This is a genomic window from Shewanella baltica (genome assembly GCF_900456975.1).
Taxonomy (GTDB): Bacteria; Pseudomonadota; Gammaproteobacteria; order Enterobacterales; family Shewanellaceae; genus Shewanella; species Shewanella baltica.
In genome coordinates this window covers 3,632,336-3,690,006 of the sequence record NZ_UGYM01000002.1, presented here as the reverse complement: position 1 = coordinate 3,690,006, position 57,671 = coordinate 3,632,336, and the positions used below count along the sequence as shown (strand labels likewise).

Annotated in this window: 45 protein-coding genes and 1 riboswitch (2 of these 46 running past the window's edge); of the genes, 24 read left to right on the top strand and 21 right to left on the bottom strand. The window is 47.4% G+C overall.

Annotated elements, in window-relative coordinates; genetic code table 11:
• The 3 genes in view from DYH48_RS16515 to DYH48_RS16505 are tightly spaced (at most 7 nt apart) and all read right to left on the bottom strand, a layout consistent with a single transcriptional unit that may run on beyond the window.
• A protein-coding gene (locus DYH48_RS16515) for an amino acid ABC transporter ATP-binding protein (protein ID WP_115335382.1) crosses the window boundary here: on the bottom strand, positions 1 to 339 show its 5' end (the start). Its footprint begins 387 nt before the window's first position; only the first 339 of its 726 coding nucleotides appear in the window; it begins with the start codon at positions 337 to 339; the stop codon falls past the left edge of the window.
• On the bottom strand, positions 332 to 1,012 hold the full coding sequence (locus DYH48_RS16510; RefSeq protein WP_115335381.1) for an amino acid ABC transporter permease: 681 nt from the start codon (positions 1,010 to 1,012) through the stop codon (positions 332 to 334). The genes DYH48_RS16515 and DYH48_RS16510 overlap by 8 nt, the downstream gene beginning before the upstream one ends.
• A 7-nt stretch (positions 1,013 to 1,019) precedes the next feature.
• Positions 1,020 to 1,754 carry a basic amino acid ABC transporter substrate-binding protein gene (locus DYH48_RS16505; protein WP_115017319.1) on the bottom strand — a complete coding sequence of 245 codons (735 nt, stop codon included), beginning with the start codon at positions 1,752 to 1,754 and terminating at the stop codon, positions 1,020 to 1,022.
• Positions 1,755 to 2,186: 432 nt separating this feature from the next.
• Here DYH48_RS16505 and DYH48_RS16500 point away from each other — a divergent pair, with 432 nt between their 5' ends.
• Positions 2,187 to 3,005: a hypothetical protein gene (locus DYH48_RS16500; protein WP_256613082.1), complete on the top strand. Its 819-nt coding sequence runs from the start codon at positions 2,187 to 2,189 to the stop codon at positions 3,003 to 3,005.
• A 7-nt stretch (positions 3,006 to 3,012) separates the two neighbouring features.
• Here DYH48_RS16500 and DYH48_RS16495 read toward each other — a convergent pair whose 3' ends face one another.
• Entirely contained in the window at positions 3,013 to 3,903 is an 891-nt protein-coding gene (locus tag DYH48_RS16495; protein WP_012088404.1) for a LysR family transcriptional regulator, read from the bottom strand.
• Positions 3,904 to 4,025: 122 nt separating this feature from the next.
• Here DYH48_RS16495 and DYH48_RS16490 point away from each other — a divergent pair, with 122 nt between their 5' ends.
• From DYH48_RS16490 to DYH48_RS16470, 5 genes are all read left to right on the top strand, one after another.
• Positions 4,026 to 4,460 carry a CidA/LrgA family protein gene (locus DYH48_RS16490; RefSeq protein WP_006082862.1) on the top strand — a complete coding sequence of 145 codons (435 nt, stop codon included), beginning with the start codon at positions 4,026 to 4,028 and terminating at the stop codon, positions 4,458 to 4,460.
• A gap of 2 nt (positions 4,461 to 4,462) precedes the next feature.
• Positions 4,463 to 5,182 carry an LrgB family protein gene (locus DYH48_RS16485; protein WP_012088405.1) on the top strand — a complete coding sequence of 240 codons (720 nt, stop codon included), beginning with the start codon at positions 4,463 to 4,465 and terminating at the stop codon, positions 5,180 to 5,182.
• A 179-nt stretch (positions 5,183 to 5,361) separates the two neighbouring features.
• Positions 5,362 to 5,853 (top strand): GNAT family N-acetyltransferase, encoded by a 492-nt coding sequence (locus DYH48_RS16480; protein ID WP_115335379.1) that lies wholly within the window; start codon positions 5,362 to 5,364, stop codon positions 5,851 to 5,853.
• Between the two features lie 395 nt (positions 5,854 to 6,248).
• Positions 6,249 to 7,214, top strand: a complete 966-nt coding sequence (gene pbpG, locus DYH48_RS16475; protein ID WP_006082859.1) for a D-alanyl-D-alanine endopeptidase — start codon at positions 6,249 to 6,251, stop codon at positions 7,212 to 7,214.
• Positions 7,215 to 7,412: 198 nt separating this feature from the next.
• On the top strand, positions 7,413 to 9,038 hold the full coding sequence (locus DYH48_RS16470) for a rhomboid family intramembrane serine protease (RefSeq protein ID WP_115335378.1): 1,626 nt from the start codon (positions 7,413 to 7,415) through the stop codon (positions 9,036 to 9,038).
• A gap of 29 nt (positions 9,039 to 9,067) precedes the next feature.
• Here the strand turns inward: DYH48_RS16470 and DYH48_RS16465 are convergent, their stop codons facing one another.
• From DYH48_RS16465 to DYH48_RS16435, 6 genes are all read right to left on the bottom strand, one after another.
• On the bottom strand, positions 9,068 to 10,165 hold the full coding sequence (locus DYH48_RS16465; RefSeq protein ID WP_115335377.1) for a calcium:cation antiporter: 1,098 nt from the start codon (positions 10,163 to 10,165) through the stop codon (positions 9,068 to 9,070).
• Between the two features lie 140 nt (positions 10,166 to 10,305).
• The gene (locus DYH48_RS16460; protein WP_115335376.1) at positions 10,306 to 12,618 is read right to left on the bottom strand and encodes a toxin-antitoxin system YwqK family antitoxin; all 2,313 of its coding nucleotides are present in this window, start codon (positions 12,616 to 12,618) and stop codon (positions 10,306 to 10,308) included.
• A gap of 121 nt (positions 12,619 to 12,739) precedes the next feature.
• Positions 12,740 to 14,470, bottom strand: a complete 1,731-nt coding sequence (locus DYH48_RS16455) for a toxin-antitoxin system YwqK family antitoxin (protein ID WP_115335375.1) — start codon at positions 14,468 to 14,470, stop codon at positions 12,740 to 12,742.
• Positions 14,471 to 14,482: 12 nt separating this feature from the next.
• Positions 14,483 to 16,780, bottom strand: coding sequence for a hypothetical protein (locus DYH48_RS16450; RefSeq protein ID WP_172481203.1), 2,298 nt, complete (start codon positions 16,778 to 16,780; stop codon positions 14,483 to 14,485).
• 350 nt (positions 16,781 to 17,130) lie between these two features.
• Complete coding sequence (locus DYH48_RS16445; protein ID WP_115335374.1) at positions 17,131 to 18,339, bottom strand: NupC/NupG family nucleoside CNT transporter; 1,209 nt, start codon at positions 18,337 to 18,339, stop codon at positions 17,131 to 17,133.
• 325 nt (positions 18,340 to 18,664) lie between these two features.
• Positions 18,665 to 19,612, bottom strand: a complete 948-nt coding sequence (locus DYH48_RS16435) for a LysR family transcriptional regulator (protein WP_115335372.1) — start codon at positions 19,610 to 19,612, stop codon at positions 18,665 to 18,667.
• 220 nt (positions 19,613 to 19,832) lie between these two features.
• Here DYH48_RS16435 and DYH48_RS16430 point away from each other — a divergent pair, with 220 nt between their 5' ends.
• Positions 19,833 to 20,813 carry a dienelactone hydrolase family protein gene (locus DYH48_RS16430; protein WP_172481202.1) on the top strand — a complete coding sequence of 327 codons (981 nt, stop codon included), beginning with the start codon at positions 19,833 to 19,835 and terminating at the stop codon, positions 20,811 to 20,813.
• A 107-nt stretch (positions 20,814 to 20,920) separates the two neighbouring features.
• Here DYH48_RS16430 and DYH48_RS16425 read toward each other — a convergent pair whose 3' ends face one another.
• The 3 genes from DYH48_RS16425 to DYH48_RS16415 are packed head-to-tail and all read right to left on the bottom strand — an operon-like array spanning position 20,921 to position 25,628.
• The gene (locus tag DYH48_RS16425; protein ID WP_115335371.1) at positions 20,921 to 22,201 is read right to left on the bottom strand and encodes a cytochrome c; all 1,281 of its coding nucleotides are present in this window, start codon (positions 22,199 to 22,201) and stop codon (positions 20,921 to 20,923) included.
• On the bottom strand, positions 22,201 to 22,734 hold the full coding sequence (locus DYH48_RS16420; RefSeq protein WP_006085889.1) for a (2Fe-2S)-binding protein: 534 nt from the start codon (positions 22,732 to 22,734) through the stop codon (positions 22,201 to 22,203). Before DYH48_RS16420 ends, DYH48_RS16425 begins: the two co-directional genes overlap by 1 nt.
• The gene (locus DYH48_RS16415; RefSeq protein ID WP_115335370.1) at positions 22,731 to 25,628 is read right to left on the bottom strand and encodes a xanthine dehydrogenase family protein molybdopterin-binding subunit; all 2,898 of its coding nucleotides are present in this window, start codon (positions 25,626 to 25,628) and stop codon (positions 22,731 to 22,733) included. Before DYH48_RS16415 ends, DYH48_RS16420 begins: the two co-directional genes overlap by 4 nt.
• Before the next feature lie 1,169 nt (positions 25,629 to 26,797).
• On the opposite strand from DYH48_RS16415, the gene DYH48_RS16405 reads away from it, so the two are divergent.
• Positions 26,798 to 27,214 (top strand): hypothetical protein, encoded by a 417-nt coding sequence (locus tag DYH48_RS16405; protein ID WP_115335368.1) that lies wholly within the window; start codon positions 26,798 to 26,800, stop codon positions 27,212 to 27,214.
• A gap of 101 nt (positions 27,215 to 27,315) precedes the next feature.
• Entirely contained in the window at positions 27,316 to 30,015 is a 2,700-nt protein-coding gene (locus DYH48_RS16400; protein ID WP_115335367.1) for a hypothetical protein, read from the top strand.
• Between the two features lie 440 nt (positions 30,016 to 30,455).
• Here DYH48_RS16400 and metH read toward each other — a convergent pair whose 3' ends face one another.
• Entirely contained in the window at positions 30,456 to 34,190 is a 3,735-nt protein-coding gene (gene metH / locus DYH48_RS16395) for a methionine synthase (RefSeq protein WP_115335366.1), read from the bottom strand.
• A gap of 445 nt (positions 34,191 to 34,635) precedes the next feature.
• Here metH and DYH48_RS16390 point away from each other — a divergent pair, with 445 nt between their 5' ends.
• The 10 genes from DYH48_RS16390 (at position 34,636) to DYH48_RS16345 (ending at position 45,023) form a co-directional block, all read left to right on the top strand.
• The gene (locus tag DYH48_RS16390; protein ID WP_115335365.1) at positions 34,636 to 35,367 is read left to right on the top strand and encodes a histidine phosphatase family protein; all 732 of its coding nucleotides are present in this window, start codon (positions 34,636 to 34,638) and stop codon (positions 35,365 to 35,367) included.
• A gap of 204 nt (positions 35,368 to 35,571) precedes the next feature.
• A riboswitch (cobalamin riboswitch) is annotated at positions 35,572 to 35,737 on the top strand.
• 100 nt (positions 35,738 to 35,837) lie between these two features.
• Positions 35,838 to 36,731: an ABC transporter ATP-binding protein gene (locus DYH48_RS16385; protein WP_115336155.1), complete on the top strand. Its 894-nt coding sequence runs from the start codon at positions 35,838 to 35,840 to the stop codon at positions 36,729 to 36,731.
• A 70-nt stretch (positions 36,732 to 36,801) separates the two neighbouring features.
• Positions 36,802 to 37,857: a FecCD family ABC transporter permease gene (locus DYH48_RS16380; protein WP_006085882.1), complete on the top strand. Its 1,056-nt coding sequence runs from the start codon at positions 36,802 to 36,804 to the stop codon at positions 37,855 to 37,857.
• 172 nt (positions 37,858 to 38,029) lie between these two features.
• Positions 38,030 to 39,112: a nicotinate-nucleotide--dimethylbenzimidazole phosphoribosyltransferase gene (gene cobT / locus DYH48_RS16375; RefSeq protein ID WP_115335363.1), complete on the top strand. Its 1,083-nt coding sequence runs from the start codon at positions 38,030 to 38,032 to the stop codon at positions 39,110 to 39,112.
• A gap of 106 nt (positions 39,113 to 39,218) precedes the next feature.
• Entirely contained in the window at positions 39,219 to 40,007 is a 789-nt protein-coding gene (locus tag DYH48_RS16370; protein WP_006082834.1) for an adenosylcobinamide-GDP ribazoletransferase, read from the top strand.
• Complete coding sequence (gene cobU, locus DYH48_RS16365; protein ID WP_115335362.1) at positions 40,004 to 40,624, top strand: bifunctional adenosylcobinamide kinase/adenosylcobinamide-phosphate guanylyltransferase; 621 nt, start codon at positions 40,004 to 40,006, stop codon at positions 40,622 to 40,624. The genes DYH48_RS16370 and cobU overlap by 4 nt, the downstream gene beginning before the upstream one ends.
• 74 nt (positions 40,625 to 40,698) lie before the next feature.
• Positions 40,699 to 42,330, top strand: a complete 1,632-nt coding sequence (locus DYH48_RS16360) for a cobyric acid synthase (protein ID WP_172481201.1) — start codon at positions 40,699 to 40,701, stop codon at positions 42,328 to 42,330.
• Positions 42,331 to 42,389: 59 nt separating this feature from the next.
• Positions 42,390 to 43,013 (top strand): cob(I)yrinic acid a,c-diamide adenosyltransferase, encoded by a 624-nt coding sequence (cobO, locus tag DYH48_RS16355; RefSeq protein ID WP_006085878.1) that lies wholly within the window; start codon positions 42,390 to 42,392, stop codon positions 43,011 to 43,013.
• 124 nt (positions 43,014 to 43,137) lie between these two features.
• Positions 43,138 to 44,172 carry a T6SS phospholipase effector Tle1-like catalytic domain-containing protein gene (locus tag DYH48_RS16350; protein WP_063883764.1) on the top strand — a complete coding sequence of 345 codons (1,035 nt, stop codon included), beginning with the start codon at positions 43,138 to 43,140 and terminating at the stop codon, positions 44,170 to 44,172.
• Positions 44,173 to 44,195: 23 nt separating this feature from the next.
• Entirely contained in the window at positions 44,196 to 45,023 is an 828-nt protein-coding gene (locus tag DYH48_RS16345) for a cobalamin-binding protein (RefSeq protein WP_115335361.1), read from the top strand.
• Positions 45,024 to 45,086: 63 nt separating this feature from the next.
• Here DYH48_RS16345 and DYH48_RS16340 read toward each other — a convergent pair whose 3' ends face one another.
• Positions 45,087 to 46,478 carry an NAD-dependent succinate-semialdehyde dehydrogenase gene (locus DYH48_RS16340; protein WP_115335360.1) on the bottom strand — a complete coding sequence of 464 codons (1,392 nt, stop codon included), beginning with the start codon at positions 46,476 to 46,478 and terminating at the stop codon, positions 45,087 to 45,089.
• Positions 46,479 to 46,614: 136 nt separating this feature from the next.
• On the bottom strand, positions 46,615 to 47,730 hold the full coding sequence (locus tag DYH48_RS16335) for a glycerol dehydrogenase (protein WP_115335359.1): 1,116 nt from the start codon (positions 47,728 to 47,730) through the stop codon (positions 46,615 to 46,617).
• A gap of 528 nt (positions 47,731 to 48,258) precedes the next feature.
• Between DYH48_RS16335 and DYH48_RS16330 the strand changes: the two genes are divergently transcribed.
• The 3 genes from DYH48_RS16330 (at position 48,259) to DYH48_RS16320 (ending at position 49,855) form a co-directional block, all read left to right on the top strand.
• Positions 48,259 to 48,777, top strand: a complete 519-nt coding sequence (locus DYH48_RS16330) for a P-loop nucleotide/nucleoside kinase family protein (RefSeq protein ID WP_115335358.1) — start codon at positions 48,259 to 48,261, stop codon at positions 48,775 to 48,777.
• 98 nt (positions 48,778 to 48,875) lie between these two features.
• Complete coding sequence (locus DYH48_RS16325; protein ID WP_115335357.1) at positions 48,876 to 49,271, top strand: GNAT family N-acetyltransferase; 396 nt, start codon at positions 48,876 to 48,878, stop codon at positions 49,269 to 49,271.
• Between the two features lie 200 nt (positions 49,272 to 49,471).
• Positions 49,472 to 49,855: an MAPEG family protein gene (locus tag DYH48_RS16320; RefSeq protein WP_006085871.1), complete on the top strand. Its 384-nt coding sequence runs from the start codon at positions 49,472 to 49,474 to the stop codon at positions 49,853 to 49,855.
• Positions 49,856 to 49,864: 9 nt separating this feature from the next.
• Here DYH48_RS16320 and pdxR read toward each other — a convergent pair whose 3' ends face one another.
• A complete protein-coding gene (pdxR, locus tag DYH48_RS16315; protein WP_115335356.1) occupies positions 49,865 to 51,322 on the bottom strand; it encodes a MocR-like pyridoxine biosynthesis transcription factor PdxR in 1,458 nt (485 codons plus the stop codon).
• 117 nt (positions 51,323 to 51,439) lie between these two features.
• Between pdxR and DYH48_RS16310 the strand changes: the two genes are divergently transcribed.
• Positions 51,440 to 51,898 carry a GNAT family N-acetyltransferase gene (locus DYH48_RS16310; protein ID WP_115335355.1) on the top strand — a complete coding sequence of 153 codons (459 nt, stop codon included), beginning with the start codon at positions 51,440 to 51,442 and terminating at the stop codon, positions 51,896 to 51,898.
• 535 nt (positions 51,899 to 52,433) lie between these two features.
• Here the strand turns inward: DYH48_RS16310 and DYH48_RS16305 are convergent.
• The 4 genes from DYH48_RS16305 to pyrC all read right to left on the bottom strand — a co-directional run bounded on the left by DYH48_RS16305 (position 52,434) and on the right by pyrC (position 56,671).
• Positions 52,434 to 53,348 carry an FRG domain-containing protein gene (locus DYH48_RS16305; RefSeq protein ID WP_227257032.1) on the bottom strand — a complete coding sequence of 305 codons (915 nt, stop codon included), beginning with the start codon at positions 53,346 to 53,348 and terminating at the stop codon, positions 52,434 to 52,436.
• Between the two features lie 632 nt (positions 53,349 to 53,980).
• Positions 53,981 to 54,382: a nuclear transport factor 2 family protein gene (locus tag DYH48_RS16300; protein WP_218565655.1), complete on the bottom strand. Its 402-nt coding sequence runs from the start codon at positions 54,380 to 54,382 to the stop codon at positions 53,981 to 53,983.
• Positions 54,383 to 54,489: 107 nt separating this feature from the next.
• The gene (locus DYH48_RS16295) at positions 54,490 to 55,536 is read right to left on the bottom strand and encodes a hypothetical protein (RefSeq protein ID WP_115335353.1); all 1,047 of its coding nucleotides are present in this window, start codon (positions 55,534 to 55,536) and stop codon (positions 54,490 to 54,492) included.
• 103 nt (positions 55,537 to 55,639) lie between these two features.
• Positions 55,640 to 56,671: a dihydroorotase gene (gene pyrC / locus DYH48_RS16290; protein WP_115335352.1), complete on the bottom strand. Its 1,032-nt coding sequence runs from the start codon at positions 56,669 to 56,671 to the stop codon at positions 55,640 to 55,642.
• Between the two features lie 375 nt (positions 56,672 to 57,046).
• On the opposite strand from pyrC, the gene DYH48_RS16285 reads away from it, so the two are divergent.
• Positions 57,047 to 57,671: the 5' end (the start) of an efflux RND transporter periplasmic adaptor subunit gene (locus tag DYH48_RS16285; protein ID WP_115335351.1), read on the top strand. The gene runs 638 nt beyond the window's last position; the window shows 625 of its 1,263 coding nt (coding positions 1-625); its start codon is at positions 57,047 to 57,049; the stop codon falls past the right edge of the window.

The following is a 57,671-nucleotide window of genomic DNA, read 5'->3' as shown; positions in this document are numbered from 1 at the left end:
GGCCAGAGCGGGCGTCATTAGTTTTAGACTAATGGGCGCTAAGGTGATGTTTTGGATGACAGTTTTATGTGGGAACAGGTTAAAGTTTTGAAACACCATGCCCACTTTTTGCCGCAGTTTATCGACGCAGGCGTTTGGCGCTGTGATCAATTGACCCTCAATTTCGATATCGCCTTGGCTTGGCTGCTCTAACAGATTGATACAACGCAAAAAGGTACTCTTGCCGCTGCCGCTTGGGCCAATCACACTCACCACTTCACCCTGACGAATATGCTCGCTAATACCCTTGAGCACTTGGTTATCGCCGAAGTTTTTATGCAGGTTGGTTATTTTAATCACTTTGTTTCAACCTCTTTTCAAATTTCGACAGCACAAACGTGAAGCTGTAGGTCAGGAATAGGTAAATAAGGGCGCAGGTAAATAAGGGCACACTGTCCTCGAAGGTACGGCTACGGATGATTTCACCGGCGCGCATCAGGTCGACGCCACCGATAAAGCCAATAACGGCGGTTTCCTTGAGGAGCACGATAAATTCATTACCAAGTGCGGGCAGAATATTCTTGACTGCTTGGGGCAAAATAATCGATTTCATGGTCATGGCTTGGGATAAACCGAGCGAACGGGCCGCTTCGGTTTGACCTTTGTCGACGGCTTGAATCCCTGCGCGGATTATCTCAGAGATATACGCGCCGCTATTGAGACCAAAGGCGATGATGGCGGCGGTGATTTTATCGACATCTAAGGCTGAAAGCACGATGAAGTAAAGGATCACTAACTGCACAACCACTGGCGTGCCACGGATAACACCGACATAAAGATTGGCGGGGAAGCGGATGTACCACTTAGACGACATCTTCATAAAGGTGGTGCCAATGCCTAACACTGCGCCTAATAACATGGCGAAGAAAGTGACGATTAACGTCACCTTCAAACCATTTAATATCAGCAGTATACCTATCATGCCATCTTCGCCAATTGGGCTGAACAGCGAGCTGTTAATTGCGTCTATCATGCTGATATCACTTTATATGGGCAGAAACGAGCGTCTGATATTGGCCGTCGGCTTTCATGTTAGCCAGTGTTTTATTGATGCTCGCCAACAGTTCAGGCTGCTCTTTTGACACGGCGAAACCATAAAACTCAGCAGGAAAATCCAGTTTAATCATCTTTAATTCAGGATTTTTAGCCAGATAGTTAGCGGCAGGTTCGCTGTCGAATAACACTAAATCTACCTTTGAATTTTTAAGCTCCATAATGGCTTCGAAACCCGTATTAAAGGCGGTGATATTTTGGGTGTATTTCTTCGACATAATGTCAGCGGTTGTGCCTAACTGCACCGCAAAGTGTTTGCCTTTAATATCTTCAAGCGTATGAATACTATCGTTATCTTTGTTAACCAGTACAACTTGAGTCGCTTCGTAGTAAGGGTCAGAGAAGTTTACGTTTGCTTGACGTTCAGCGGTAATCGTCATGCCTGAGGCGATAAAATCAATCTTGCCTGAGTTAAGCGCGACGATCAGTGAATCGAATTTCATGTTTTCGACTTTCAGCGTCTTGCCGGCATCTTTAGCGATTTGCTTGGCCAGATCGATATCAAAGCCTTTGATTTCATCACCACTTTGGCCGCCAACATATTCAAAAGGAGGGAAGGCGGCATTAGTGCCAACGACTAACACGTCATCGCTTTTTCCGCATCCAGCTAACAACAAGGTGGCAGTTAAGGTCAGGCCGCCTAATAACATGGATTTTTTCATTTAAGACTCTCTTGTCGATTTCACTATCAGTGTGGCGACTATAGGCAGATGAGCATGTTGTGTCAATAATTATGCTGTTAATTTGATTAAAAATTCATTTTATTTTTACGGTTTTCAGTCGCAAGAATGAGGGGCGCTGCTTTCCCGTACAGATTTGTGTATAAGTTGTTTTTTCTGGGTTGAATTCTTGTGCCTTGGTCTGTATCTATTGTTACTGTTAGGTTTTTGGCTATCTGTACTTCTGTGGTGTTTATTAGCAGCTTCTCAATGAGAGTGTCATAATTTGCACTATCGCCTATTATTCTTCGATTAAATTGGCTAGTTTAGCCGCTCTTTAACGGCAACCTTAGTTGGTGTTATTCCTATTTTATGCAGTTTAACCCTCTGGTTGATTTGATCATCAAGCCAGAAACGATGTTTCAGGAGTCAAAAGTGAACTATCTCAACTCAGCATTAGTGTGTTTAGCCCTGTGCTTATCGAGTGCACTGCAGGCCGAAGAGCAAACTCAGTGGCATTACAGCTTAGGCAGCCATGATTTTGTGGTCGAGGATTCTCACACCTTAGGGGTGAATGCGAGTCTATTGTTAGAATATAAAACCCAAAGTGATATTTTGCTGACGGCGGCGCTGGATGCCTATATAGATGTAGATGTCGATAAACTCGACCCTGACCATATCCCAGTTTGGTTTAAGTCCACCTATGCTGCGAGTGGTGAGTTGTATCGTATTAATCCTGAATTTTCATTGGGTTGGCAGTTCGACTTACAAGGAAAGCGTAATACCGTTAGCTCGGTGGAGAAACAAGCTAAGGTATTTCCTGGGCTGACGGCTAACTTTGACGGACAACAATTACAGGCCCAGTTGAAGGCGGGGCCGGGTTATTACTATCTCGAAATCGATGACGATGTGCCTAGAACCCGAGGTTACGATCGTGGCGATTTTGGCAACGGTACGTTTGCTTATACCTTTATGGGAAGTGTCGGTGCGGATGTGACGCCTAAGCTACATATGCAAGTGGCCGCTCAGACGTGGCAAGACGAGGGCAAATGGTTAGAGAATCAATATCGCTTTGAGCTGAGTTACCAAACCGATTTTTGGCGGCCTAACAGCATGCTCGTGTTGAGCGCCGAGCACACGCAATACAATTTAGATCACTATGCTAAAGTCGATATTAACTCGGCTGAGTATTTGCCTATTCTGCCATGGGATAGCGATACGCTAGTGCGTTTGAGCTTAGTGATCCCTTGGTAACAGAGTGTCACTTATGAGTTAAGTGCTTCTCGACTAAAGCGATCATGGCTTGAGCTGCAAAGGACAATACTTGGTCTTTGCGCCAAAAGAGCGATAACTCCCAGCGCAGCTCGTCACTCGCCAGCGGGATATTCACGACGCCGGGTACACTGTAGCGCCGCGCGATGGAGCGCGGCAATACCATCACCCCAGTGCCCGCCGCGACTAAGGCAATCCCGAAATCGGCTTGGCTGACGCGGGTAATGTTTTTCGGGACAAATCCGGCGTGTCGGCAGGCATTGAGCACTAATTGATAGAGGGTATATTCGGTTTCGAACATCACTTGAGGATCGGCGCTGAGATCCCTAAACGACAATATCTGTCGGGTGGATAACGGATTTTCCTTGGGAAGCACCACTACCATAGGATCGTTAAACACCCGAATACCATCATAGCCATCATCAAAATCGATAATCCCTGTGGCTAGTTCAATCTCACCCTTTTGGATCGCCGAAGTTTGTTCTACACCGCCACGGACGAGCAAGTGCATGTCAATTTGCGGATATTGCTGGCGATACTTAGCAATAATGGGAGCAAAAATCTCGGCGCTGCCCAGCGGCGCTAATCCCAGATTGAGTTCGCCCGCAGTTAAGCTGCGCTGCGCCGTGAGTTCGGCGAGCATGCGTTGTCGCCCTGCGAGCAGGTCTTTACCGTGTCGATAAACGACTTCGCCTGCGGGAGTGAGTTTGACTTGGGTGCCGCGTTTACCGCGCTCAAGCAGGGTGAGATCGAGTTCTTGTTCTAACTGGCGCACGGCTTTTGATAACGCAGGTTGGGTGAGATGGACTTTTTCGCTGGCTTTACCAAAGCCTCCGGCATCGACGATTTCGATAAAATAGCGAATAACTTTGAGGTCCATTGGGCTTCACCTTTAAATGCATTCTTAAAATTCATGTATTACATTCTTAATATTCATTTTTTTTATCAAATAAGCAAGCCTAGAATAGCTCCATAGAAAACTTTGTTCTAACCGAGAAAATCATGTCATTCCCACAAGCCGCAATACGTCAGTGTCGACATTGGGCTTTGTTATTAACCCAAATCGGCCTCTTCTGTTTACTGTCCTTCGCTTGTCACTGGTTCGCCACTTGGGCACATTCTCCTATTCCTGGGAGTGTGATTGGCTTAGGCATACTCTTATTTTTATTAGGTTTTAAACTCATTCCCGAAAATGCCGTGCAACTGGGCGCCGCTTGGTTGATTGGTGAATTATTGCTGTTTTTTATCCCGCCTGTGATTTCGGTCATTAAGTACGAAGGTTTGTTTGAGCAATACGGCACCAATATATTGTTCACTTTAGTGATGGGCAGTGTGTGCGTGATGTTTGGTACTGGCTTTGTGGTCGACAGAGTGTTTCGTTTTGAGCGCCAACTGAACATCAAAAAGCAGGCCCGTCGCCACGCTAAGGCAGCTTAGTTATGACTGACTCAAAAGTAGTGGATTTTGTGTTGTCGCAGACCGGATTAGCCCTATTTAGTTTATTGCTGACGGTATTTTGTTACTTCGGCGCTAAGCGTCTCTATAAGTACCACAGAGTCTGGTGGTTAGCGCCCATAGTGTTGGCGCCGATAGTGATTACCTTATTGGTGTTTAATCTTAAGATCCCACTGCCAACCTATTTTGAATACACCCATTGGTTGATGGCCATGTTAGCGCCCGCGACTATCGCCTTTGCTTTGCCGATTTATCGTGAGCGTAACTTGATCCGCCAATATCCGCTGACGATAGGGTTAGGTGTAACGGCCGGATTATTTCTGGGGATGATTTCTTCTTGGTTGTTGGTGAAGTTTGTGCCTCTGCCGGTGGAATTGTCTAAGAGTTTGCTGGTGCGTTCGGTGTCGACGCCCTTCGCTATGGAGGCCACCAGTGCCTTTGGCGGCGTACCTGAGTTGACGGCCATGATGGTGTTAATCACAGGCGTGATTGGTATGTTGGTGTGCGAGCCACTATTCAAATTTATGCGGATTCGTACTTCGTTAGGTAAAGGTGTGGCACTCGGCGCCTCGGCCCACGGTGCTGGCGCGGCAAAAGCCACTGAAATCGGCCAGCAAGAAGGCGTTATCGCCAGTTTGACGATGATTTTCATTGGTATCGCTATGGTATTAGGCGCACCTGTTTTTGCGTTGATTTTTATCTAGGTTTTGAATTTTATCGTGTGAGTTTTATGGCTTGAATTTACACACCTCAATTTTGGCAAATTTGCCTCTTCGGGCGCTAACACCTTCTCAGTTATGCGCCTTTTTTTTTTGCTTGTGACCCGTCCTAAATATGGCATGCTGTACCCAGTTGAAATACAAAGTATTCAGGATGATTACAGATGTCTAATGAGCGAGATAAACCGCTAAAAACACAACAAAACGTGAGTTTACGTCCGGTTGATGAAACTGATCTTGAGGCGATTTTTGCCCATCAAAGCGATCCTATTGCTAATCAGCTCGCTCAGTTTCCGCCAAGGGATCGGGAAGCTTTTTTTAAGCATTGGCATGGGAATATTCTTGGGCAAGTCAATGTGCTAGCGAGGGCTATCGATTTTGATGGCAAGTTTGTGGGCAACATAGGCCATTGGCACAGTGACGGGCAAGCGCTGATAGGATATTGGATTGACCGTGACTACTGGGGTAAAGGCATCGCGACCCAAACCTTAGCGCAATTCTTGCCTTTAGTGAGTGCAAGGCCACTCTTTGCCGAAGTGGCTAAGCATAATCTGGCCTCCCAGCGAGTCCTCTTAAAATACGGGTTTGTGCTGACGGGTCAATTAATTCAAGAGAGCCAAGATACTGAAGCATTGCTCGAATTTGTTTTACGTTAGCTTATAACGGCTCAATTGCGGTATTTATGGCGTATGTTAATGCGTTTATATGCCATAAATCACGTCTTCCAATCCTTAAAACCCCTGAACAGCGGCCGCATTTGTTAAAAGTGCAAAAAGTCGTCCATTATTTTTATTGCCAATGATTCTACTGCCAAAACCCTCTTTTAAAGACGTAGTCGCTGTAGTAAGTCAAAAGGCTGGATCTAGCCGCTTGATTATTCAAGATTAGTGACAGGTTAAGCTGGTTTTACATAATAAAAATTGAGGAGAAACTGCTGATCTTGCAGATAAAAGTCTAATTGTATTCTATTTCTTTCACGGTAGAACTCCTATACTTAGCCAAACCTTGTGCCATAGCACAATCGATCCCTTATCTATTCAGTGAAATCTAAATGAAGATCCGTTTTCTGCTCAGTAGTTTTATCCTTGTATGCAGCAGTCTCACTGTTGCCGCGACAGCGCATTCAGCCGATTCGGCCTCTGTCACTACTAAACATGCCAGCAAAAATGCACCCGCTAAAAAAGCGCCTGCAAAACAGCAAGAAGTGGCATCGAGTAGCGCTATGGTGGTCGACCTTAAAACCAATGAAGTTTTATATTCGAGTAACCCTAATGCCGTGGTGCCCATCGCCTCAGTGACTAAGCTGATGACGGCCATGGTGACCTTAGATGCAAAGCTGGCGATGGACGAAAAGTTAGCGGTTAATATTAACGACACCAAAGAAATGCGCGGCGTGTATTCTAGAGTGCGTATCGGCAGTGAAATTAGCCGTAAAGACATGTTATTGCTGACTTTGATGTCATCAGAAAACCGCGCAGCAGCCAGCCTTGCCCACCATTATCCCGGTGGTCATAAAGCCTTTATTAAGGCGATGAATGCCAAAGCTAAAGCACTGGGCATGAAGAATACCCGTTATGTTGAGCCGACGGGTTTGTCGTACAAAAACGTCTCCAGTGCCAGCGATCTAATTGTGCTGCTTAAGGCCAGTGAAGGTTACCCTATGCTAGGCCAATTGAGTTCGACCGAGAAAAAGACGGTCACCTTTGCTAAACCTAGATACAGCTTAGATTTTCGTAACACTAACCGTTTGGTTTATAAAGATAACTGGAATATCCATCTCACCAAAACCGGTTTTACTAACGAAGCGGGGCATTGCTTAGTGATGCGCACCGAAATGGCAAAACGCCAAGTGGCCTTTGTGGTGCTCGATGCCTACGGCAAATATACCCATATCGCCGATGCAAACCGTTTACGTAACTGGTTAGAAACAGGTAAAGTCACCCCGATCCCAGCCGAAGCTAAGCAATATAAGAAACAGCGTAGCCAGCAGCAATTAGCTAAGTTGAGTGAGACCTAGGGCTAGGCTTTTACTTAGACGTCGAGCTGGAGCGACTCTCTTGCTTTAACGGCTTTATAAAGACTAAAAAAACCAAAGGCCAGATGAGCAATCAATCTGGCCTTTGGTTTTTTAATACTGTAAGTCATTGATGATTTTTGGTAAATTCCCCGTGGTATTATTACCATAGTGATTGATGTACTCAAGGAAGAAATACGTGTGGCTGTACTGCAAAAAAAACTTCAACTGATCTATTTTCCCTTCTTATTCACGAGCCTGTTATTTATCTCTGGCTATAGCTTAATCCATTGGCTGTTGTTGATTAAATTTGAGTTTTTTAGCTTAGATGAAGATCTGGCCAATTTGGGATTACCGCTGATACTGTCATGGCTCTTGTTGCTTGTTTTTCTGAGGCCAAGGCTAAAACTGCTGAAGTTTGTTAAGGATAATTCACGCTTTTTCTATCTACTTTTCGCCGTGCAGCTCGTGGCTGTGCCTTGTATTATTGCGCAGGAATATCTTAAAACAGCAACGGGTCAGTTAACCCAATTAGCATCGATCCAAGAATTGTATCTGCATAAAAAGACACAGTATTACCAGTTACAGCAAGCTTATATTGATAAGACGCAAATTGGTGTGCAGCGAAATATTGAGGTTACAGGAAAAAGTAACAGTCACTTGAATATGACGCTCTATATTGCGATGCCGATTTTTGCGAGTGGCGCCGATCGTCGCCGAACTTCTGTCTTAGCTTGGTATGGCAAAATTTATCAGCAGGAGATCAGTAATAGACTCGAACCCGATGAAAAAGAACAAGCATACAAGGCGTTTTTGACTCAATCCCAACGTGAGTTTGATAAGTTTGACCCGCAAACGTTTGTTTACCTTGAACGATTAGCCCCTTCATCTCTCCAGAGAGGCTTACTTAGCGCAGCGGAAAAAAGTCCGCTTTATCAAGCTGAATACCCAACGATTTTTATGCCGAAGTTTGAGCCATTTGAAGCCCGTAATGGCAATAAACTCGCTTGGATGCTGATTTGGTTTGTTGCAGGTGCTTTAGTCTGGTTTGTGCTCTTGCTACGGGTGAAACTGGATGAAGAAGCGCTTAAAGCTGAAACAGTTACAAAGCGTTTGAACCATGCGGGCACAATCGCCGAGCTTAACGATTTTTTTGAAATGATACGGCCCAAGCCGGGTTTTATTGCAACTCCTATTCTGATGTATCTCAATGTTTTAGTGTTTATCCTTATGGCATGGTCAAGCCAACATTTTATTAATTTACAGGGTAGTTTCATGCTTGAATGGGGGGCTAACTTTCGACCTAAAGTGCTTGCTGGTGAGTGGTGGCGCTTAATCACGAGTACCTTTATCCATGGCGGTTTAGCCCACTTAGCGCTGAATCTTTACGGCTTGTTTTTTGTCGGCAGCTTTCTTGAACCTGTACTCGGTAAGTGGCGACTATTTTTGGCGTATTTGATCACTGGGGTATTGGCAAGTATTGCCAGTATCTGTTGGTATGATGCCACTGTGAGTGTCGGTGCATCGGGCGCCATTATGGGGCTATTAGGAATACTCGTGATTTGGGCTTGGAAAAAGATTTTCCCTGAGGATATCAACTGGGTACTGAGTATTAACTTGGCATTTTTTGTGACCATAAGTCTAGTCGCAGGATTATTGGGTGGAGTGGACAATGCTGCCCATATTGGCGGATTGTTGAGTGGGTTAGGGGTTGGTTACCTTTCGCTGCGCTATGCTCGAGGTGCTCAGGGGGATCGAGGTGCTCAGAGAGCTCGGAAGATTGAGGGCCATAGTCCAGCTAAAAAACGTAAGCCGAGACGCAAATAAGTCGCGCTCGGCTTTGGATTTAAGAAGATTTAGGCGTGTTCAAACATTAAGAACAAGTAAACGATAAACAGCACTATATGCGTCGCGCCGTGCAGGGCATTGGTGCGACCGCTGCTGAAGCTGACCTTGCAGACCATTAAACTGGTGATTAACAGCACCATGTCGGCGGGTGACAAGCCTAAATGCACTTCTTGATCTATCACGCTGCCAATAATTAAGACTGCGGGAACGGTAAGGGCAATCGTGGCGAGCACTGAGCCGAAATACAGATTCATCGCCCGTTGTAATTGATTGTTTAACGCCGCCTTAAATCCGCCCACTGCTTCGGGTGACAAGATCAAACAGGCCACGATAAAGCCACCTAATGCCTGCGGTGCGCCTAAGGTAGCGACACTGTAATTGATTGGCATAGCTAAGGTTTTTGCTAATAAAATCACCACCAACAAGTAACCAATTAATAGCACGGTATGATAGGCATTACTGCGTAATATACCGTGGTGCTCCTCGTGATCTTCATGGTCAGCATCGACAAAGAAATGGCTGTGGCTCTTGGTTTGCACCACTAAAAATACGCCATAGAGCAGAATCGAAATAATGATCAGCATCCAAGACATGGCTTTAGACATGCTGCCGATAGTGCCGCCTTCGGTAAAATTGGGCAGCACTAAACAGAGTAAGGCGAGGGGGATAATGACGACCAAATAGGATTTTACGCCATCTAAATTAAAAAGCTGGGTGTGGTAACGCCAGCCGCCAAGTAATAAGGTGAATCCCACTAAGCCGTTGATAATCAACATGACCACGGCGAACATAGTGTCGCGCGCCATCACAGGGTTAGGTTCCCCTGTCAGCATCACGGAGGAGATCATCACCACTTCGAGTGATATTACCGACAGGGTTAAGATTAAAGTGCCATAGGGATCGCCAAGCTTAATCGCTAGCGCATCAGAGTGGCGCACCACTGAGAAGATGGCCCAAGTGACAACGCCTAATAGGGCGAGTGATACGGGAATATAGGTCGAAAGCGCAGTGCCATCGGCGAGTAGGCTATCGCCACCGGTTTTAAAGAATACTAAGGTCAGTATTCCCAGTAGCAGGGCGAACTCGTCTTTCATAAATGTCTTCATAGGCAGTTTGTCCAAAGCGAAAAAAAGGCCGTTAGTATAGACACTTGTTATGGCACACTTTGCATGAAACTTCTTTTAGATTTGGGGTTAAGGATAAATATTTGAGCTAGATCGCTGTAATCCCCAACCCCATTTCTACGTTAGCCGTGGTGCTCGGTTTTAATCAGTTTGCCGAGTTGATCATAGTGATTCCAATCCCCTGATTCTCGGTCGCTGATGTAACTGCCTTCGGTGCGTTTTTCGCCATTAGGCCAAAAGCTTTGCCATAGACCTTCTTTGCGATCCCTCAGATATGTACCTTGTTCGGCTAGTTTGCCATTATTGTGATAATAGCTGGCATCGCCTTCTTTTTGGCCTTTAACCCAGGTTTCAACGAGTTGTGGCTTACCGTTCTGGTGATATTGTTTAACTTGACCATCGAACGAGCCTTTGGCATAAGTGGCCTCTAGTTTGAGTTGGCCGTTACTGTAGTATTCCTTCGATTGACCATGGTTTTGTCCGTCTAAAAACTCAGTGCTGGCCGCTTGCATCCCATCCTCAAACCAGCTTTCCCATAGTCCAGTTTGATTGCCTTTATCCATAGTGCCGCTGAGTTTTAGCTGGCCATTATTGGGATAATATTCGGCATACGGGCCTGTTTTGTCATTTTTATCATAGGTTTCGGAGCGGTAAACCACTTGCTTAAAGCTGTAAAACTCCCTAACGCCGTGACGCTTGTTTTCCTGCCAATGGCTTTTTTGTTGGATATTCCCTTCTGGAATAGCGCCATAGGTCGGGTCTTTTTCTTCGTAGCGGTAGTCAATCCACAGACCTGTTTTTTGATTATCGAGATATTGCCCTGCCACACGGCGACGTCCGTGGTAATACTCAATATAGTCACCATTTAGCTTGCCAGCGTCAAAGGTTTGCTCCCGTTGTTTTAGGCCTTCGCGGTACTGGATCCATAAGCCTTGTTTGTTGCCGTTTTGATATTCGCCTTCCTCATTAGGGTCGCCATTGGCATACCAGCGGGCAAAATGGCCATCGAGCGGATAACGGCTGGCATCCTCCTTTTTCTTTGAGGCGTAATGGGCGAGTTCGCGAGGTTTGCCATTGTCATAAAAGGATTCATATTGACCAACCCATTGACCGTTAATGCGTTTGCCCCGCTCATTAACAGTGCCATCCTCAAAGTAGGACTCTGATTTACCCGTCAGTTTACCTTCGACATATTCATCTAAGCTGCGCAGTTGACCGTTGCTATGGTAACGGCGTGATTCACCGTGTCGCTGCCCCTGTTGCCATTGCTCAGAAGATTGCAGTTTGCCTGCGCTATAGCGCTCAAATAGCCCATCTCGAATGCCCATGTTGTAGTGGCTTTTTTCGAGTAAATTACCTTCGGCATCATAACGCTCCGATGGTCCATGAAGCGGATATTGGCCATTTTCAGCTAGCGTTGAGTCTTGATAACTGCGCAGTTCCTTAAGTTGGCCATTGTCGTAGAAATACTTTTGCGTACCGGCAAGTTGGTTCTGCTTATAGCTGAGATCGCTGGTGAGGTTTCCTTCGGCATTAAAATATTGCTGCTGCCCATCTAAAGCGTCGTTAACATACTGTTCTTCAACTTGTAATTTACCCGCATCGTTAAATTGCTGACACTTGCCTTGGCGTTGCCCTGCCTTATATTGGCAGAGGCTAGCGAGTTCGCCATTGGGGTAAAATGTCCGTTCTTCACCATCGAGCTGATTAAGATTGAACTGACTGGCACTCGATTTAGTCCCGTCGTCGAAGAAGGTTTCCCACAATCCTTGGCGGCGGCCTTCGGCATCGAAGCGACCTGTCACAGAAACTTGCCCGTCGGGATTTTGTTCTAAATAGGGGCCGGAGAGTTGGTTGTTTGCATAGCTTTGGCTTTGGGATAAGGTGCCGTTTTCATAGAAACTTTCCCATTTACCGTGGCGCAGGTTGTCGAGGTAGCTTTCTTGGGCTTGCAGTTTGCCACTGGCATAGAAGCGTTTTACCTGCTCTTTTTTACCGTCTTTATAGTGTGTTGTTTGGGTGAGTTGGCCGCTGCTGTTGTATTCCTTCCATTCGCCCGTGGGCACGCCTTTGGTAAATTGCTGCTCCTCTGTGACTGCACCGCTTAAATCGAACAGTCGCCAAGTGCCATCTTGATAACCCTGCTGATAGTTTCCTTCGATAAGCTTGCTGTTATTGGTATGAAATACTTGCCATTTACCATTAGGTATCCCCTGGGAAAATTGCCCTAAGGTATATCCTTGGTTATCGCGGACTATGGCGATATCGCCATTTAATGGCATGCCAGTGGCGAGATTGTAATAGCTGGGAATTCCGTCTTGCTGACGAATTTCGACCATCATGGAGGAGAGATTTTGCGCTGCTTGTACATGGACACTGGTTAAGCTGGCTCCCGCAATCGCGAGGCTGATAAAGCGAAATGGCGTATTGAACATGCTGATTCCTTGCTCTGTTCTGGGTCTTAAGGCCAAGGTATGTGCGGCCTATGTAAGAATCCTAATTTTAATTATCTATTGCGCTGTGCACTCAATGCAGTGCACAGCGTCTAGGCTTAAGCTAAAACCGAGGGAAAACATCATCAGAAGTGACCACAGGGGGTGGCATTTCCTGATTTAAAAACTGGCCATTATGGTAGCTATTAATCACCCGTATCCAGCCATGATCCTTAAACTCGTATTGTTTACCATCAAGCCTGCCTAGTTCGTCATAATTGGCGATTTGGAGCACATAGTCTTCAGATGAGCGTAATTCCCAATGGCCGACTCGTTTACCTTGGTCGAAGCGACCATACCAATAGCGTCTTTCAGGGTTGGGAATTGGGCGGAAACCGTACTCACCATCGGTAAATATCCAATCGCCATCCTGTTCACCATTACGGTATTCGCCTTTTTCATACACTTGGCCGTTACTGGCGTAACGCTGGACTAATCCATCGGGCTTGCCATGTTTAAAGTGAATAGATTCAAGCAACTGGCCAGAGTTGGTCTTGTTGAGGTATTCACCGTGGAGCTCACCATTATCATCGTGGCTATAGGTGAGGGTGGCGTCGTCCTGAAATTTCTTCCAAGTGCCTGCTTGTTTATCCTTGGCATATTGACCTTGCTCTACTAGCTGAGTTTTCCCTGTGGCAGGCTCAATTTTCACCGTCTCATAGGCGCCTTCACGCTTACCCGCCTGATAATATTCGCGGGAGAGGGTGATGACATCGTTGTAGTCGAAAGATTTTATCTGTAAGCCATTCAATTGCTTATTGAGTCGCTCCTGGCGCTCGATTAACAAGCCTTTTTTGAAGGTTTCGGAGAGTGACCAGTTTTTGAGTTTGTCTTCTTCTTGGGTCTCAATCAATTGGCCATCGCGATAGCGCTGCTGTTTACGATAAACCCAGCTATTACCTTGGTATTTGCTGTCTGTGGTTTTTTTAATTTGCCCTTGTTCATCGTATTCGATAGCTTGGAGGACATCACCCTTATCGTTGGTGACTTCCTTTAATTTGATCTGACCATTTTCATAATAAGTCAGCTGCTCACCGACCTTATAATCAGCTTGATATTGAAAGTGCCGCTTTACTTTACCATTGTCAAAATATTCAAAATAGTCGCCGTGTTTTTTATCCTTAAGCCACTCTTGGGTCGAGATGACTTGCCCGTTCAGGCCCCAAGTGGTCTCAGTGCCTTGCAGTAGGCCATCGACCTTGTGCTCCTCACGGTTAAGTTTGCCAAGGTTAAAATATTGGCTCACACAGGTAGGGTCATGGCAAATTTTGGCAGTGACTTCGCCTTCGGGGCCAAAATGTTCGCTGATGCCGACTTGTTGACCATCTTTAAAATCGGTTTTGTAGCGGATATTGCCGCCATTCCAATAACCCGTTTCAGGGCCTTGTTTCACACCATTTTCATAGTGTGACTCAGTATATAATTGGCCAGTGGCATTGTACTTTTTGATTACGCTATCGAGCTGACCTTGCGCGTTACGAAAGCCCTGTTCGTAGGGCTTTCCATCGTCGAAGTTACATTGATAAGGCCCGCGAAATTGCTCGCTAGTGAGGGCCTTACCGATATTTTTATCGGCAATGGCCGTTGAGCAGAAAAGCATATTCTTTTCTTTGTAGTAAACCTCGACCTTATAGTAGCCATCTGTCTGATCAACTGGTTGCTCAAAATAGTACTGAGCCTGTTTTTCATCTTTGACAACCTTCCAATGGGCATCGAGCAGCACGTTTTCTGCATTGGCATGGGTACTGATAAGTACGAGTGCTCCAAGGAGCCGTTTTACTGTAAATATACGCATGACTGCTCCTTTTTATGGCAAAGGTTTAAAGGTGAATTCATAGGGGATATCGACGGGCTCTTTGGTGACCGTCATATAACTCACCTTGGCGGCGGGGCCTGCGATACTTAAATAGCGACCATCGACCAGCAACTCGTTTATCCGCTGCTCAGTATTTTCGGGGAGTCGAATGGTTAACAGATTGCCTTGGGCATCTTCGACCTTAAAGTAATTTTTAAGATCGCTACTTGGCTCATTGCCATATCCGGTTTGCGTCAGCCAAGACTCTAAATCGATTAACCAAGGGCGGTCGGTTACAGCCAGTTCTAAAGGCTGCCAATGGATATCACCTTGGCAACGGATCTTACCCTTGATCTGTTTATCGTAGAAAAACTGCCGCACGCGGTCTGGGGTCATCAAACTATAGGCTGCCCCGTTTGGGGCGTTGGGATCAAACTGCCAAGTGACGGGATTTTTACCCTCATTAAAACCTTGATCTATTTCAGGTTTGCAGGCGGTTGCCAAGGCAGCTGACATGGGAATATACAGATTATGACCATTGTCAGTTACAGGTTTTATCCCTTGGATCGTATTGAATTCATTTTTTGCAGCATCTAGCGCCGGATTGATAAAGCTACCTAGGCCAGCGTTACCAAACTCGGTGGGAGGATTAGCCAGATTTTTGTTGTAGTCGCTAAATTGTACAAAGCGGATCGTTTTGGTTTGAGTCAACTCCGGCTGGGGTTGTTGCTCAATTAACATCAGGGTTTTAGGAATTTCATCCAGCTTGAGTAACAGTGCGTTGCTGGTAAGGTGATGGCTCTCATCGGCCCCTATCAATTGTTCTAGCAGCTCCTTTTCCGTCGCCGTTAGCCAAGAGGGATAATTACCTTCGCGACGGGCCTCAGCCATCATGCCTTTAAATTGTTGGAAAGGCAGATTAATACTCTGATCCTCACTCTGTTTTGACACGACTTTAAAGAGTTTCGCCTCGGCATCGAGTACTTGGATTGTTAGGCTGGCATCGCCAACCCTGTAAGGTGTTGCCAGCAGTTCATCCCACGACTTTTCGACTATCTTATTCGTCTGTGGGATAAGTGTTAGCTTGGCAGTAATATGGTCTATCTGTTTGAGTTTATTCGCGATGTTATCCCACCCAGTCGCAATAATATCGGTTGCAGATTCAATCGAGGGATGGTAATTCCTCGCCCAACCTTTACCGTGCTGCCAGAAGTGAATGTCAATCGGTTTGCCGTTAGCATCAAAGGCGGTTAAGTCCTCATAACGCACATCGGCTTCCACATATTGCGGACTCATATTGTGGACAAAGCGCAATTGCAGATCTTCAGGGGTATCAGTGCCCCAAGGGCCAAGATTATCTAAAATACCTTGTTGATCAGGTAATAAGGATTTTATAAATGCCTCATTATTGGGGCGATATTCCTGCGCTACATCGCTAATGCGGTACAGCTCCTTTTGCCTATCATCCCTATCGCGCTCAGCATCAAAGCTATCATCGGCATGCCAAAGCGTGCTCATGATGTAAGGGCGATCCTTAGGCGCCATTACGGTTCGGTGAGTAAAGGTACGCCCTTGGCGCTCTTCCCGTTGAAAAAACGCCATGCTCTCTAACCAACCGGTTTTGCGGTTAACTTCGAACTTGCCATAGGCCTTATACTTGTCTTTCTCCCCTTGTAATACGGCGATCAACTTATCTTCACTGACCTGCTCAACCGTCCAAGTTAAGCGCCCATCCATGGGGGCGTTGATGCTATAACCGACGCTAGGCTCAAGCGCTACAGGCATGATTGGGGCTTGTTTAAACAAGTGATTAAGATTTTGCCAGCGCTCAAATAACTCCTTGATATCTTTTTGATCCATCTTGGCAATGGGGGTCAGTTCGCGGACTTCACCATTACTAAATTCCACATTAAAGCCATCTTTAACCAACTGAAAGATTTCATTGGACTTGCCTTTGGGGTCAATATTGCTCACCGGGATCGGCATGCCATAATCGCTAATTTGCAACAGGTTAGGTTGGATAAAAAAGCGGGCGTTATGGGTTAACGGTGCGGTTAAGCTGGCCGCCTTACCCTCTACATCTTGTAATTGGTAATCCAGCAGTAATCGTGCCTGCAACACCTTGCGAGTTTCGAAACCATCGTTGAGGCTTATGGTAGAAATAATCTGATACTCGCGATCTGTGGGTATATTCGCCGTAACCGATTCTGAGGACGTCGTTGAGTCATCGCAGGCGGTTAACAAGAGTGTGATACTTGCCACTGTCAGTGCGATTGCTGCGTGAACTGCCTTGTATTTCCCTGTGGCCATTTGTACTCCCTTGGCTACGCATGTTATTGAAATGTAAATGTATTAATCTTGGTTTGGCGACATTATACACAAAAACTATCTGAGGCAATAAAACGACGTCATCAAAATGTGAGCTTAAAAGGCGAGTAAGCAAGGTAAAGAGAATGTCCGTGCTTATTTGTTTGCGACGAGGTTTAGGTCAGTCTTGCGGCAGTAAAGACGAGCTTAAGCGGATAATTAAGCTGGAAATAAAACAAAACCCAAACCAAGGCGTGCTTGATTTGGGTTTGCGCTGGGATCAGCTTTTTCTATTTCGATGCTCGAGATCAGTGATTGATACTCGAGGACAGAAAGCTGTTATCGAAAACAAGTTACAGCGAGAGGATCACGCTGGCGATTGCCGCACTCATCAGGTTAGCGAATACGCCAGCGGCAATGGCGCGAAAACCATTACGGGCGATAAATTCGCGGCGCTCTGGCACCATGCTACCCAGTCCACCGATCAAAATTGCCATGGTTGAAATGTTCGCAAAACCACACAGGGCAAAAGTCACAACGGCCTGAGAATGGGCGCTCAGTTGGTCTTCGACTTTCATTAACTGGATAAAGGCCACAAACTCATTGACCACGATTTTTTGGCCGATCAGTGAGCCCGCAGTAATGGCTTCATGCCAAGGGATACCCAGTAGCCACGCCATAGGTGCGAACAGATAACCGAGCAAAAATTCGAAGCTTAACTGGTAACCGAACCATTCACCCACAGCGCCTAACATGCCGTTCAGCAGGGCGATAACACTGACAAAAGCCAGTAGCGTGGCACCGATCCCCACAGAAATCCGCATGCCAGACATAGCGCCATCGGCTAAGGCTTCAACCACATTGGTGGCGCGGGGCAGTTCGACTGAGGTGATTTCATCTGAGCTGTTTTTATCGTTTTCGTTGGGTGGCATGAGAATTTTCGCCATCAACAGACCCGCAGGTGCTGACATAAAGGCAGCGGCAATCAGATAGTTAAGATCGACACCTAAAGCTGCATACCCCACTAAAGTACCGCCCGCAACTGAGGCTAAACCACAGCTCATGACCGCGAAGAATTGCGAATCGCTCATGTGCTTTAAATAGGGCTTGATCACCAGCGGCGCTTCAATCATGCCGACGAAGATATTTGCCGTGGCTGATAAAGACTCGGCGCGGCCCGTGCCCAGTAAACGTTGCAGACCGCCACCAATAATGTTGATCACCTTAGGCATTAACCCAATATGGTACAGGGCCGAAATCAGCGCCGAGAAGAAGATGATGATACCTAACACATTGATCGCAAATACGAAGCCGACTTTACCCGTGGCGAGATCGCCAAACAGAAAGCCTATCCCTTGGTTGCCATAGGCAATCACGCTCGACACGCCCGCCGTAACAGATTGCAATACGGCCTTACCCGCAGGGACGTAGAGCACTAACAGGGCAAATATAATTTGTAGGCCTAGGGCTAAAATCACAGTGCGGTAGGGAATGTTCTTGCGGTTCACTGACAGTAACCAAGCAAAAAACAAGATGCTAATCATGCCTAATATCGCGGTCATAATGGGTTTATTCTTTTGAGTGATAGAAGAAGTCGCGCATTGTAGGCCGAGTCAGCGTAAGGGCAAGTCGAGGGCGTTACTGGGCTGTTACGATAAAAGCGTCGAAAATAGCAACTATTTAAGTTGCTGTTTATGTTGGATAATAAAAGTTATTTTGGCTACTGTTGCCCAGAGGAAATAATATTTGTGTCTGCGGCAATAATAGAAATCACGCCACAGACGACTTTAGGCTGGTGCAGTAGTCAGTGCTGGTTTGAAATGCAGCTTAAGTGACTGTTGCTTAAATGACAGTAGCTTAAGTGGCTGCAGTTTAAGTGGTTGCAGTTTAAATGACAGTCTTACCTAACCAAGGTTTGAGCTTTTTATCCCAGTAGGGCGGGTGGCCGATATGGGACTTTAAACATTCGATAATCACTTTGTACTTAGTCGGTAAATGGCGCCGCCTTGGGTAAACCACATAGACGGGCATCTGCTGCAGTGGTTTCCAATCGGGTAAGAGTTGAATGAGTTTGCCGCTTTGAAACTCATCACTGAGTAAATACGTGGCCACGTAGCCTATACCTCTTCCTGCAATCACGGCATTGCGCACGGCTTCTGCTAAGTCGACACGGTAATTCCCCGCCACATGCACGGTTTGTTCTAGGTCATCCTTAGCAAAACTCCAGCGATCATAATTACGGCTTTTGCTTTGATAGATAACACAATTGTGCTGAGCTAACTCCCGCGGATGGTGTGGCACGCCGTGCTTGAGCAAATAATCGGGAGAGGCGACCACCACAAAGTTCGTCTCGGCGAGGTGCTGGGCGATATAGCCTTCGTTTAGCTGCTCATGGTTAGTGATCCACAGATCGAGACCTTCCTCTAGCATGTCGGCCTTATGGTCGAATAGGCTTAGTTCAAATCGTAATTCGGGATACTTTTGCTGCAACACTTCCAGCGCGGGGATGATGTGTAAGGTGCCAAAGGATTGGGAGGAACCGAGGCGAATCGTGCCGCTAATGTCGTCGCGGGCATCTAGCATTATCGCATCGGCATTTTGTGTCGCTTCAAACACTTGCTCACAGTAATGGGCAAACTGTTGGCCAGCGTCAGTTAACACTAAGGTGCGAGTAGTGCGTTGCACTAACAGCAAGTTCAGCTCAGCTTCCAACGCGCCAATTTGTTTGCTGACATAGGAGGTCGAGGTTTTTAACTTAGCTGCCGCTTGGGTAAAACTGCCACTGGTCACCAGAGTGTGAAATATCACCATCTGGCTAGCTCTATGTTGTATCACGCCAAGCCCTCTAGAATCTAAATCGCTATTTTAAGCTAGCCTAGCCCTAACCGACAGCCGTTTGTGCCAATCGTGTGTTATTTCAAACCAAGCTTACAAAACAGCGCACGTTAAAGTCAGTTGCCCTAAGTACGATTCTTCCTTTACTCTTGAGTTAAATCTTAACACCCACAAGCTAGGGAAGTGACCTGTGGTTAGCTTGTTCAACGGAGGAATAACGATGACACAGCAAGACAAGCAAGCCGTAGCAGAAAAAAGCCAGATGAGTGTTCAGAAAATACAACCGATACCGCAGGAAGCCTTTGACTGGTATGACGAATATGCCCATGGCATTATCGACCGCCGTGAGTTTATGGGGCGGCTTGCAGGACTTGTGGCGCTAGGGTTTACCATGACAACGCTCACGGGCGCACTCATGCCGAACTATGCCCTTGCCGAACAAGTGTCGTTTAATGACCCCAGTATTCAAGCCAGCTATGTTAAATTTCCCTCGCCCAATGGCTACGGTGAAGGGCGCGGCTATTTAGTAATACCTAATGAGTTATTGCTTGCTGGCAGTGCCGCTGGTGAGCCCAAGACTTTAGATCCCACTAAAAAAGCCGCCGTGGTATTGGTGGTGCACGAGAACCGTGGCCTAAATCCCTATATCGAAGATGTTGCTCGCCGATTAGCGGCGCAGGGGTATATCGCCTTCGCCCCCGATGCACTTTATTCCCTCGGTGGTTATCCGGGCAATGATGATGCGGGCCGCGCCATGCAAAGCAGTTTAGACAGAGCCAAAATTGAACAAGACTTTATTGCCGCCGCGCAGTTTTTAAAATCCCATCCTCAGAGCAATGGCAAACTCGGTGCCGTGGGCTTTTGTTTTGGCGGCTATATCGTCAATATGCTGGCCGCGACCATTCCCGATGAGCTTAATGCTGGCGTACCTTTCTATGGCACACCCGCGGCAGCGGAACTGCGTAGCCGCGTGAAAGGGCCGCTAATGTTGCAGTTTGCTGGATTGGATCAGCGGGTGAACGACACTTGGGCCGAGTATGAAACCCAGCTAAAAACCAGTAAAGCCGATTACGTCGCCTATCTTTACCCGAATGTGAATCACGGTTTCCATAACGACTCAACAGGACGATACGATAAAGCTACCGCCGAGCTCGCATGGGCGCGCAGCTTAGCCTTCTTCGATAATCGACTGCGTGGTTAGTGAGAGTAAACGCCGTTGACTGACAGATTTTCGTGCTCTATATCAATCAAGCAAAAGCCGACGCTAGCGTCGGCTTTTATCTTAAATTTCCCACATATCCATGCGGGTTAGTCGTGCTCGAGGATCACTTCTTTCAAGCTTTGGATAGTCTTCACATCGAGATTACCGGGTTGTGTGCTCCAGGTGAGTCTTAGGTAATTGGCTAAGTCTTTAATCTGCTCGTCGCTTAACTCATCAGCATATCCCGGCATGGCATAAAAGCTGGTGGTGAGGTTGTAATGCTGGCTCTTAATGCCTTTTAGCATCACGGCGACGATATTATGGGGACTCGCTTTATCTAAGGTGGCGTTACCAGCCATCGCGGGGGCGACGTTGGGGCGACCTTCACCATTTTGACCATGGCAACCGGCGCAGTAACCTTTGTAGAGCGTATAGCCTGGCAGTTCAGGTTTATGGCCGTTAAAGGTGAGCGCTTGTGGTTTAATATCTTCGTCGGTATCGAGCAGATAACTGCTTACCGCGCGCATATCATCATCGGTTAAGTGGCTGAAGCTGTGATACACCACGGGATACATGCCGCCAAAGACTGTACCTTTGCGGGAATAGCCTTCAGTAAACAGCGACTTAAGATCCTCATGGGTCCAGTTTTGCCTGTTAAGCTCGGCGGGTCTAATGTCCGATGCTTCAAGTCCTTCGATAATCGCGCCTTCAAAGTGCTTGTCCTGCTCCATGGCAAACATCGTGTCTCTTGGGGTGTGGCATTCACCGCAATGCCCTAGGGCATTGACTAAGTAATTGCCGCGATTCCAATGCTCGCTTTTTTCCTTGCTCGGGGTAAATTCCTTGGCATCGTGGGCGACTAAGTTCCAGGCTTTTAGGCCAAAACGCAGGTTAAACGGAAAGTACACATCATTGTCGCGATTGGCTTGCTTGATGGGTTTAGTACTCATCAAATAGGCATAAATCGCCTTAGTGTCGTCGTCCGTCAGCAGGCTGTATGACGTGTAGGGCATAGCAGGGTAGAGGTTGCCGTTGACGCCAACACCGTGGTGCATGGCATCAAAAAAGTCCTCGTAACTGTATTTGCCAATCCCAGTTTCTTTATCAGAAGTGATATTGGTCGAGTACACAGCGCCAAAGGGCGTTTCGAACGGCAAACCGCCCGCGAGTTCACGCCCGCCCACCGCAGTATGGCAGGCCACGCAGTCGCCTATCTTCATCAGATACGCGCCGCGTTCGATGTCACTATTTGTTGTATTGCCACCTTCATCGGCAACGCTGCTGGAACAGGCGAGCAAACCTAGCCCTAAACTCAGGAGTAGATTGTGGCTCAACAGATTTTTTATCCTACTAATATGCGGGAAATGGCGCAGATTGGCTGATGTCATCACAGGGTTAACCCCTTAGTGTTGAGGATCAGATCTTTGACCGCCGCATAGTATTTTACGTAGCCAGTACAGCGGCATACGTGTTCACTCAAGGCATCTTCTACGACTTTTTCAACTTGATCTTTAGCGATAGGTTGTCGCTCTAATCGCTCAAGCAGCGCAGTCGATTCGTTGACAAAGCCCGAGGTACACCAGCCACATTGAAACGAGAAATGTTCCAAAAAAGCCTCTTGCACTGGGCTCAGGGCGGTGATTTCACCAAGGGAGTTTTGTCTAGCATGACCTTCGACTGTGCGGACGCGTTTACCATTAAAACGCTCGACGCCATTGATGCAGGTACGCACCACTTCGCTCATGCCTTGCTCGTCGTCGACGATCACTGTACAGGCGTGGCATACGCCCGCGCCGCAACCAAACTTAGTACCTGTGAGGTTTAAGTATTCATGTAGAAACTCAATCATCATCACGCCATCGGCGACTTCAATCGGGCCTACGGCTTGGTTATTAATGGTCAGTTTAATAGACTGGCTCATGCCATGGCCTCCTTAATTTTTTTCGCTGTCATAGGTAAATCGTAAAAACGGACATGGGTCGCTTGATACACGGCTTCAATCAGCGCCGCGACCACAGGGATCATCACCACTTCGGCGATACCACGGCTGGGATCGTTATCAGATAACTGTGGCAATATGGTATGACGTTGATCCCACACGCCCACATGGCGCGCTAACGGCACCTGATAGCGATTGAGGTTCCACGTACCATTGCCAGCGCCAGCTTCAAATGGCGGTAAGCCTTCATGCAGTGCATGGCCAATTCCCATCGCAAGGCCACCTTGAATTTGCCCTTCGACCAGTTCTTTCACGATCACTTTGCCCGCCTCTAACCAAGTATGAGAGCTCAGCAGCGTGACTTCGCCATTGCCTTCGTTAACGGCCACTTCAACCAAAGTAGCGCAGGGGGCGTAGTAGGTCACCATGGCATTGTTCAGTTCGGCCTTGGGATAACTCATGGCTTGACGATCGATCAAGTGATAGCCGTTAGACTTCATGCTGGCTTGGCGCGCTTTGATACTCATAGTCGTGTCGGAAGTAGCCGCAAACGTCGCGTTACCTTCGCCGTATTGCAGTGCCAGCGCATCGAGTGCTAAACGTTCTTTAGTGCCAAGAATGTCGAAATCGGCCTCGGCCCAAGCCCAGCGATTAAAGGCATGGCCCATCACGCCGACCACTAAGCCCATGTCGTGGGCGCGTTTCGCGAGAATATCGATCGACAGTGGCGGAAAGCCCAAGGCGGTTAACTTGCCATCGACCCAGCGACCATCGCGGGCGTTATGCAAATTAGTCGAGCCCATTGGCGTGTTAAAATACAACTCGTTCCAAATCGATACCGCCGCAGGCCACAGGCCGTGACGGTAGATCACGTCGGCGGCGATGCGGGTGACATGGCTTTGATAATAGGCCGACATAGATGCCGACGAGGCCATGGCTTTAACCGGTGTCCAGCGTGGATTGGCCGCCATTTCATCTTGGCGTTGCTGCGAAATAATATAAGGATTATCGGTTTGCACTAATTGCATCGCATCCCAAATATCCACTTCGGCGAGTTTTACTTCATCGGCAAAGTTGCCGAGGGCATCGCTGACCACCACGGCTTGGGAGGTTTGCGTGCCAGTGCCCATTTCGATAAAGCCGATTTCTAGGGTGATTTTACCGTCTTTCGCTAGGCGAACCGCCGCACTTGGCGCCGCTGCACCTGTACCATAATCTTTAGTGGCGATACCAAAACCGACGCCGTAACGCATCCCCGGATGTTTGGCCTCATAGTCCTTTTTATTCACCGCACGGTTTTGCCACACGGGATCTTGTTCGGCCATGTCGAGCATTTCGCGGTAACGCAAAGTGCCGTTAGGAATTGCGCCTTGCGTATTACGCTGGCCGGACTCCATCACGTTGGCGGCGCGCAGTTTAAAGGGATCAACCTTTAACTCGTCGGCTATCTCGTGGATCATGCATTCCATCGCCGTCATCGATTGCAACGTGCCATAACCGCGCATCGAGCCCGCATCTGGGTTACGCGACGCATAGGCGGTGGCGATAATATCGTTGCGCGGTGTGTAGTAAATACTTTGCATCGCCGTCGCGCCAACCGAAGTGACAGACGGAGTGAAGTTCACTCGTCCGCCGCCATCGACTGTCATCTGCGAAGTTAAGGCTTGGATTTTTAAGGTCGATTTATCCACCGCTAAGCGGCTTTTCATGATGAACGGATGACGTTTAAGCCCAGATTGGAATTGCTCGAATCTGTCATTGGCGAGTCGGATTGGCCCCTTGGCATAAATGGCCGCGAGCACGCCGTAATAGGGGAATATCGAATGGTCTTTCGCGCCAAATCCACCGCCGATATAAGGCGAGTGCACCACCAAATGTTTTACCTTGCCTGCCAGTGGGCCAGATAACAGCATGTGCACTGCCATCTCTTGAAAGTCCTGCGGCGACTGCGAGGTAATCACAGTATGAAATGTTTGGCTCGTTGCGTCATACCAGCCATTAAAGGCTTCGGGTTCCATCATCATAGGATCGATGATCTGGGTGCGATATTCCCGCTCTAACACTTGCCATTGTTGATTAGCTTGGGCGCTAGCAATCTGCTTATCTATCTCGCCCGCATAATAAAGCCCGCGCTCAGATACTGTCCCTTTGGCATTCGGATTGCCTAACCATTCTGGCTTGCGATCTTTTACGCTGGGGAAAAATAGCCCATCGTGGAGCGGGCTATATAAATCTTCCCTTGCGCCATTTTCACCTTCAACTCGAATAAGGCGCCAGCTGGCGTAAGGGTCTTTGGTGTCCGACACAAACGGCGTTTGCTCACCAAAGCGCAGTAAGGTCTGATCAAATTGCAGCAAGGACTTAGCTTGCTTAAAGGCGGGGAAACTGTCGAACAATAATATCGCCACCGCATGACCTAAGTAGTCGGCGGTTTGCCCCTCGGCCAGCAACATGTTGTCACCGTAAAAATCGGGCAGCTTAACCTTATCACGGGCCAGATCGGCCGCAGTGATCACTTTATAGGGCTTAGCCGACGCGGGCAGATGGTCGAGGGAAAAGCCTTGATAAACATGGGAGGCATCGGCGGCGCGAAGTATAAAAGCGTAACCTTGCTGCTTGGGCCAGCCTTCCATGTCCATAGCGCGGTAATCACGGCCATAGACCTTTTGGCCTGTGACTTTCGCTATGCCGTCGTTACGAAACTTAGGTTTGGATTGACCATTAACCTGAGTTTGCCATTTGGCTGCCAGTTCAGGTGAGACAATTGCCGCATTCGCGCGACTCATTTCCCACAACAAAGGGGCCGAATATACGGCAACCCCGCCAATCACACATTGCTTGATAAAGGTCCGGCGTGATGTATTAGATGGTTCCATATCTCAACCTCAGTTGTGCTTCCGTGTCATATCAGCCGCGCTGCTTGGTATCGCCCGATATAGGCTTGTTGTCGATCGACTTTTTATTGATTGTTGCGACATAACTTTGATAAACACTGAATGTAAATTTACATTAGCCACGTTAGCATGTAGGGCTGAAAATGCAAATTTAGGTCGCAAATTGCAGCAGTTTTAATCAAGCTAAATCCGTGTGTAGCGCCTGTGTTATCAGGCTTCTACAGTGATGTTCGCACTGTGATTCAACTCAGTTACGTTATGGCTGAATTTTGCTCAGAGCCCTTTGCTTAGTCTCCCTTAGCTAATGCATTCACTGAACCCATTTTCCCATGTCAAAATTAGCTCGCTTGCCAAAATAAGACCGCCTGACACATCGAGACTTCATGCCACTGCAAGATAAAGAGATAGTGCTATTTGATGGCGACAGGTTTAGTCATATACATTCATACCCATATCGTTAAATCAGTGTTTGCTTAATCACTTGATTTGTAATGCTAAAGTTATAGACAAGTGTACGCTATGTCGCTATCTTAGGTTTTTAACAAGGATGAGCTTTAATCGCGTACCCGCGATTCGAGTCACTTGCATCAGGACGATGTGTCTTTTCTCTTTCTTAGATACCCAACTCCTCCTGCAAATTGGTGAATATGCTTTGGCACTTATTTTCTTGTTGCTCTGTGTTTGTAGCACTGTACTGAGTGTTATGGGTTAACCGTTTCGCGTTGAGTTCGTTGAGTTCGTTGAGTTAGTGCGGCCTAACGGCCGAGGTGAATCAAGGTCGTGGGTCTTCAACCCACACCCGACCAAGAGGGGATCAACAGCAATTCCCTCTTGGATCTCCCTTGCCGCCCCCAACGGAGTTGAAAGCCCCTTGTGCTCATTGGCAAATTTGCTATCGCTTCCGAAGGATGCATCCCTGCACCTGCGAAAACTAGCTCGCCATCCATGGCGAGACTCACGCAATTTGCCTATTCGCCCTGCGGCAACTCCAAGGGGAAATGTATTCCGCGGCTACTGTGTTCGCTTAGTGTTTGGTGTGATTAAAGTTTTGATACTGGGCTTGATAGGTACAGTCAGCAACATCTTAATGTTGCTCGGATTTTAACGGCATAAATCGCATTTTTATCGGTAATGGACTTTGGAAGTTAGGGATGAAATCAGTTTTACAAATTACGTTGGGGATCTTGTTAGCGGGCTTGGTCACTTTATTAGTGCGAATTGGCTATTTGAGTTATGTCGAATACCGCCTGACACAAGGACTTAATGAGTTTGCTATGCAGCAAAAGCAAACGGAACTTGCTCGCCAGCAGGCTGCGAAAGATCGCCAGCTTGCTGAGTATCAGATTCAGCAAGAGTTACAACAAAATGCGGCTGAAAAATCCAGACTAGCCAAGCAAAACGAGGCCGCGCGACTACGTAAAGCCGAAGCATGGCGCAAGTATTATCTTGTCCCCGAAGACTGTAAAAACTTTAAGTCCGACGAACACATGGTCAACTGCATCAACCACAAAGCCGATGCAAAAGCAGAATTTGATAGAATATACGATTTAGAAAAATCATTACCTTAGTATGCTTTTATATTAAGGTTATGGTAAACGATAATGTCTATGCTTTATTTTATAAAGCTAGAGTGTGAACTTTTTTATAATAAATTTAGTAAGGAATTGAGATGCTAGACTTTGATCGCATAAAAACATCAATGATTGTCTTTGCTCTTGAAAAAGAGTTAGGGAATTTAGTTCTGAATAATGATTCCTCATTAATTGATTCTTCAGCTATTGATACTATTTCTGAACGTGAAGAGTCCAAGAAGAGAAATAAAGTCTTAGATGCCAAAATGTTAGTTAAGGCTAGTTACTTTGGAGAGCTTTTTGATTTTGCTATAAGTGTAAGCAAAGATAAGTCAGTTCATGACTATTTAATAGAGTTAAAAAGCTTTTGTTTTGCAAATGATATTTTTGAAATACGTAATGCTGTTAGTCATTCGACAAAGGACTTTCATGTCAATTATTGGTATAGAGCCGCAGCGATTGCAACTCATCCTACAATAGAGAAGTTAAACTTTGAAATGTTACAAGAGGCTCTGTATTGTGCTGAGAATAATGAGCTAAAAGAGCCGCCAGAGGAGTGGTTGGAAAAGATTTGCTGGTCAATACCTAATAATCTACCTGAACAGTTTGAGCATTCGATTACATCTCTAATTGGAAGAAATAAAGAAAGTGAATTATTGAAAGCAAAGATTAGATCTCCAAGGGCTGATTTTATCTCAATTATTGCTCCAGGAGGGATTGGGAAAACTGCATTAGTTCTTGATGTTTTACAAGATATTAGTTTAAGTCCCGACTTTTCTGATGTAGTTGATGGGATATGTTTTGTTACATTGAAAAGAGTAAGTCTGACGGCAGATGGACTTGTATGTTTTGATGCCATTAAAACAATATCTGAAATCGAAAAAGAAATTGAAGATTACTTTGTTGAGTACCATGGTGATGAATCTATAATTTTTGAGGATGTAAAAGAAAAGTATAATGAAATGAAGTTAATATTGTGCATTGATAACTTAGAAACTTTGCTAGTTGAAAGTCCTGAAACCTTTCAGCCATTTATTGATGATTTACCACGAAATTGGAAAGTAATAGTAACAAGTAGAGTCACAGTTTATGATTCATCAAATATGCCTCTCCCCGGTTTGACAGATGGGTTATGTTTTAATTTGGCTAGAGAGTACATGCTCAAGAGGGGGATAACACACAGTCATAAAAATGATATTAATACTTTAGTAAAAAACTCAAACAACAATCCCTTGGCAATAAGATTATCTATTGACTTGATTGGGAAGGGGTACTCAGTTCCTGATTCTATTTCACATACTAAAAGTGAAATTGTAAAATTTTCATATGATAATTTAATTGATAAGTTGTCACATGACTCTATAAGAATTCTAGAGTCTCTACTTGCTGGTGGTGCTTTATCTAGGAGGGATTTATCTAGCTTTCTTGAATTGACTACTGATGAATTGGCTGAATCAATAAAAGAATTGACTGCAACAACATTAATTTATAAAAGTAAATCTGATGAGGTATATAGTTTAAGTGACTCCATCCGAGAGTTATTGGTTCTAAATCCAAGAAATTTAGAGGTTAGGACGCAGTTAAATGAGAAAATAAGACGTCGAAATATGGAAATTTCTCAGATAAGCAAAGAGCAAGAAGGGCTTAATATTGATAGGTTTGATGCTAATTATATACCAGATGATATCAGTCCTGAATTGAAAATTGTTTCTAAAAAAATTAACTCGTTATGTGCGAGTAAAAATATTTCAATAGAAAATGCTGCAGCTATATTTAGCTCGCTTGATCGTTTTAATGAAATTGATAAAAATGCATTTTTTTTCTTCCAGCATGGTCGTGTTTTTCAAATGGTTAGTGATTATCCTGGTGCGGTAAAAGCATATGGGCGTTCAATCGTATTGACAAAAAATCCAGTAGTTATGCTGCAGTTAGCTAAATTATATGGTTCTCAAAATGAGACGCCTAATGCATTGAAGTTATATGAACAGTTAATTGACGGTCGTTATGCAGAGCCAGAAAACTCTTCAGCAAGATTTTCAAATGATGTTATATATGGGTATTTTATTTCTTTGCTATACCTAGGAGAGTATGAAGTTATTTTTGATAGAACTGAAGATATTGGCTCTCACAGGTATCGAGAGATGTTACTTCTTTTTCGTGCTGCAGCATTTAAGCGTAGTGTTGAGAATAAAGTCCATTTAGGAGGTGATGATTGTAAGCAAAAGCTAACTAAAAGTATGGAGATTTTTTCCATTATATTTAGAGAGTATGGCTATAAGAATAAGTCTTGTGTTGAATTCCGTAAACTTACAAGCGAGCTTGCACAGTATTGCTTTTATAATTACTTTAAAGATTCGGGATTTGCGTCAAGTGTTACTAAGTTTGTATCTGCCCATGCACATCAAGTTATGACTCAAATGGTTGCAGATTCAGATTTTTGTTATAAGTTTAAGAGTGTAATTGGAACGTTGTATCGTCTTAAAGTTGAGGGTAATTTTTTTGATAGTGATTATTGGCATGAGCTATTAGATTGCTTTATGAATGATAGTAAAGCCGTAAACAATGGATTTACAGTTGTTAAAGTTAGTTCAATACATGCTAGAGATTCTAGGAATTTTGTAATTTGTGTTGATAAAAATTCGGAAACATATTTAGTTCATAAAAAAACGCTAACTTCTGGAGCATCAAGATGTTGGGAACAAATTGATACCGGATTTCCATTGTGTATAAAACATCGACCAGATTTGAATGATTCGAGTAAAAAAATTGTTTACCAAACAACATTGTTTTATATTTAGTTTTTACGTAATTAGTTGATAAAAAGGGACTCTCATCGTCAATTGCACTGTAGTCGATTTCCAGCTATGTTTTGGTCTTGCTTTAAATAAGCCGAGAGATATATAACTCTTTGAATGCTAAAACTTTACCCTAGTGCCACAGAAGTTCACCGATCCCCTGCGAAGTTGCTGAAGGGCGTTGAAGAAAATAGCGTGACGCAGACAGGACGTCTGCGTAGCTTTCGGGGGGAAGGGACGCCCCATCGGAAGCGTTAGCTATTTTCGAATAAGCACGAAGCCACTAATCAATGCATGTAACTTCGCTAGGGGCGTCTTGGAGAATCCAAGGAGGATAGGACGAGCAGTCCTCCTTGGTCGGGTGTGGGGTGAAGCCCCACGACCTTTTCGGTCGCAAGACCGATCTTAGATCTCATACCGCGTTAGCGTAATAAAGATCCTGATTATTCAGGATCATAATCAAGCACTGGCGCTAGCCACTTCTCCGTCTCAGCTACAGTCATTCCTTTACGCTTCGCATAATCTTCCACTTGATCGCGGCCTATGTTACTCACGCCAAAGTAGCGCGATTTCGGGTGGGCGAAATACCAGCCCGATACTGCCGCTGTGGGGAACATGGCGTAGCTTTCGGTGATGTTCAAGTCGATAGTCTCATCGGGCTTGAGCAAGTCCCATAACAAGCCTTTTTCTGTGTGATCAGGGCATGCTGGGTAACCGGGTGCGGGGCGTATACCTTTGTATTTCTCGCGGATTAAGGCTTCGTTGCTTAACTGCTCATCGGCCGCATAACCCCAAAACTCTTTACGCACGCGTTCGTGCATCCGCTCGGCAAAGGCTTCGGCCAAACGGTCGGCTAAGCATTTGAGCATGATGGCGTTGTAGTCGTCGTGGTTGGCTTCAAAACGTGCCACATGTTCGTCTATGCCGTGGCCCGTGGTCACCGCAAAGCCGCCCATGTAATCGGCGACGCCTGAATCTTTTGGCGCGACAAAGTCGGATAGGCAGAAGTTGTCGTTACCGACACGCTCAAGCTGCATCCGCAGGTGATGTGTGGTCATTTCAACTGTGGTGCGCGACTCATCGGTATACAGCTCAATGTCGTCGTAATTGACGGTATTGGCAGGGAATAAGCCGATAACCGCTTTCGCCGTGAGCCACTTTTCTTCGATGATTTGCTTGAGCATGGCCTGACCATCGGCGAACAGCTTTTGCGCTTCTTCACCGACGACTTTATCGGTGAGGATTTCAGGGTAGTGGCCGTGCAGTTCCCACGAGCGGAAAAACGGTGTCCAGTCGATACGCTCAACTAAGTCTTCTAATGGATAATTATCAAATACTTGGCGCCCGAGCACGTTTGGCGTGAACGGAGTGTAGTTCGCCCAATCGTGTTGGCAGCGGTTATCGCGCGCCGCTTCGAGTGACACTATCTCTTTGCGCTTGGCTTGGGATAAACGCTTAGTGCGCATGTCGTCGTATTCGGCATAGGTTTCGTCTATGGTCGCTTGGCGAGTCTCGTTGTTGATGAGCTTACTCACCATAGGCACGGCGCGGGACGCATCGGCAATATAGATAGCGCCATGGGGATAATGGGGCGCAATTTTCACCGCTGTGTGGATTTTCGAGCAAGTGGCACCGCCGATGATCGCCGGAATGGTTAAGCCTTCGCGGTGGAAGGTTTTCACGTTATGCACCATCTCGTCCAGACTCGGTGTGATGAGGCCCGACATGCCGATGATATCGATATTGTGTTCTTTCACGGCGTCGAGAATTCTCTCCACCGACACCATCACGCCTAAATCAAATACCTCAAAACCGTTACAGGCGAGCACCACGCCGACGATATTCTTGCCGATATCATGCACGTCGCCTTTTACCGTCACCATCAAGATCTTGCCGTTAGATTGGCCTTCGACCTTTTCCTGCTCGATATAGGGGTTTAAGTAAGCCACGGCTTTTTTCATCACCCGCGCCGATTTCACCACCTGCGGCAGGAACATCTTGCCCGAGCCGAACAAGTCGCCGACCACGTTCATGCCGTCCATCAAGGCGCCTTCAATCACATCCAGCGGACGTTTTGCTTCTTGGCGAGCGGCTTCGGTGTCTTCATCGATAAATTCGGTAATGCCTTTGACGAGCGCATGGGATAAGCGTTGGCTCACCGGCCAGCTGCGCCATTCTAAATCTTCTTTCTTACCCACCTGTGCGCCATCACCGCGGAATTTCTCCGCGATTTCAAGTAACTGCTCGGTATTGCTTGAGCCTTCGACTGGGCAAGGCAAGTTAAGCACCACGTTTTCGACCCGTACTTTAAGCTCAGGATCGATATCGTCGTAAATGGCTAACTGACCCGCGTTGACAATACCCATGTCCATGCCGACTTTGATGGCGTGGTACAGGAATACCGCGTGAATCGCTTCGCGCACTGGGTTGTTACCGCGGAACGAGAACGACACATTCGACACCCCGCCCGAAATCATCGCGTGGGGCAGGGTGGCTTTAATCGCTTTGATGGCATCAATAAAATCGACTGCATAGTTGTCGTGTTCATCGATACCGGTGGCGATGGCAAAAATGTTCGGGTCGAAGATGATGTCTTCTGGCGGAAAGCCGACCTTATCAACCAGCACCCTATAAGCGCGGGTACAGATTTCGATTTTACGCGCCTTAGTATCGGCCTGACCTTGTTCGTCGAATGCCATGATAATGGCCGCCGCGCCGTAGCGTTTGACTAAAGTGGCTTGCTCAATAAACTTGGCTTCGCCTTCTTTAAGGGAAATAGAGTTAACTATGCCCTTGCCTTGAATACATTTGAGGCCAGCTTCGATCACTTCCCACTTAGAGGAGTCGATCATAATCGGCACGCGGCTGATGTCGGGCTCAGAGGCGATCAAGTTTAAAAACTTGTGCATGATCTCGGCGCCATCGAGCATGCCTTCGTCCATGTTGATGTCGATGATCTGCGCGCCGCTTTCGACCTGCTCGCGAGCCACATCAAGCGCTTGCTCAAACTTGCCTTCTTTGATCAGCTTTAAAAACTTGGCCGAACCTGTGACGTTGGTGCGTTCACCCACGTTAACGAACAGGGATTGGGCATCGATAGTCAGTGGTTCCAAACCAGCTAAGCGGCAGGCGACAGGGATATCGGGTAAAACGCGCGGGTTATGTCTGTCGACCGCTTCGCGAATAACGCGGATATGTTCAGGCGTACTACCACAACAACCACCGATAATATTGAGCATGCCTTCGCGCGCCCAATCTTCGATCACATTCGCCATGTCTTCTGGGGTTTCATCATAGCCGCCAAACTCGTTCGGCAGGCCTGCATTCGGATGCGCCGACACATAACATTCGGCGATACGCGATAATTCTTCGACGTACGGGCGCAGTTCTTTTGGTCCTAGCGCACAGTTAAGGCCGATAGATAACGGCTTGATATGGCGCAGGGAATTATAAAATGCTTCGGTCGTTTGGCCAGTCAGTGTGCGGCCAGAGGCATCGGTAATAGTGCCCGAGATCATGATTGGCAATCTGTCTTTAGAATGCTGACCAAATAAGTCATCAAATACCGATTCAATCGCAAACAGTGCTGCTTTGGCATTTAAGGTATCGAATATGGTCTCGACCATAATGATATCCGCGCCGCCTTCAATCAGCGCCTTGGTGGATTCTCGGTAAGCACTCACTAACTCATCGAAGCTGACGTTGCGATAGCCTGGATCGTTCACATCGGGGCTAATCGAACACGTACGGTTAGTGGGGCCTAACACACCAGCGACGTAGCGCGGAATGCCTGTGGCAGCAAAGACTTCATCACAGGCTTCACGGGCGAGGCGGGCGCCAGCTAAGTTAATTTCGGCGGACAGCGACTGCATGTCGTAGTCGGCCATGGCAATAGTCGTAGCATTAAAGGTGTTGGTTTCAATGATGTCGGCACCGGCGTTTAAGTAGTCGGTGTGAATTTGTTTGATGATGTGGGGTTGCGACAACACCAATAAATCGTTGTTGCCTTTGACGTCAGTGTGCCAATCTTTAAAGCGTTCGCCGCGATAATCCTCTTCTTCGAGCTTGTGGTCTTGGATCATAGTGCCCATGGCACCGTCTAAGATTAGAATGCGCTCAGCAAGCTGTTTACGAATGTCTGCCAATATCTGGCCGGCTTTGGTAGAGGGTATCGTCATAAATAATTACCTTAAATACAGCTAAGTTAAGTCCAAGCATCGACCCTTGTTATGCTAAGTGCAGGGTAAAGCGTGTTGTGCAGTCCAGATATCGGCTCTCGTTATCGACCCAAGTGAGTTAGCTAACTTAGTTAGGCTAAGTGCATTCCATTCTGCTCGGTCGATATTTGACTACTCGTTTTAGTTATTTATCGTTAGAGTTTAGTTTTGGACATTTAAACGTATAGACGTCCATAATACGCGACTTATGATTGTCAGGGCAAGGTCAAAATTGACTAACGACAATTGAGTCCTATCACCACTTTTCACCCAGTTTAACGGCTCTTTTTTTTAGGGCTAGTTGTTAGGCTATTTGCAGGGCTAGGGCGTAATTGAGTATATAGGACGACGGGTCTAATGTGGGTTTTCAACAAAATTTGCCATGAGTGATAGACATAGGAATACGATGAAACAAGTTCGATTGTTATTGTTACGCCACGGCGAGTGTGAAGGCGGCGCCATTTTACGCGGCCGTGTGGATGTGCCTTTAAGCGAAAAGGGCTGGCAGCAAATGTCGGCTGCTGTTGAGGCGCAGGCAAGTACCTGCAGCGCGATTTATAGTTCGACTTCACGCCGCTGCGGCGAATTTGCCCAAGCCTTTGCCGCCGAGCTGCATTCGACGGCGGCATTGATATCTGAGCCAAGGCCATTGCAGGCGCAGTTTTTGTCGGTTTTACAGGAAATCGACTTTGGCGATTGGGACGGTCGTCGGCTCGATGAGCTTTATCAGCAAGAGGGCGAAAGCTTAGCTGCCTATTGGCAAAACCCTTGGCAAACGCCGCCGCCCAATGGTGAGACTATGGCAAGCTTCGAGTCGCGGGTGAATGGCGCAATTGACCAGATACTCGCCGCCGAGTTTGAACGATTGACCGTCGACTCAGATAACGCCGAGCAGGCTGTGGGAGCGAGTCTGGGAGTGAGCGTGGCTGCGGGCGAACTGGCTGCCAAAGTATGGGTGGTGACCCACGGCGGAGTGATCCGTCACTTAATGGCGCGCGCCCTTGGGGTTGAACGGGCGGTGGGATTTTACAGTCAACTCGATTTACCCGTGGCGGCCGTGGTGAGCATTAATGTGCTGCAAGATGAACACGGCGTTTGTTACTGGCGTTTAGATTGGCCGAGCGGACGCTGCGAGTGATCCGCGTTGCCCTAAGGTGAAGATTTTTCTTGTCTTAGCAGCGTGATTGTCGATTGCCAATTAAGGCAAATATAGGATAATGCTTTTTCCTGACGTTACCCGATACACACGGCCTTGCAAGGCTGGTGGCAGTGTATCGGCTGACGTCACAGAAATAGGTGTTGGGAGTTTTGAGTGGTGCGAGTGTGTTCTGTGGCAACTATTGCCTAGACACGCTGCAAAGGCTTGAAATCAATCTCAACATAATAGGGAATCGGGGAGCTGCTTGTCAGTCAGCCCGAACTGTGCCCGCAACTGTGAGTGACTTTTTATATTGTTTTCAATACAAAAAGTGACGAGTCAGGAGACCTGCCTATTTCTGTTATCGCTGCGTGCAGCCTTAGTTCTCGAGCGGGTGACTCGAGGGAGCCGATGACAATGTGCACAACCTTTTTTTATTCAGGTTTGGACTCGCTAGGAGCACCACTTTGGTGAAACTCTCTGCCATCCAAACGAGCCATGCTTTGAATGACAGCGACACTCGCCCATCAGCGAGCCAGACGGTCGCGCTCGATGTCAGCCAGTTAAGCTGGTGTATCGATGGCAAAACCATTCTTTCCAATATTAACTTTGCGCTGTCAACGGGGCAGATGTTGGGTTTGATTGGGCCTAACGGTGCGGGTAAGTCTAGCTTGCTACGCTGTTTGTATCGGTTTGTTCGCCCGACTCAGGGCAAAATTACCTTGTTTGATCAAGATATTGAGCGTTTGTCGCCCAAGGCGTTTGCCTGCCGCGTCGCAGTAGTGCAGCAAGACACGCCGCATTATTTTGACCTAACCACAGAGCAATTGGTGAGCATGGGCTTAACGCCGCATAAGGGCATGTTCGATACCAATTCGAGCTGTGATGGCGAGCGCATTGCCAAAGCCTTAGAGAAAGTCGGCCTCAGTCATAAAATGCATCAACAGTACGAGCACTTATCTGGCGGTGAAAAGCAGCGTGCCTTGATCGCCCGCGCCATAGTGCAGCAGCCGCAACTGTTGATCCTCGATGAGCCAACCAACCACCTCGATGTGCGTTATCAAATCCAAATCCTCGAATTAGTGCGTAGCCTTGGCATCAGCGTGATTGCCTCTATTCACGATCTCAATTTAGCCAGCGCCCTGTGCGACAGTTTATTGTTGATCCATAACGGTGAAGTCAGCGCTATGGGCACGCCAACCGAGGTATTAACCGAGGCGCGAATTGGTGATGTGTTCGGCGTGTGCGCTCAGGTGTCGACCCATCCACAACATAAAAAGCCCTTAATCAGCTACTTCTATGGCTACCATGATTCGACGCACAACATGGCTGAAACTTTGGCTGAGCGAGGCGAGGGCGGATGATTCAGGGAGTAAACAGCATTTCATCTCACATTTGGGGCGTATCGTGACACCTTTGACGAGACAAAAACTGATGCTGGTCGCATTAGGCATAATCACTTTGATAACCCCCATTGCCGCCACGAGTTTTGGCGCGGCGAACATCAGTTTTATGGATGTTATCCAAGTGTTTATCAATAAAATGGCCAACCTCACTCAAGCCAATGGCATGACGGAGCGCATCGTGATGGAGCTCAGACTGCCGCGTATTTTGCTGGCCTTTGTGGCGGGTGCGGGTTTGTCCTTGGCGGGCAGTGTGCTGCAAACCGTGACCCGCAATCCGCTGGCCGACCCTTATCTGTTTGGCATTAGCTCAGGCGCGTCCTTTGGCGCTGTGGTGATGTTGACGCTATTCACGGGCTCTGGATTTTTTGAGAATGCGGGTATGGCGGCGAACTCGGGGATTTTTAGTGGCTCGGGCGCCTTGTCGGGTTTGCTTTGGTTTAGCTTGCCCTTCGGCGCTTTTATTGGCGCCAGTTTGTCGGTACTGATAGTGCTGGCCTTGTCTGGCCTTGGGCTCAATAGCCAAGTGGAGCGCATGTTGCTCTCAGGCGTGGCGACCTCCTTTATGTTCGGCGCGCTAACGAGTCTGTTGTTGTATTTCGCCAGTCCGCAGGCGACGGCTTCTGTGCTGTTTTGGAGTTTAGGCAGTTTCGCCAAGGCCAGTTGGTCCTTATTAGTGCTGCCGACACTGGTGATTGGCGCGAGTTTGTTCATTATTTTAGGCATGAAACGGCAGATCATGGCGTTGCAAGCGGGGGATGAAACGGCGCATACCTTAGGGGTGAATGTGCCTAAGTTGCGACTCAATATGCTGCTGCTCTGCTCCTTGATTACCGCGATTTTGGTTGCCACCTGCGGCGGTATTGGGTTTGTCGGTTTGATGATCCCCCACACAGTGCGCATGCTGTTTCCCGGTCGTCAGCCGATTCTATTAACGGCGCTGGTGGGTGGATTATTTATGGTGTGGATTGATGTGCTGGCGCGCTGTTTATTGGGCAATCAAGAGTTGCCCGTGGGGATTATCACGGCGGCCATAGGTAGCATGTTCTTTTTGCTGATTTTGCGTAAACGCAGAGTCATGGCGTAAGCACCTAGTCAGAACGTAATCCTAGAGTCATCTAGCAAGCGCAGACTGGCGGGATAATCAGCATTTTTGTTGATATCTGCCCCGCGATTGGAAATGCAAAATTGGACATGTTAGTCATTAGTCATAGGCGCAGGATGCGTTGTGGTTATTTAAGATAATAAGTGGAGTGTGGATGTCTCAGTCAGCCGTGTCTTTTCAAATCAGCCCTGTGAGTAAAACGCAGGATCCATTGATCCAGCAGAAAATTGATCTTAAGACTAAGCCGCCCGGCGCCTTAGGTCAGCTCGAATCCTTAGCCTTACAGATTGCCCGAGTGCAAGCGACTGATTCACAACAAACGGATCAGCCACAAAATACTGTGCTGAAAATTGTTCATCCAACCATGTTAGTGTTTGCGGGTGATCATGGTATTGCCGCTGAAGGCGTGTCGATAGCCCCTAGCGAAGTGACGCGCCAAATGGTGCAAAACTTTGCCCATGGCGGCGCGGCGATTAACGTTTTTTGTCGGCAGGTGGGTTTTAGGCTCGAAGTGATCGATTGCGGTATTTTAACGCCAGTCGAAGGGGTTGAAGGCATTATCGATCAACGTCTTGGCGCGGGCACTGGGGCGATTCATTTAGAGCCCGCAATGGCGCTGGAAACCGTCGATAAAGGCTTTGCGATGGCGCGCGATTTGATTGAACGTCACCATCAAGCAGGTTGTAACTTAGTCGCCTTTGGCGAAATGGGCATAGGCAATACCTCGGCTGCGGCAGCCATTATGGCGGCGATCATGCAGCTTGATGTGATTGATTGTGTCGGCCGTGGCACGGGCATTAATAGCGAAACCTTAGAACGTAAACTCATGCTGATTGAACTGGCGTTATTGCTGCATCAAAGTGCCTTAAATGGGCCAAAATCAGTGTTAGCTTGCCTAGGTGGCTTTGAAATTGTGCAGATGACGGGGGCTATGTTAGCGGCTGCCGAGCGCAAAATGCTGGTGGTTGTGGACGGTTTTATCGCGACAGCTGCGGCATTAGTTGCGGTGCAAATCGCCCCTAATGTGCATGATTATTTGATTTTTGCCCACCAGTCAGACGAGCAAGGCCATCAGCGGATGTTAGAGTTTTTGCAGGCGAAACCTTTATTATCCCTCGGGCTAAGATTAGGCGAAGGTACGGGCGCAGCTTTGGCGTTGCCGCTTATTCAAGCCTCTGTAAATTTTTACAATCAAATGGCGAGTTTTAGTGATGCGGGGATTGAGGCTGTTGTATGATGTGCTCTGCTAAGTCGCTTATTTTACTTATTTAAAATAATAACTTTTTAGCCAACCGTTTTAATCTTAAACCTTGCAGCAAGTGTTAATTCACTAAGGATGCTTTATGTCAGAACGCGAAAGCTGGCACAAAGAGATAGATTTGTTTTTAGTTGCCATGGGCTATTTTACCCGCATTCCTATGCCTAAGTGGGTCGAAGTCGATAGTGATAAGTTGAATAAGGCCAGCCGTTATTTCGGTCTCGTCGGTCTTTTGGTCGGCCTGTTAAGTGCCATTGTATTTTGGCTGACGCAGAACTGGCTCCCCGCCGGCGTCTCTGTGCTGTTAGCTATGTTGGTTGGCGTCTTGCTCACGGGCGGATTTCACGAGGATGGCCTAGCCGATACCTTCGACGGTTTTGGCGGTGGTTGGACGGCGGAAGACAAGCTACGGATCATGAAGGACTCGCGCCTTGGCAGTTATGGCGCACTGGCGTTGATGTTGGCCCTGCTGCTGAAATGGCAGTTGTTAGTCGAGTTGGCGCTGTACGATCCTGTGGTCGCGGGCTCGGCGCTTATCGTCGCGCACACAGTCAGCCGCGTGGTATCAGCCAGCATCATCTTTAGTGAAAAATATGTCCGCGATGACGAGACCAGTAAGTCTAAGCCGCTATCGCAACATCAAGGCATTAATGAGCTGCTTATCCTGATCGCCAGCGGCGTATTAGTGTTGTTATTCCTCAAGGGGTTAGCGGCACTGTCATTGCTGTTAGTGATGATAGGACTGCGCCGTTTGATCATAGTGATCTTTAGACGCCAGATTGGCGGTTACACGGGCGATACCTTAGGCGCGGCGCAGCAAATAGCTGAAATCGTGTGTTATTTTGTATTGCTCGTTGTAGGTAACATACTGTGATCCACCTCGTCCTAGGCGGCGCCCGTAGCGGTAAGAGTCGCTACGGTGAAGCCTTAGTGCGCCAGTACACAGCGCTCGGCTTCGATGCCTGCTATGTGGCCACGGCGCAGGCGCTGGATGATGAAATGGCGACCCGTATCGCCAAACATCAAGTGGGACGAACGGACGATGGTATCGAATGGCAATTGTTTGAAGAGTCGCTCGCCCTTACGGCACTGTTAAAACGCTTAGCAAAACCTGGGCGAGTGATTTTAGTGGACTGTTTAACCCTTTGGTTAACCAATCAATTACTCGCATCCAGCGCCAAGATTGATGATGAACCGGCGCAGACAGAGTGGCATGCGACAGACTTTATACCGTCTGCCAGTTCAATCTCTAACGATGAAGCTTTGGCGAGTTGGCAGGCGGAGAAAAGCGCTTTTGTGGATTCACTTGCCGAGCTCGAAGGTGTGGTGGTGTTGATCAGTAACGAAGTCGGTTCTGGTATCGTGCCCTTAGGTGAGTTGAGCCGACAATTTGTTGATGAAGCGGGCTGGTTAAACCAAGCCGTTGCCGCCTTAGCTGACAATGTCACCTTAGTGGTTGCGGGTTTACCCTTAGCACTCAAACCACTTTAATCTAAATCAGTTAAGTGATATTTAGACTGAGCTTTTATCTTTATCCCTGCAAACTAGAATAAGTTTTTAACCCTATGCCCTCTCCAAACACAGACAACACAGGCTGTGCCAATGCACTCGATACCGCTAATACCGTTGTTATGAATCCTGCTGTTAATTCGCCTCGGCGCGCAAAAGTCTTGATGGTGCAGGGCACAACATCCGATGCGGGTAAGAGCACCTTAGTGGCGGGGATTTGTCGTTTGCTCGCCCGAGAGGGTGTAAAGGTTGCGCCCTTTAAGCCGCAAAATATGGCGCTCAATAGCGCTGTGACTATTGATGGCGGCGAGATTGGCCGCGCACAGGCGTTGCAAGCCGTGGCCAGTTATCTTGAGCCCCATACCGATTTTAATCCTATTCTGCTTAAACCTAGCTCGGACACGGGCGCGCAAATTATCGTTCACGGCAAAGCCCTAACGACGCTGGAAGCCTCGGCCTTTTTTGGGCCTAAATCTAAGGATTACAAGGCAATGGCGCTCGGTGCTGTGCTGGAATCCTTCGAGCGATTAAGTGGCCAGTATCAAACCATAGTGGTGGAAGGCGCGGGCAGCCCAGCGGAGATCAATCTGCGCGAGGGCGATATTGCCAACATGGGATTTGCCGAAGCCGTAGATTGCCCTGTGATCATCATTGCCGATATCGACAAGGGCGGCGTATTTGCCCATTTGGTCGGGACGCTGGCGCTGTTATCTGAGTCTGAACAGGCGCGGGTAAAGGGCTTTGTGATCAACCGTTTCCGTGGCGATATTAGCCTGTTGCAATCAGGGCTCGATTGGCTTGAAGCTTATACGAACAAGCCTGTTTTAGGCGTGTTGCCTTATCTGCATGATTTACATCTCGATGCCGAAGATGCGCTGATAAGCTCGCCGACTAAAGGCGCTAACAGCCGCTTAAAAGTGCGGGTATTAGTGTACCCAAGGATCAGTAATCACACGGATTTTGATCCGCTGCGGTTGCATCCCGATATCGATTTTGACTATGTGTCATTGCAAACCCAAGCCGCGAGTCACGCCACTCATTTACCCGCTGCCGATTTATTGATCTTACCCGGCAGTAAGAATGTGCGCGCCGATTTGGCCTTTTTACGCCAGCAAGGTTGGGATAAGGATATCGCCACACACCTGCGTTACGGCGGCAAAGTGCTTGGTATTTGCGGCGGCTATCAAATGTTAGGTCAAAGCATTGCCGATCCCTTAGGGATTGAAGACAGTGCGGGCGATACCGAAGGACTTGGCTACTTACCATTGAGCACAGAACTGAAAGCCGATAAACAGTTACGGCGGGTGAGCGGTGAGCTAACGTTACTTGGGCAAAAGGTTGCAGTGAAGGGCTATGAAATCCACTGCGGCGAATCACGTTATCTTATCCCTAGGCTTGAACAAACGAATGCGCCCTTGCAGTTAATCCCAGAATCGACATCCTTAACAGCGCCAGCGATGAGTTTTGCCGATGGCCTGCAAAGCGATGACGGGCAAATCTTAGGTACTTATTTACATGGGCTATTTGATAGTCCGGATGCCTGTCAGCTGATTTTGCGCTGGGCGGGATTAAGCGATGCTCAGGCGATAGATATCAATCAAATACGTGAGCAGCAACTCGAGCGTTTAGCCGATGTGTTAGCCGAGCATTTAGATATGCAAAAATTACAGCCAATTTTAGAAGCATAAGTTTTAGAAGCATAAGTTTTAAAAGCAGACATTTTTAGCAGCAGAGTGAAGAGAAGACCATGACAGCACAGAACGACAATGAACAAGCGCAAATCAAGGCCGAACGCCACAAGGCTCGCCAACAAAAAGTGAAAGCCGGTGTGGATGCTAAAATTGCCGCCGCCCAAGAAGAAAAGGGGATTTTGCTGGTATTAACTGGTAACGGTAAAGGCAAGTCGACCTCAGGTTTTGGCACAGTGGCCCGCGCCGTCGGTCACGGTAAAAAAGCCGCGGTTGTGCAATTTATCAAAGGTACCTGGGAGTGCGGTGAGCGTAACTTACTCGAAGGCGCCGGAGTTGAGTTTCATGTAATGGGTACAGGTTTTACCTGGGAAACCCAAGATAAAGAAAAGGATACCGCCGCCGCTGTGCTCGCTTGGGAAGCCGCTGAAAAGCTGCTGCAAGATGAGTCGATTGACTGCTTGATGCTGGATGAGCTGACTTACATGGTGAGCTATCACTATCTGGATGTGGAACGTGTGCTTAGCGCACTTAAAAATCGCCCACCGATGCAGCATGTGATTATTACGGGCCGTGCTTGCCACCGAGCGATTATCGAGCTTGCAGATACGGTCAGCGAAGTGCAGCCGTTGAAACACGCATTCGAAGCGGGTATCAAGGCGCAGCAAGGTTTTGATTACTAATCGAACTTGGTAAAAGTCGGCGCATAAGCGACGATCTGTTATTGGCTGGCAGCTAGGCCTTTAGCCACAACTAGCTGTTAGTCGCTAACCGTTCAACGTTCAAAGTGTTCTCAAGGATGATCCTATGAATAAGCGTATCGTGATTTGTGCCGATGGGACTTGGAATCGGCCCGAGAAAGATCTTAAGGTCGATTTCCCTACCAATGTGCTGCGCCTCGCGCGTGCGATTAGCCCCTTGGCCAGTGACGGCAAACCCCAGCAAGTGTTTTACGATTGGGGTGTCGGTTCCTATTACGATGAAGCCATGGGCGGCGCAACAGGGCGCGGTTTGCATAAAAACATCATGGATGGGTATCGCTACATAGTGCAAAACTATTCTCCCGGCGACGAGATTTATCTCTTTGGCTTTAGTCGTGGTGCTTACACAGTGCGTTGCCTGTGTGGCTTAATTAATAACTGCGGCATACTCAAACGCCCCGATGCGGCATTGATTCAGCAAGCCTTCGACCACTATAAAAAAAGCAGTGCGCCCTTTGCCCCTGACGGCGAAAAATCCCTCGAATTTAGAGCTAGATACAGCCATGAATCGCGGGACATCAAGTTTGTTGGCGTGTGGGATACCGTTGGCGCTATGGGGATCCCTATCTCGTTTTTAGGTTTGTTCGAAGATAAAGATGAGTTTTACGACACTAAAATCGGCCGCAATGTGCGCGTTGCCCGCCATGCCTTAGCCATAGACGAACACCGCAGCGATTTTGAGCCCACCATCTGGCAACTGCGCGACAATATGGATATGCAACAGGTGTGGTTTGCGGGTGCCCATAGCAATATTGGCGGCAGTTATAAACCCGATAAAGACGGCGCATTGCTGTCGGACAATGCGCTGCTGTGGATGATATCCGAGGCGCAGAAATTTGATTTAAGCTTAGAGCCACACTTAGCCGCGAGTGTGCATCCGAGTCCGTTAGCCACCTTGCATGATTCGAGGCGCAGCTTTTATCGGATAAAACAGGAATATTTACGGCCACTCGATCCTGCATTAGTCCCTGTGCTTTTGCATCATTCGGTCAAGGCCCGCTGGGATCAAGATCCTAAGTATCGCCCCAAGAATCTACAAACCTATATCGAACACTATGGCTGGCCAGAGCAGCTAGTTTAACTCTTTAAAAATTAAGGCATATCATGATTAAGCGACACTTAGTTGGACTCGTTTTTGGGCTCAGCTTGTTTCTTCCCCACAGTGTGTTGGCCGATCCCGCTAAACGCATTATTGCGCTCTCGCCCCACGCGGTAGAAATGCTCTACGCCATAGGCGCGGGCGATGCCATAGTGGCCGCAACCGATTATGCGGATTATCCCGAGGCGGCCAAAAAAATCCCGCGTATTGGCGGTTACTATGGCATTCAAATGGAGCGGGTGATGGAGCTTAATCCCGATCTGATTGTGGTGTGGGATACGGGCAATAAAGCCGAAGACATCAATCAACTTAAGGCTCTGGGTTTTAACCTATATGGTAGCGATCCCAAAACCTTAGAAGGGGTTGCCAAGGAACTGGAAGAGCTAGGTAAATTAACTGGCCACGTTGAAGAGGCGAGTAAGGCCGCTGCTGCGTATCGCGCCGAACTTATCCGTTTACGGACTGAGAATGCCAGTAAATCAGAGCCTAAAGTGTTTTATCAACTCTGGTCGACACCATTAATGACGGTTTCTAAAAACAGTTGGATCCAACAAATCCTCAGTGTCTGCCATGGCCAAAATGTATTTTACGATGCCGCCAGTGATTACCCGCAGGTGAGTTTAGAAAATGTGTTGCTGACCTTGCCCGAGGTGATTTTGCAAAGCCAAGAGGAAGGCAATGTTAAAGGTGTCGATTGGAGCCAATGGCCCGAAATTCCCGCCGTTAAAAATCAGCATATTTATCAGCTCAATGCCGATTTATTACACCGTGCGACGCCCAGAGCGTTACTCGGCGTTCAAGCCCTATGTGATGCCTTGGATAAAGCGCGTTAAATAAAAACGCCTGACAGATTATTCCGTCAGGCGTTTAGTCCGATGTCGCTATTGTTTAAGGAGTTAGAAAGGTGCGTTTATATCGACCACATCAATCAGCTTGTGGTTTACAAACTCTTTCAATCCTAAATCAATCAACTCGCGGCCATAACCTGAGCGGCGCACGCCACCAAAGGGCAAATCGGCCTTGACCATAGTCGGATGATTAACAAACATCATGCCAGTGGAAACCTGCTTAGCGACCGCCAGCCCGCGTTTAGTATCGGCGGTAAACACTGAGCCACCCAGTCCAAAGGGTGAGTCATTGGCGACGGCAATCGCTGCTTGCTCATCCTTCACTTTGTGGATACTGGACACAGGACCGAAGAATTCCCAATAGTAGGCGGGGTTATCTGGCGTCAGGTTTGTCAGTATTGTTGGCTGCACAAAGGCGCCTTGCTGCGGCACTTTTGGCCCCACTTCGGTCGCGGTTGCGCCGTGTTTCACGGCATCACGGATTTTCTGCTTCAACTCATCGGCGGCGCCTTGGGAAGACAGCGGTGCCAGCGTGGTGGTGGGATCCATAGGATCGCCCGCTTTTAACGCTTCGATTCCTTTGATATAGCCTTGCATAAATTCATCGTAAATGGCTTCAACTAAGATCATCCGCTTAGATGAGGTGCAGACCTGACCCGCATTCCAATGACGACCAAATACAGCCCAGTCGATGGTTTTGGGGAGCTCGGCGTCTTCAAGTACGATAAAAGCATCAGCGCCACCCAGTTCGAGGGTGGACTTTTTCAGCGCCTTACCGGCCTGAGCCGCAATGTGCGATCCCGCATCTTCTGAGCCTGTGAGGGCGACCCCATGCACTTTGGGTGAGTTGATGATCTGCCCTATTTGTTCTCGGGTGGCGTACAGGTTTTGGAATGCGCCTGCGGGTAATCCAGCATCGCGCATTAGACCTTCAAAAGCGGCGGCGCACTGGGGCACATTAGACGCATGCTTGAGCAGTAGGGTATTGCCGGCAGCAAGCTGGGGCGCGAGGATGCGAGCAATTTGGTAGTAAGGGAAGTTCCAAGGTTCGATGGCCAGTAATACGCCCAGCGGCTCGTTAACCAGTATAGCTTCACCTTCGGCGGGATCGGCAACGGGCAGTTTTTGCGGGGCTAACAATCGCTCGGCATGTTCGGCGTAGTATTCGAAAATTTGCGCCGACAGTTCGACTTCTGCCTCAGCTTCTGCGGTAACTTTGCCCATTTCTAATGTCAGCAATTTAGCGTAAGCAGGCTTGCTGTCTCTGAGGATGTGAGCGGCTTTAGTGAGTACGGCGGCCTTGTCGGCAAAAGGCGTAGTTCGCCAGCTTAAAAATGCCTGATGGGCGGATTCTATCGCCTGCGTGACTTCGGTATCTGTTGCATTTGGAAATTCTTTAACTAGCTCTCCCGTAAAGGGATTGATCGTTGCATAAGCCATATGTTCCTCCAAGCGTTCAACGAATAGAGAGTAAATGCCAACTCTTGGCATTGAGGGTGGAAATATCGTGTCTGTTGTCATCTCCCTTGCCATCTTGCTGACCATAGCGGTGAGGCAAGGGGTTGATTGATGAGCTTTAAACCGCAAGCTTTTTATAGCGTTCAGCCATGGCATTGGCGGCTATCATGGCTTGATAGATATCATCTGCGGTTAATTTCATCGGCATATTGCCCATAGTGTCGCCCTCTGCGCAGGCAATCTCAGCCACTTTGCGCCACTCTGCTTCGACAAAGGTTTTTAGCCCCAAATCGGCGAGCGTGAGCGGCAGTCCCGCAGTTTTGATGATGTGAATGACGTTATCTATTTCGACTTTGGGGGCATTTTCTAGCACTAGCTGGGTGAGCAAGCCAAACACCACTTTCTCGCCGTGTTGGGCTTTATGTAGGTCAGCTACCGCCGACATACCATTGTTCACAGCATGGGCTGCGGCTAATCCGCCCGCTTCGGCCCCGACACCACTGAGATAAATCGTCGCTTCAATGGTTTGCTCAAGTGCGGGAGTGACTATTTTGTTTCTCACCGCATCCATAGCGGCTTCAACATTTTCAGTCAGTAGTTGATAGCAAAGCTGCGCTAATCCCAGCCCAGTGCGGGAAGGTTTTTTCAATACGAGATTGACACCATCGGACTGATAACAGGCGCGGGCTTCAAAGTAAGTGGCCAGAGCATCGCCTATGCCTGCTGCAAAGAATCGGGCGGGAGCAGCGGCGATAATGGCTGTGTCGGCAACAACAGCATCAGGATTTTGTGGCAGAAACAGATAGCGTTCAAACTCACCGGTTTCGGAATAGATCACGGCAAGTGCCGTACATGGTGCATCGGTTGAAGCTATGGTTGGGTAGAGCACCACTGGCCGTTTTTGATAGAAGGCGACGGCTTTGGCGGCATCTAAGGTTTTACCCCCGCCAACTCCAACAATTACATTGGTATGATGCTGCTCTGCCAGCGCACCTAAGCGCTTTATCTCGGCTTCGCAGCACTCATAGTTGAATTTTTCGAGATGGTTGCTGATCCCATTTTGATCCAGCCCTGCGACCGCTTCATTCTCAACTCGGCTGAGGATAAATTCATCGCAGATGATAAAAGCATTGTCACCAAAGTCCTTAACATAATCATGCATTTGAGCTAATAAGCCCTTGCCGATAATGAATTTTTTAGGGGAAGTGACGGTACGCGGAACGACAGTGCTCATAGAGCCTCCTTTGCACTTATGACGGTTATCCTTTCATGCTTACCCTAGCATACGCTTAATTTATCGTCGCAGCATGAGTGGTTGTAATATTTTTATTATGCAGCGTAAATTACTACTTTAGTGCTTAATTATTAGATTAAAAATGTGGTTTATTATTTTATTAGTCGAGTTAAATACTTGGGGGCTTTCTGGTTTAAGGCAGCGGCGAGGGCTCAGAGAGCGAGGCGAACTCAGTTGGTGAAGAGATGTAAGACTGAGCGGGCGAGCTGATTTAAGACTGAGTGGGCGAAGCGATATAAGGTATCTAATCAAGTCATGAAAGCTAAAACTGGATTGTGTGAATAGCGGAAACGCCTGCCTTGGAAACACAGCATAGTCATTAATGTAATGGGAATTTATTACCTCAAACCCGCCCTAAGCCTTGCTCGCTGTTCATGCTTTATGTGATGCTCTCTACTGTCGTTAATTTGTGTCCTCGCTAGATGCAATCGTTAGCTGAGATAAAAGATAAGTAATCAAGGAGTGAAGATGACAGAGCAAAATGCGTTAGGGCAAGAGGTCAGTAAAGGCACATTAATATTCCTCTGTGGCAAAATGGGCGCAGGTAAATCCACCTTATCGCGACAACTCGCCGAGGCCGAAAACCGCATTTTAATCTCGGAAGATGAATGGCTGGCGGCGCTGTATGCCGATGAAATTAATGATTTTGATACTTACCTGAAGTATTCCGCTCGTCTTAAGCCCTTGCTTAAAAAGCATGTGCAGGAACTGCTCTGTTCGGGTGTATCTGTGGTGATGGACTTTCCCGCGAATACCGTGAATCAACGCCTGTGGTTTCGCAGCATTTTTACCGATTGTGGCGCCGCCCATAAGTTGATGCATCTTAATCACAGCGACGCGCTTTGTTTGAGCCAACTCGATAAACGCAGACAAAGCCACCCTGAGCGCGCTATGTTCGATACCGAGGCGATGTTCTGGCATGTGAGCGGTTATTTTCAGCCGCCGACTATGGATGAAGGCTTTGATCTTGAGGTGATTGAAAGCTAAGTGATTGAAAAATTGATTGAAAGCCAAGCGATTGAAAGCTTAGTGACTGAAGCTTAGTTACAGAAGCAAGTGACAGAATAAAAACAATAGGGAATATCATGTATCAAGTGCTTGAAGACGTTGCCTCAGCCAATGATTTTATCCGTTTACGGCAGATTTCGGGGTTAAGTCCTCGGCCAATGGCGGGCGCTATTAAGGCCTTACCTAGGAGTTTATATGGCGTGCAGATAAAGCTTGCCGATCAAACTGTGGGTATGGGACGTGTGGTTGGCGACGGCGCACTGAACTTTGAAATTGTCGATATTGCGGTCGATCCTGAGCACCAAGGCAAAGGCTTAGGACGGCTGATTATGCAGCACATTATGGCCTATCTAGATCGTGAGGCTTTTGAAGGCGCCTATATTACCCTGATGGCCGATGTGCCTGAACTCTATGAAAAGTTTGGCTTTAAATTCAGCAGCCCCGCAAGTGAAGGCATGTATATAGTGAAATAACGCTGTTAACCCATACACTTTTAACTAGAGTTCTCGTAGCGGCACTCGTAACAGGACTCGTCGCTGTAGAGCTTAAACAGCAGTACTCACAGTCGCAGAGCTAAAACAGCAGAACTAAAACAGTAGAACTAAAACAGTAGAACTTAAACAGCAGAGCTTGAATAACAGAACTCGAACAACAATCAAAGGAAGCTTAACCTATGAATACTTTACTTATTTGCCTATTTGTCGCCATGTTATTGCCGTATCTGGCGAAAGGCCCCGTCGCTTGGGCGATGGCTAAGGCGGGCGGTTATGATAATAATCATCCCCGCGCCCAGCAAGCACAGTTAACCGGTTTTGGTGCTCGCGCCTTAGCAGGGCATCAAAATGCCTTCGAATCCCTGTTAGTGTTTGGTCTGGCGGTATTAGTGGTTATCGCCACGGGTAAAGTAAACCCCACTGCTGAGTGGTTGGCAATCACCCATGTCGCCGCACGCTTCGTGTACCACATCTTATACCTTGCCAATAAAGGCACCCTACGATCCCTCTCATGGTTTGTCGCTATCTTTAGCGCCTTCGGGATTTTCTTTCAGGCTTTTTAATGCTTGATATTAAAGGCTCTGGGCGAGTTTTTTAATATTTCCCCCCAGCTCATCGGGCGTATGGGCTGCGTAACCCAGTAAGATCGCTTGCCTTGGATAGCGCGTTTGGCAATACCGAGACAAAGGCTGCGCCCCTAAACTGAGTTGGCGGCATTTATTGATTACTTCGTCTTCGGTCAAGCCGTCTTTTAGCCAACACACGAGGTGAATCCCTGAATCTGAGATCTGAACTGACAATTTGTCGGGCAGATACTGCTCAATTGCAGTGATTAACGCCGTTTGGCGCGCTAAACAAGCTTTTCGAACTCGCCGTACATGCCGGGCGTAATGTCCCTCTGCGATAAACAGCGCCAATGTGGCTTGTTCGAGGTAAGCCGTGTGCGAGTCGGCGTAATGTTTGGCAAGGTTAAAGGCGTTCACCAGTTTAGGCGGAACGACGAGAAAGCCGAGTCGTAGCTCTGGTAATAACATCTTGGAAAAGGTGCCTGCGTAGATCACCCGCTGTTGTTTATCGAGTCCCTGCAATGCCTGTATCGGGCGGGCGCTATAACGAAACTCGCTATTATAGTCATCTTCTAAAATCCACTTATTCTGCTCAGCGGCCCAATCGAGTAAGGCTAATCGCCGTGGCAGACTAAGCGTTCCGCCGAGGGGGAACTGATGCGAAGGTGCGGTAAAAGCCAGTTTCACTGAGGGCCATTGCTGTATCGCCTCGGCTATTTTTGTGCCTTCATCATCAAGGCTAACTGGGCGGACTTGCAGATTTTGCGAGAGAAAAGCGCCTAAGGCGCCATCGTATCCGGGGTCATCGAGCCAGACTTCATCTCCCTGTTGTAGCAGTACCTGTGCCGTGAGATTAATGGCTTGCTGAGTGCCATTGACTATGATGATTTGCTCGGGCGTGCAATTTAGCCCTCGGGTTGAACGGGCATAGTCACTGATCGCTTCGCGCAATGGTAAATGCCCAGCACTATGGCTATGTTTCCCCAAGTTTTTACGCGATTGTCGCCAGACTCTGCCTAACAGGCGACCCCAAAGTTGGTGCGGGAAAAGATCAACACATCCCACGCCAATGTTGAACATGCTGTGGCGGGTATTTCCCTTGTCCCTCAGTCGCGCCATCTCCAGCAACTGTGGATAGAGTTCCAATGTAGAATCAAAGGCTTGAACGCTGACATCACTGCGGTTTGGGATAGCGATCAGTTCGTCGGGAATCGTATCAGACACATAGGTGCCCGAACCTGGCTTAGTCAGCAGGTAGCCTTCATCAATTAGGCGATCAAACCCTTGCAGTACTGAGTTCCGCGAAATTTGCATAGTTTCCGACAAGGCTCTGCTGGAGGGCAGCTTCATTCTAGGATGCAAGCGTCCATCGAGAATCGCCTCTCTAAATGCATGGTAAAGCTGGTCTTTGAGGATGCCATCCTTGAGTTGCAAATGAGGGAAGTTAGATTGTGATTTTTTCATAAGCCAAACTGGTACTGTAAAAAATACAAAAAGTGTACCTTATGTGGTACCGCAATTGAATCTAGAATCCGGTTTCAGCAAATCTGATGACAATATTCATTTCCAAGGAGCGAGCCTATGTCCAACCCACCACCAACCGTAACCATTGAACAGGTTAAAGAAACAGACTTTTCACTCTGGTTACCACACTGGCGTGATTACCAGACCTTTTACAAAGTGGCACTTTCGGAGGCGATCACCCAAACCACTTGGCATCGGTTTTTTGATCGTCAAGAACCCCTTTATTGCGCCGTTGCGAGGGAGGGCGAAAACCTGCTTGGCTTTGTGCACTTTGTATTTCATCGTTCCACTTGGGCGGAAACTGAGTACTGCTACCTTGAAGATCTGTTTGTCGCCCCAGCAGCAAGGGGCAAGCTTGTTGGTAAGCAACTGATTGAGTTTGTTCAGCAAGCGGCAAATGAGCGAGACTGTGCACGCTTGTATTGGCATACACATGAGACGAACCACACAGCGCAAAAACTCTATGATTGGATTGGCCAAAAGTCCGGCATGATTGAGTATCAAATGCCACTCTAGCTGCCGCGGCATCTATTATCTGCCGCTTGATGTGCTAACAATTGAATCCGAATCCTAATGCTAAAGGCTTTCAGCATTAGGATTAGATATCTATGACTTTGGGTTGTCTTTCAATACCTTTTCTATCGCCTTAAATTCCATGTTGTGGAGGGCGTTATCAATCCGCTGAAATCCATGTGATTTATGTATTTCACTTAGAAAAATCAAAGTCGTGGGGCTTCACCCCACACCCGACCAAGGAGGACTGCTCGTCCTATCCTCCTTGGATGCTCCATGACGCCCCCTACGGAGTTGAAAGCCCCTTGTGCTCATTGGCAAATTTGCTATCGCTTCCGAAGGATGCGTCCCTGCACCTGCGAAAGCTAGCCAGCCATCCATGGCTGGACTCACGCAATTTGCCTATTCGCCCTGCGGCAACTCCGAGGGGATGGTGTACTCCTTTGACTCTGGTGTTATTGGTAAATCATTAAGGCATTAAAACTCTATAAGTTCAGTTTATTAATTTAGAAAGTTGCAAAATATTAGTTAGCTAGAATTACCACTTCTGTTCAAACAGTGAATAACTTTTAATATGTTTTGTTTGATATTCAAGCTCAGGAAATAAAGTTGCTTCGTATATTCCGCAATATTTAAGTTCATTTAATATATCTTCCTTAAACTTAGCTGGGATAATGAAGGAACGTGAAAATTTATCAAATTCATCGTTAACTTTAACATATTGTTGGTTATACAATATTTTACCTGTATGGCAGGTAAAGCAACCTTGTTGTGTGACTAATCGTTTGTTAAGGCGTTTTGGTGTGTACATGAATCCAGCATGTTTTATTAAACGGCCTGTTCCACTGCCTTCGGTGTTAAAACTTAAATTGACTCCTTTATTCGATAATGGACCGTGATACTTTCTCTCTAATGCTAAAAAATCATCAAAACGTAATTCATTAAATAAAAGCTGGTCATTTAAGAATTTAAGATGATCTTCGCGGATGTAAGATGCGGCCTGTTTAAATATATTTTCAAAGTCATCTGCATCATTATATTCTATTAATTTAGTGAGAAATATTTTACCAAAATCAAAGTTGTAATAATCGAAATCAAATATATCGTCTACAAAATCGGGTAAAAAAAAGAGTTTACCATCAAGGTTATTTTCTGTTGAGCATGCAAAATAAAGAGCAACTAATACATTTTCCGTCCAATCGAGAAGTCTTGTCGGTAAGCCATAGTGCTGGGCATAAGTAAGAAGCTCCAAAACATCGGTATGACGTTCTCTTGCTTCTGGATGCATCCTTACAAACCCATCGATGAGCATGTTCTCATCATAATATTTGCCGTCTATTGGCCTAAATAAACTAGGTACAAGATTGTGGCGGGCGTTAGATTGTCCCCTAAACCACCATTTCTTAGAGTTATTTGAAGTTTCTGCCTTTGCTAATTTAATGGCATCAGCCACACACGATATTACTTGCTGGTCTTCTGTATCCGAGTTCGACAATTTGTAACTCCTAAACTTGGCTATTTAATAAGAAATACGATGAGTTTACTCATAGAACTCGACAACCGAGCTTTGCAAAAAGATGGTTCTGGTGCAACTTCTTTTGATTATTAAGATGAGTTGTCACTATCTTGAACTACAGGAGTACGCTACTCCCTGCGAAGTTGTCGAAATACGCAGATAAAAATGCCGTGGCGACATCATGGATGATGGCGCAGGCTCGGGGGCACATGGATATGCCATCTGAGCAGTTAGGTGACTTTTACTGGGCGTATGATACTGGTTACTAAGGTGTTTACGGAGATATGAGTCATTTAGCTACAGACATACTCGAGTGTTGGCGAAATTAATCACTTACATGTAAGTGACCGTTGGCGGCATGGATGCCGTCGTCGAGCCCTCAGGGACGAGTTTATGGCGTGTCACTGGAATGAAAGTGATTAATTCTATGCATAACAGATAAAGCACTAATCACCCTTAAAGAGGGGATTGCTGTTAATTCCCTCTTGGTCGACTCTTGATTAACAAATCAGGGGTGAAGCCCCACGACGTTGGTCAAGCGGAGCTTGATTATCAACCAACCCAACCAATCAATTGGTTGCAAAACTCCACATGGCTTGAATCAATCCATTATTAACTTCAAACACCACCATTACTTCAAAGGGTTCATCCCTAATCCCGCTGATGCGTTCGTGATCGACGACTTTATTGCCCACCACCATACGGCTGACTATTTCGGCATGTAAGTTGGGCAGGTTAAAGCGTTCATTCTGATAGTAGTCACTAAAAGCGGCTTTACCTTGGATGACGGGCGCTGTTGCGGGTGGACGATAGATGCACACATCATCACTAAACTGGGCGACAAAAGTAGCGAGATCGCGCTGGTTGTAGGCTTCAAGCTGGGCTTGCACTAAGGCTTCGGGTGTCGCTATTTTTGCGGTTAAATTGCTCAAGGATGATTCCTTACTGAAATGAATTAGCTCGAAATGCATTACTGTGTAGGGAGGGAAAGATCGCTTGCCGTCGCGCTACTATCATTGCGCTACTATCATCACCATGACAACTTTCTTTTCCTCTAGTATTTTCTCAGTTAAGTATACTATTCCAACAGCTTAAGCTGTGTTTGTCCCCATTGGGTGGCGAAAGGCATCGCCTCCTGCGGACTCAGGACAAACTCCTGTTCGCATCCATCGCCGCGGGGTGTTTCCCAGAATTTGATGGTCTTTGCCTCAAGGGTGAGCTGATAATATCCCGAGCCGTCTGATGAGGGACATTCTGGATCTAACTCTTTACCTGCAAACAATTTTTCCCTTAATGCTTGGGGTAAAGGATGGCTCATACCATCGAGCATGCTTTGCGGTTTGGTGTCGGCGAAAAACCATTGCCACGGGTGGAAAGGTTTGCCATCGCTAAGGGAGAAGCTGACAAATTCTTGGCTGATACCATTAGCGCCATAACCTGCGGCCCAGCGATATAGGCGCACACTGAGCCAATGCTTATTAATAAAAATCGGCTCGGCAAAGGTTTCGTCAGTCACAAAACTGCCCATTTGTGCCAGCATTCTGCGGCGGGTGTCAAAGGTTTGTGCTAGTTGGGCTTCATCGGTGAGCTTATGTTCAAGCCATTGATTAATTGCCAAGATCCCCGTTTGTGGGCCTTTAAATTCGATACCCACATCTGTTCCGAACGTCAGCGGGCGATACTCAATATTTTCATAGTTTTGCCATTTCCCTCGGCTGAGTTTAGGCCTTGTTTCTAGTGGCAGGTTATAGGCATCGGCGCCGCAATCTTCTACATCATCTGGGCTGATTGCTCGCTCAAGTTGTACGGGGAACGATTTACTCGCGCTATCTTTAAACCAATGGCCGCTCAGTTTTTGTGGCGTGACAGTATCAAACTGCCAGTTTCCCGTGTTGCCTTCTTCTTTCCACAGTTCATCTTGCTGCTCGAGCCTTATCGGCGTTAAGTAGCGTTGATAGTAATAACTGCCTGTTCCATATTGATTAAAGCAGACTCTGACTTTGCTTTTGCCTAATTGTCCCTGCCAGCTCCCCGTCAGTTCATTGGCCGCAAAGGAATGTAATGGGAGCGTAGAAGCAAGCAACAGGCTTGAGGATAAAACCGAGAATAACATCCTTGTTTGCATACATATTTTCTCTTAAAAGGTAATAAGTTGGATTGAAAATCAAAATGAACCTAGGGTGTAAAAAAGGTCGCCCGTAGGCGACCTGATGTAAAAGACTTAAGGCTTACTCAACCTGCCAATCAATGGCTTCGCCTGCACGAATCGGCACTACGTTAGTGTCGCCCAGCGGGTAAGTTGCAGGGACATTCCATGGTTTTTTCACTAGGGTGATCGTGTCGGCGTTACGTGGCAGATTGTAAAAGTCTGGGCCATTGAAGCTGGCGAACGCTTCGAGTTTATCCAGTGCATTCACCGATTCGAAGGCTTCGGCATACAGCTCAATTGCGGCATGGGCCGTGTACGAACCCGCGCAGCCACATGCGGCTTCTTTCTTATCTTTAGCGTGGGGCGCCGAATCTGTGCCTAAGAAGAACTTCTTGCTACCGCTTGCTGCAGCGGCCAATAACGCCTGCTGGTGGGTATTGCGTTTTAAAATCGGTAGGCAGTAAAAATGTGGGCGAATACCGCCAGCCAGCATGTGGTTGCGGTTATACAGCAAATGGTGGGCTGTAATAGTCGCGGCCACATTATCAGAGGCTTGGGTGACAAAATCGACCGCATCCTTAGTGGTGATATGTTCAAGCACGATTTTAAGTTCTGGGAAATCGGCGACGATTTTGCTGAGGATATTTTCGATAAAAACGCGCTCGCGGTCGAAAATATCAATCGATGAATCCGTGACTTCACCGTGCACTAAAAACAGCATGCCGACTTCTTGCATGGCTTCGAGGGCTGGGTAGATGTTCTTCAAATCGGTGACGCCAGAATCCGAGTTGGTCGTCGCGCCCGCAGGGTAGAGTTTAGCGGCAACAATTTTACCCGTAGTTTTGGCTTTGCGGATTTCATCTGGGCTGGTTTTGTCGGTTAAATACAACACCATCAAAGGTTCGAATAGTGAGCCCGCTGGCACCTGCGCTTTAATGCGGTCGTAATAAGTCAGTGCGGTTTCGGTATCGATAGCGGGGGGCACTAAGTTTGGCATGACGATGGCGCGGCCCATATAGCGGCTGATGTCGCGCACGGTATCTTTTAGCTGGGCGCCGTCTCTTAAATGAATATGCCAGTCGTCTGGGCGAGTGATTGTTATTGTGGTCATAGGGTTTGGTCTTTTGATTGTTTTTGCTGCGAGGTGGCAGGATCTTATGTGGCAAGGATTTTACTGTAAAGGGAAACTCGGTAGTTTCGGCCAATAAATCTGTTAGGACATGTAATTGAAGCGCTTAGCTGCGTGGCTCGCGCTATGTCACTGTTTTTAGCATCGGACACTTTTGCTTAATCTGCTGCGGACACTTTTCGATTTAACTTCCAGTGTCCGCGGACACTTTTATCAGTGATCTCAAGTTAACATTTTGAATAATAATGTTTTTACTGGTTTGGCATAGGCTTTGCTTTCTCTGTGGTATAGATTTCCAATAGTGTCCGTTGATTGCGCTTCGGCACTGATGATTCCGACAGGGAAGCGAGTAAAGCCATGATTAAAGATACTAGCGGCCAAGATACTGTACTTGTGCCATCGACCACTAAACGTCTTAAGTTACCTCTGTTGATCGGCGGTTGCGCCTTATTAGTCAGCGCCTTAGTGTGGGCGAGCTTGGGCACAGATAGCGTGAGCAAATCCTTAAGCCGCAGCGACATCACTACCGCAACACTCTTTGTTGGAACGTTAACCCGTGATGTTGCGACCACAGGTAAAATTGTGGCGGCGAATGCGCCTATTTTGTATAGCACAGAGGAAGGCACAGTCACTCTGCTGAGTAACCCTGGCGATAGCGTCAATAAAGGCGATGTGGTTGCCAAACTCGATAGCCCAAGATTATCCAATCAGTTGGAGCAGGCTAAGTCGATTTTGGCGGGAATGCAGAGTGCGTTAGAGCGCGCCAAGTTAGACGCCAGACGCGGTCAACTGCAAGTGAATCAAACCTTAGACATGGCCGCGGTTGACCTAGAAGCCGCCAACAGAGAACGTCGCCGGGGTGAGTTGTTAATTAAAAATAAGCTGATCAGCGAAATCGATTACGAAAAAGGCAAAGACGAATTACACAAGGCTAAACTCAAGTTTGCCCATGCCGAGCAGGAAGTCGCGCTAACAAAAGACA

Excerpts from the sequence above, each read along its gene's own strand:
- DYH48_RS16510 (WP_115335381.1), bottom strand. The coding sequence starts at position 1,012 with ATGATAGACGCAATTAACAGCTCGCTGTTCAGCCCAATTGGCGAAGAT.
- DYH48_RS16505 (WP_115017319.1), bottom strand. The coding sequence starts at position 1,754 with ATGAAAAAATCCATGTTATTAGGCGGCCTGACCTTAACTGCCACCTTG.
- DYH48_RS16495 (WP_012088404.1), bottom strand. The coding sequence starts at position 3,903 with ATGGACCTCAAAGTTATTCGCTATTTTATCGAAATCGTCGATGCCGGA.
- DYH48_RS16490 (WP_006082862.1), top strand. The coding sequence starts at position 4,026 with ATGTCATTCCCACAAGCCGCAATACGTCAGTGTCGACATTGGGCTTTG.
- DYH48_RS16485 (WP_012088405.1), top strand. The coding sequence starts at position 4,463 with ATGACTGACTCAAAAGTAGTGGATTTTGTGTTGTCGCAGACCGGATTA.
- DYH48_RS16480 (WP_115335379.1), top strand. The coding sequence starts at position 5,362 with ATGTCTAATGAGCGAGATAAACCGCTAAAAACACAACAAAACGTGAGT.
- pbpG (WP_006082859.1), top strand. The coding sequence starts at position 6,249 with ATGAAGATCCGTTTTCTGCTCAGTAGTTTTATCCTTGTATGCAGCAGT.
- DYH48_RS16465 (WP_115335377.1), bottom strand. The coding sequence starts at position 10,165 with ATGAAGACATTTATGAAAGACGAGTTCGCCCTGCTACTGGGAATACTG.
- DYH48_RS16460 (WP_115335376.1), bottom strand. The coding sequence starts at position 12,618 with ATGTTCAATACGCCATTTCGCTTTATCAGCCTCGCGATTGCGGGAGCC.
- DYH48_RS16455 (WP_115335375.1), bottom strand. The coding sequence starts at position 14,470 with ATGCGTATATTTACAGTAAAACGGCTCCTTGGAGCACTCGTACTTATC.
- DYH48_RS16450 (WP_172481203.1), bottom strand. The coding sequence starts at position 16,780 with ATGGCCACAGGGAAATACAAGGCAGTTCACGCAGCAATCGCACTGACA.
- DYH48_RS16445 (WP_115335374.1), bottom strand. The coding sequence starts at position 18,339 with ATGACCGCGATATTAGGCATGATTAGCATCTTGTTTTTTGCTTGGTTA.
- DYH48_RS16430 (WP_172481202.1), top strand. The coding sequence starts at position 19,833 with ATGACACAGCAAGACAAGCAAGCCGTAGCAGAAAAAAGCCAGATGAGT.
- DYH48_RS16425 (WP_115335371.1), bottom strand. The coding sequence starts at position 22,201 with ATGACATCAGCCAATCTGCGCCATTTCCCGCATATTAGTAGGATAAAA.
- DYH48_RS16420 (WP_006085889.1), bottom strand. The coding sequence starts at position 22,734 with ATGAGCCAGTCTATTAAACTGACCATTAATAACCAAGCCGTAGGCCCG.
- DYH48_RS16415 (WP_115335370.1), bottom strand. The coding sequence starts at position 25,628 with ATGGAACCATCTAATACATCACGCCGGACCTTTATCAAGCAATGTGTG.
- DYH48_RS16405 (WP_115335368.1), top strand. The coding sequence starts at position 26,798 with ATGAAATCAGTTTTACAAATTACGTTGGGGATCTTGTTAGCGGGCTTG.
- DYH48_RS16400 (WP_115335367.1), top strand. The coding sequence starts at position 27,316 with ATGCTAGACTTTGATCGCATAAAAACATCAATGATTGTCTTTGCTCTT.
- metH (WP_115335366.1), bottom strand. The coding sequence starts at position 34,190 with ATGACGATACCCTCTACCAAAGCCGGCCAGATATTGGCAGACATTCGT.
- DYH48_RS16390 (WP_115335365.1), top strand. The coding sequence starts at position 34,636 with ATGAAACAAGTTCGATTGTTATTGTTACGCCACGGCGAGTGTGAAGGC.
- DYH48_RS16380 (WP_006085882.1), top strand. The coding sequence starts at position 36,802 with ATGCTGGTCGCATTAGGCATAATCACTTTGATAACCCCCATTGCCGCC.
- cobT (WP_115335363.1), top strand. The coding sequence starts at position 38,030 with ATGTCTCAGTCAGCCGTGTCTTTTCAAATCAGCCCTGTGAGTAAAACG.
- DYH48_RS16370 (WP_006082834.1), top strand. The coding sequence starts at position 39,219 with ATGTCAGAACGCGAAAGCTGGCACAAAGAGATAGATTTGTTTTTAGTT.
- DYH48_RS16360 (WP_172481201.1), top strand. The coding sequence starts at position 40,699 with ATGCCCTCTCCAAACACAGACAACACAGGCTGTGCCAATGCACTCGAT.
- cobO (WP_006085878.1), top strand. The coding sequence starts at position 42,390 with ATGACAGCACAGAACGACAATGAACAAGCGCAAATCAAGGCCGAACGC.
- DYH48_RS16350 (WP_063883764.1), top strand. The coding sequence starts at position 43,138 with ATGAATAAGCGTATCGTGATTTGTGCCGATGGGACTTGGAATCGGCCC.
- DYH48_RS16345 (WP_115335361.1), top strand. The coding sequence starts at position 44,196 with ATGATTAAGCGACACTTAGTTGGACTCGTTTTTGGGCTCAGCTTGTTT.
- DYH48_RS16340 (WP_115335360.1), bottom strand. The coding sequence starts at position 46,478 with ATGGCTTATGCAACGATCAATCCCTTTACGGGAGAGCTAGTTAAAGAA.
- DYH48_RS16335 (WP_115335359.1), bottom strand. The coding sequence starts at position 47,730 with ATGAGCACTGTCGTTCCGCGTACCGTCACTTCCCCTAAAAAATTCATT.
- DYH48_RS16330 (WP_115335358.1), top strand. The coding sequence starts at position 48,259 with ATGACAGAGCAAAATGCGTTAGGGCAAGAGGTCAGTAAAGGCACATTA.
- DYH48_RS16325 (WP_115335357.1), top strand. The coding sequence starts at position 48,876 with ATGTATCAAGTGCTTGAAGACGTTGCCTCAGCCAATGATTTTATCCGT.
- DYH48_RS16320 (WP_006085871.1), top strand. The coding sequence starts at position 49,472 with ATGAATACTTTACTTATTTGCCTATTTGTCGCCATGTTATTGCCGTAT.
- pdxR (WP_115335356.1), bottom strand. The coding sequence starts at position 51,322 with ATGAAAAAATCACAATCTAACTTCCCTCATTTGCAACTCAAGGATGGC.
- DYH48_RS16310 (WP_115335355.1), top strand. The coding sequence starts at position 51,440 with ATGTCCAACCCACCACCAACCGTAACCATTGAACAGGTTAAAGAAACA.
- DYH48_RS16300 (WP_218565655.1), bottom strand. The coding sequence starts at position 54,382 with ATGCATTTCGAGCTAATTCATTTCAGTAAGGAATCATCCTTGAGCAAT.
- DYH48_RS16295 (WP_115335353.1), bottom strand. The coding sequence starts at position 55,536 with ATGCAAACAAGGATGTTATTCTCGGTTTTATCCTCAAGCCTGTTGCTT.
- pyrC (WP_115335352.1), bottom strand. The coding sequence starts at position 56,671 with ATGACCACAATAACAATCACTCGCCCAGACGACTGGCATATTCATTTA.